General features: G+C 72.5%; 51 protein-coding genes and 1 riboswitch (2 of these 52 running past the window's edge). Of the genes, 17 read left to right on the forward strand and 34 right to left on the reverse strand.

Annotated features, from left to right (window positions below; translation table 11 throughout):
- Positions 1-1,083, forward strand: the 3' portion of a protein-coding gene (locus ACYVID_RS08760) for an HNH endonuclease signature motif containing protein (RefSeq protein ID WP_460736329.1). It extends 453 nt beyond the left edge of the window; 1,083 of the gene's 1,536 nt are visible here — the last part of the coding sequence; its start codon lies beyond the left edge, outside the window; its stop codon occupies positions 1,081-1,083.
- Positions 1,084-1,457: 374 nt separating this feature from the next.
- On the opposite strand, the gene ACYVID_RS08765 is transcribed toward ACYVID_RS08760, so the two are convergent.
- Positions 1,458-2,057, reverse strand: coding sequence for a nucleotidyltransferase domain-containing protein (locus ACYVID_RS08765; RefSeq protein ID WP_460736330.1), 600 nt, complete (start codon positions 2,055-2,057; stop codon positions 1,458-1,460).
- Position 2,058: 1 nt separating this feature from the next.
- Positions 2,059-2,682 (reverse strand): hypothetical protein, encoded by a 624-nt coding sequence (locus ACYVID_RS08770; protein ID WP_460736331.1) that lies wholly within the window; start codon positions 2,680-2,682, stop codon positions 2,059-2,061.
- A gap of 105 nt (positions 2,683-2,787) precedes the next feature.
- On the opposite strand from ACYVID_RS08770, the gene deoC reads away from it, so the two are divergent.
- From deoC to ACYVID_RS08795, 5 genes are read left to right on the forward strand one after another with little or no spacing between them, the layout of a single operon-like run.
- The gene (deoC, locus tag ACYVID_RS08775) at positions 2,788-3,777 is read left to right on the forward strand and encodes a deoxyribose-phosphate aldolase (protein ID WP_460736332.1); all 990 of its coding nucleotides are present in this window, start codon (positions 2,788-2,790) and stop codon (positions 3,775-3,777) included.
- Between the two features lie 16 nt (positions 3,778-3,793).
- Positions 3,794-5,230, forward strand: a complete 1,437-nt coding sequence (locus ACYVID_RS08780; RefSeq protein WP_460736333.1) for an aldehyde dehydrogenase family protein — start codon at positions 3,794-3,796, stop codon at positions 5,228-5,230.
- Positions 5,227-6,096: an aldehyde dehydrogenase family protein gene (locus ACYVID_RS08785; RefSeq protein WP_460736334.1), complete on the forward strand. Its 870-nt coding sequence runs from the start codon at positions 5,227-5,229 to the stop codon at positions 6,094-6,096. Before ACYVID_RS08780 ends, ACYVID_RS08785 begins: the two co-directional genes overlap by 4 nt.
- 5 nt (positions 6,097-6,101) lie before the next feature.
- Complete coding sequence (locus ACYVID_RS08790; RefSeq protein WP_460736335.1) at positions 6,102-6,710, forward strand: ATP-binding protein; 609 nt, start codon at positions 6,102-6,104, stop codon at positions 6,708-6,710.
- The gene (locus ACYVID_RS08795; protein WP_460736336.1) at positions 6,707-7,189 is read left to right on the forward strand and encodes a hypothetical protein; all 483 of its coding nucleotides are present in this window, start codon (positions 6,707-6,709) and stop codon (positions 7,187-7,189) included. Before ACYVID_RS08790 ends, ACYVID_RS08795 begins: the two co-directional genes overlap by 4 nt.
- Before the next feature lie 17 nt (positions 7,190-7,206).
- Here the strand turns inward: ACYVID_RS08795 and ACYVID_RS08800 are convergent, their stop codons facing one another.
- The gene (locus ACYVID_RS08800; RefSeq protein ID WP_460736337.1) at positions 7,207-7,416 is read right to left on the reverse strand and encodes a hypothetical protein; all 210 of its coding nucleotides are present in this window, start codon (positions 7,414-7,416) and stop codon (positions 7,207-7,209) included.
- A gap of 1 nt (position 7,417) precedes the next feature.
- The gene (locus tag ACYVID_RS08805) at positions 7,418-8,512 is read right to left on the reverse strand and encodes an adenosine deaminase (RefSeq protein WP_460736338.1); all 1,095 of its coding nucleotides are present in this window, start codon (positions 8,510-8,512) and stop codon (positions 7,418-7,420) included.
- Between the two features lie 53 nt (positions 8,513-8,565).
- On the opposite strand from ACYVID_RS08805, the gene ACYVID_RS08810 reads away from it, so the two are divergent.
- Positions 8,566-9,021, forward strand: coding sequence for a MaoC family dehydratase (locus ACYVID_RS08810; RefSeq protein WP_300646090.1), 456 nt, complete (start codon positions 8,566-8,568; stop codon positions 9,019-9,021).
- Positions 9,022-9,037: 16 nt separating this feature from the next.
- On the opposite strand, the gene ACYVID_RS08815 is transcribed toward ACYVID_RS08810, so the two are convergent.
- The 12 genes from ACYVID_RS08815 to ACYVID_RS08870 all read right to left on the reverse strand — a co-directional run bounded on the left by ACYVID_RS08815 (position 9,038) and on the right by ACYVID_RS08870 (position 24,611).
- Positions 9,038-10,324: a thymidine phosphorylase gene (locus ACYVID_RS08815; protein WP_460736339.1), complete on the reverse strand. Its 1,287-nt coding sequence runs from the start codon at positions 10,322-10,324 to the stop codon at positions 9,038-9,040.
- Complete coding sequence (locus tag ACYVID_RS08820; protein WP_460736340.1) at positions 10,321-11,514, reverse strand: cytochrome P450; 1,194 nt, start codon at positions 11,512-11,514, stop codon at positions 10,321-10,323. Before ACYVID_RS08820 ends, ACYVID_RS08815 begins: the two co-directional genes overlap by 4 nt.
- Positions 11,486-11,905: a cytidine deaminase gene (locus tag ACYVID_RS08825; protein ID WP_460736341.1), complete on the reverse strand. Its 420-nt coding sequence runs from the start codon at positions 11,903-11,905 to the stop codon at positions 11,486-11,488. The genes ACYVID_RS08820 and ACYVID_RS08825 overlap by 29 nt, the downstream gene beginning before the upstream one ends.
- On the reverse strand, positions 11,902-13,161 hold the full coding sequence (locus ACYVID_RS08830) for an ABC transporter permease (protein WP_460736342.1): 1,260 nt from the start codon (positions 13,159-13,161) through the stop codon (positions 11,902-11,904). Before ACYVID_RS08830 ends, ACYVID_RS08825 begins: the two co-directional genes overlap by 4 nt.
- Positions 13,158-14,279, reverse strand: coding sequence for an ABC transporter permease (locus tag ACYVID_RS08835; protein ID WP_460736343.1), 1,122 nt, complete (start codon positions 14,277-14,279; stop codon positions 13,158-13,160). The genes ACYVID_RS08830 and ACYVID_RS08835 overlap by 4 nt, the downstream gene beginning before the upstream one ends.
- Complete coding sequence (locus ACYVID_RS08840) at positions 14,276-15,802, reverse strand: ABC transporter ATP-binding protein (protein ID WP_460736344.1); 1,527 nt, start codon at positions 15,800-15,802, stop codon at positions 14,276-14,278. The genes ACYVID_RS08835 and ACYVID_RS08840 overlap by 4 nt, the downstream gene beginning before the upstream one ends.
- A 168-nt stretch (positions 15,803-15,970) precedes the next feature.
- Positions 15,971-17,020 carry a BMP family lipoprotein gene (locus tag ACYVID_RS08845; protein ID WP_460736345.1) on the reverse strand — a complete coding sequence of 350 codons (1,050 nt, stop codon included), beginning with the start codon at positions 17,018-17,020 and terminating at the stop codon, positions 15,971-15,973.
- A gap of 162 nt (positions 17,021-17,182) precedes the next feature.
- Complete coding sequence (locus ACYVID_RS08850) at positions 17,183-18,373, reverse strand: amidohydrolase (protein ID WP_460736346.1); 1,191 nt, start codon at positions 18,371-18,373, stop codon at positions 17,183-17,185.
- Positions 18,374-18,489: 116 nt separating this feature from the next.
- Positions 18,490-19,575 carry a ScyD/ScyE family protein gene (locus ACYVID_RS08855; RefSeq protein WP_460736347.1) on the reverse strand — a complete coding sequence of 362 codons (1,086 nt, stop codon included), beginning with the start codon at positions 19,573-19,575 and terminating at the stop codon, positions 18,490-18,492.
- Between the two features lie 136 nt (positions 19,576-19,711).
- Positions 19,712-20,734, reverse strand: coding sequence for a methylmalonyl Co-A mutase-associated GTPase MeaB (gene meaB / locus ACYVID_RS08860; protein ID WP_460736348.1), 1,023 nt, complete (start codon positions 20,732-20,734; stop codon positions 19,712-19,714).
- Positions 20,734-22,899 (reverse strand): methylmalonyl-CoA mutase, encoded by a 2,166-nt coding sequence (gene scpA, locus ACYVID_RS08865; protein WP_460736349.1) that lies wholly within the window; start codon positions 22,897-22,899, stop codon positions 20,734-20,736. The genes meaB and scpA overlap by 1 nt, the downstream gene beginning before the upstream one ends.
- Entirely contained in the window at positions 22,896-24,611 is a 1,716-nt protein-coding gene (locus ACYVID_RS08870; protein WP_460736350.1) for a methylmalonyl-CoA mutase family protein, read from the reverse strand. Before ACYVID_RS08870 ends, scpA begins: the two co-directional genes overlap by 4 nt.
- A gap of 187 nt (positions 24,612-24,798) precedes the next feature.
- On the opposite strand from ACYVID_RS08870, the gene ACYVID_RS08875 reads away from it, so the two are divergent.
- The 3 genes from ACYVID_RS08875 to ACYVID_RS08885 are packed head-to-tail and all read left to right on the forward strand — an operon-like array spanning position 24,799 to position 28,293.
- Positions 24,799-25,497: a succinate dehydrogenase cytochrome b subunit gene (locus ACYVID_RS08875; protein WP_460736351.1), complete on the forward strand. Its 699-nt coding sequence runs from the start codon at positions 24,799-24,801 to the stop codon at positions 25,495-25,497.
- Between the two features lie 31 nt (positions 25,498-25,528).
- Entirely contained in the window at positions 25,529-27,553 is a 2,025-nt protein-coding gene (locus ACYVID_RS08880) for a fumarate reductase/succinate dehydrogenase flavoprotein subunit (protein WP_460736352.1), read from the forward strand.
- On the forward strand, positions 27,550-28,293 hold the full coding sequence (locus tag ACYVID_RS08885) for a succinate dehydrogenase/fumarate reductase iron-sulfur subunit (RefSeq protein WP_300644995.1): 744 nt from the start codon (positions 27,550-27,552) through the stop codon (positions 28,291-28,293). Before ACYVID_RS08880 ends, ACYVID_RS08885 begins: the two co-directional genes overlap by 4 nt.
- Before the next feature lie 85 nt (positions 28,294-28,378).
- On the opposite strand, the gene ACYVID_RS08890 is transcribed toward ACYVID_RS08885, so the two are convergent.
- The 6 genes from ACYVID_RS08890 to ACYVID_RS08915 form a co-directional block, all read right to left on the reverse strand.
- A complete protein-coding gene (locus tag ACYVID_RS08890; protein ID WP_460736353.1) occupies positions 28,379-28,606 on the reverse strand; it encodes an SCO4848 family membrane protein in 228 nt (75 codons plus the stop codon).
- On the reverse strand, positions 28,603-29,685 hold the full coding sequence (locus ACYVID_RS08895; protein WP_460736354.1) for a YihY/virulence factor BrkB family protein: 1,083 nt from the start codon (positions 29,683-29,685) through the stop codon (positions 28,603-28,605). The genes ACYVID_RS08890 and ACYVID_RS08895 overlap by 4 nt, the downstream gene beginning before the upstream one ends.
- 1 nt (position 29,686) lies before the next feature.
- The gene (locus ACYVID_RS08900) at positions 29,687-30,205 is read right to left on the reverse strand and encodes a 2'-5' RNA ligase family protein (protein ID WP_460736355.1); all 519 of its coding nucleotides are present in this window, start codon (positions 30,203-30,205) and stop codon (positions 29,687-29,689) included.
- Between the two features lie 9 nt (positions 30,206-30,214).
- Positions 30,215-31,276: a tryptophan--tRNA ligase gene (gene trpS / locus ACYVID_RS08905; RefSeq protein WP_460736356.1), complete on the reverse strand. Its 1,062-nt coding sequence runs from the start codon at positions 31,274-31,276 to the stop codon at positions 30,215-30,217.
- Positions 31,277-31,281: 5 nt separating this feature from the next.
- Positions 31,282-32,508: an MFS transporter gene (locus ACYVID_RS08910; protein WP_460736357.1), complete on the reverse strand. Its 1,227-nt coding sequence runs from the start codon at positions 32,506-32,508 to the stop codon at positions 31,282-31,284.
- Between the two features lie 127 nt (positions 32,509-32,635).
- Positions 32,636-34,825 (reverse strand): NADP-dependent isocitrate dehydrogenase, encoded by a 2,190-nt coding sequence (locus ACYVID_RS08915; RefSeq protein WP_460736358.1) that lies wholly within the window; start codon positions 34,823-34,825, stop codon positions 32,636-32,638.
- Between the two features lie 171 nt (positions 34,826-34,996).
- Between ACYVID_RS08915 and ACYVID_RS08920 the strand changes: the two genes are divergently transcribed.
- Together ACYVID_RS08920 and ACYVID_RS08925 are read left to right on the forward strand one after the other, a co-directional pair.
- Positions 34,997-35,983 (forward strand): malate dehydrogenase, encoded by a 987-nt coding sequence (locus tag ACYVID_RS08920; RefSeq protein WP_460736359.1) that lies wholly within the window; start codon positions 34,997-34,999, stop codon positions 35,981-35,983.
- A 167-nt stretch (positions 35,984-36,150) separates the two neighbouring features.
- Positions 36,151-37,116 carry a hypothetical protein gene (locus ACYVID_RS08925; RefSeq protein ID WP_460736360.1) on the forward strand — a complete coding sequence of 322 codons (966 nt, stop codon included), beginning with the start codon at positions 36,151-36,153 and terminating at the stop codon, positions 37,114-37,116.
- 93 nt (positions 37,117-37,209) lie between these two features.
- Here the strand turns inward: ACYVID_RS08925 and ACYVID_RS08930 are convergent, their stop codons facing one another.
- From ACYVID_RS08930 to ACYVID_RS08950, 5 genes are all read right to left on the reverse strand, one after another.
- A complete protein-coding gene (locus ACYVID_RS08930) occupies positions 37,210-37,587 on the reverse strand; it encodes a DUF3017 domain-containing protein (RefSeq protein WP_460736361.1) in 378 nt (125 codons plus the stop codon).
- A gap of 10 nt (positions 37,588-37,597) precedes the next feature.
- Positions 37,598-38,443: a bifunctional methylenetetrahydrofolate dehydrogenase/methenyltetrahydrofolate cyclohydrolase gene (locus tag ACYVID_RS08935; RefSeq protein WP_460736362.1), complete on the reverse strand. Its 846-nt coding sequence runs from the start codon at positions 38,441-38,443 to the stop codon at positions 37,598-37,600.
- A gap of 127 nt (positions 38,444-38,570) precedes the next feature.
- Positions 38,571-40,151 (reverse strand): bifunctional phosphoribosylaminoimidazolecarboxamide formyltransferase/IMP cyclohydrolase, encoded by a 1,581-nt coding sequence (gene purH / locus ACYVID_RS08940; RefSeq protein ID WP_460736363.1) that lies wholly within the window; start codon positions 40,149-40,151, stop codon positions 38,571-38,573.
- A gap of 28 nt (positions 40,152-40,179) precedes the next feature.
- Positions 40,180-40,257, reverse strand: a riboswitch (ZMP/ZTP riboswitch).
- 25 nt (positions 40,258-40,282) lie between these two features.
- On the reverse strand, positions 40,283-40,900 hold the full coding sequence (purN, locus tag ACYVID_RS08945; protein ID WP_460736364.1) for a phosphoribosylglycinamide formyltransferase: 618 nt from the start codon (positions 40,898-40,900) through the stop codon (positions 40,283-40,285).
- 91 nt (positions 40,901-40,991) lie between these two features.
- Positions 40,992-42,224: a cell division protein PerM gene (locus ACYVID_RS08950; RefSeq protein WP_460736365.1), complete on the reverse strand. Its 1,233-nt coding sequence runs from the start codon at positions 42,222-42,224 to the stop codon at positions 40,992-40,994.
- A 50-nt stretch (positions 42,225-42,274) separates the two neighbouring features.
- On the opposite strand from ACYVID_RS08950, the gene ACYVID_RS08955 reads away from it, so the two are divergent.
- From ACYVID_RS08955 to ACYVID_RS08965, 3 genes are all read left to right on the forward strand, one after another.
- Entirely contained in the window at positions 42,275-44,134 is a 1,860-nt protein-coding gene (locus ACYVID_RS08955; protein ID WP_460736366.1) for a SigE family RNA polymerase sigma factor, read from the forward strand.
- A gap of 129 nt (positions 44,135-44,263) precedes the next feature.
- Complete coding sequence (locus ACYVID_RS08960; RefSeq protein ID WP_460736367.1) at positions 44,264-44,776, forward strand: RNA polymerase sigma factor; 513 nt, start codon at positions 44,264-44,266, stop codon at positions 44,774-44,776.
- A complete protein-coding gene (locus ACYVID_RS08965) occupies positions 44,769-45,551 on the forward strand; it encodes a hypothetical protein (RefSeq protein ID WP_460736368.1) in 783 nt (260 codons plus the stop codon). Before ACYVID_RS08960 ends, ACYVID_RS08965 begins: the two co-directional genes overlap by 8 nt.
- A gap of 76 nt (positions 45,552-45,627) precedes the next feature.
- On the opposite strand, the gene sucD is transcribed toward ACYVID_RS08965, so the two are convergent.
- Together sucD and sucC are read right to left on the reverse strand one after the other, a co-directional pair.
- Positions 45,628-46,509: a succinate--CoA ligase subunit alpha gene (gene sucD / locus ACYVID_RS08970; protein ID WP_460736369.1), complete on the reverse strand. Its 882-nt coding sequence runs from the start codon at positions 46,507-46,509 to the stop codon at positions 45,628-45,630.
- 17 nt (positions 46,510-46,526) lie between these two features.
- On the reverse strand, positions 46,527-47,693 hold the full coding sequence (gene sucC / locus ACYVID_RS08975; protein ID WP_460736370.1) for an ADP-forming succinate--CoA ligase subunit beta: 1,167 nt from the start codon (positions 47,691-47,693) through the stop codon (positions 46,527-46,529).
- Positions 47,694-48,068: 375 nt separating this feature from the next.
- On the opposite strand from sucC, the gene ACYVID_RS08980 reads away from it, so the two are divergent.
- Complete coding sequence (locus ACYVID_RS08980) at positions 48,069-49,262, forward strand: M23 family metallopeptidase (RefSeq protein WP_460736371.1); 1,194 nt, start codon at positions 48,069-48,071, stop codon at positions 49,260-49,262.
- 114 nt (positions 49,263-49,376) lie between these two features.
- Here the strand turns inward: ACYVID_RS08980 and pcrA are convergent, their stop codons facing one another.
- Positions 49,377-51,833, reverse strand: coding sequence for a DNA helicase PcrA (gene pcrA, locus ACYVID_RS08985; protein ID WP_460736372.1), 2,457 nt, complete (start codon positions 51,831-51,833; stop codon positions 49,377-49,379).
- Between the two features lie 61 nt (positions 51,834-51,894).
- A complete protein-coding gene (locus ACYVID_RS08990; RefSeq protein WP_460736373.1) occupies positions 51,895-52,257 on the reverse strand; it encodes a hypothetical protein in 363 nt (120 codons plus the stop codon).
- 49 nt (positions 52,258-52,306) lie between these two features.
- Between ACYVID_RS08990 and ACYVID_RS08995 the strand changes: the two genes are divergently transcribed.
- Positions 52,307-53,473: a zinc-binding dehydrogenase gene (locus ACYVID_RS08995; protein WP_460736374.1), complete on the forward strand. Its 1,167-nt coding sequence runs from the start codon at positions 52,307-52,309 to the stop codon at positions 53,471-53,473.
- Here ACYVID_RS08995 and ACYVID_RS09000 read toward each other — a convergent pair whose 3' ends face one another.
- The 3 genes from ACYVID_RS09000 to ACYVID_RS09010 form a co-directional block, all read right to left on the reverse strand.
- Positions 53,474-54,886 (reverse strand): APC family permease, encoded by a 1,413-nt coding sequence (locus ACYVID_RS09000; protein ID WP_460736375.1) that lies wholly within the window; start codon positions 54,884-54,886, stop codon positions 53,474-53,476.
- 92 nt (positions 54,887-54,978) lie between these two features.
- Positions 54,979-55,659: a LuxR C-terminal-related transcriptional regulator gene (locus ACYVID_RS09005; RefSeq protein WP_460736376.1), complete on the reverse strand. Its 681-nt coding sequence runs from the start codon at positions 55,657-55,659 to the stop codon at positions 54,979-54,981.
- Positions 55,656-56,621 carry the 3' portion of an ATP-binding protein gene (locus tag ACYVID_RS09010; protein ID WP_460736377.1) on the reverse strand. The gene runs 315 nt beyond the window's last position, so the window shows 966 of its 1,281 coding nt (coding positions 316-1,281); the start codon falls outside the window, past its right edge; the stop codon is at positions 55,656-55,658. Before ACYVID_RS09010 ends, ACYVID_RS09005 begins: the two co-directional genes overlap by 4 nt.

Consider the following 56,621-nt stretch of genomic DNA (forward strand, 5'->3'; position numbering starts at 1 on the left):
GCGTTCGTCGACGCCCAGGTCGCCCACGTCATCCACACCGCCGGCCCCATCACCGTGGCCCGGCTCGTCCTCGAAGCATCCGCCCGGTTCGACCCCGAATCCACCGAGATCACCGAGTGCGACACCCGCGCCAACCTCTACTTCGACCTCGACCTCGCATCCCCCGCTACCTCGGTCGGTGCGGCCTCCGCCGTCAGTGCCGACGGACTCCTCGACCGCGCCGACGCCGAGGACCTCGAAGCAGCCATTCGGCAGATCGCCCACCAGCTGCTCCTCGACGGCTCCACCGACGACCTGGCCGTGCGCCGCGCGAAGGCCCTCGGCTACATCGCCCGCGGCCAACACCCCTTCCCCGAAGCGGACGGTGAGGCGAACCGCGACGATCAGGCGACGCAGGACCAGCGAGCCGCCCAGGACGGCCGGGCGACGCAGGATGGACGGGCGACGCAGGATGGTCGAGCAGCGAGCGCCAGCGAGCGTCGTCGAGACCGCGCGACCGACACGCCCACCGGCCCCGGCAGCAACGCCCCCAACGCCCGCACCTCCGCTCGCCGGGTCGTGGTCCTCACCGTCCACCTCTCCGACGCCGCCCTGACCGGCGCACCCCAGATCGACCCCACCACCGGCCAGCTCGGCCTCAACCTCGCCCGCCTCGACAACCACCACCAGCTCCTGACCGCCGACACGGTCCGCGAGTGGTGCCGCACACCCGGCACCCAGGTCATCGTGAAGCCCGTCATCGACCTCCACGACACCGTCGCCGTCGACTCCTACGAGGTCCCCGACCGCATCGCCACCAGGGTCAAGCTCGCCCGGACGACCTGCACCTTCCCGCACTGCCGCCGACCTGCCGAGTCCGCCGACCTCGACCACACCGTCGAGTACTCCGACACCGGCCCACCCGGGCAGACATCGACCGACAACCTCGCGCCCCTCTGCAGGCACGACCACCGCGCCAAGACCCACCCCTCACCAGCAGGCAGACCCTGGGCCGTCCGCGGACTCTCGCCAGGACACTGGATCTGGACCAGCCCCCACGGCAACCAGTTCCTCGTCCACCCCGACGGCACCACCCCACTCTGAGCACCTACACCTGAGCGCGCTCGCAGCCCGACCACCACCCCGGTGGCCGGGCTACCAGCACGCCCCAGGCCGGACAGCGCTGGCCGCGGTGCGAGCGGAGCGAGCCACGAGACCGGGATGACGGAGCAGACGGACGCGACCGAGCCGAGCTGGAGGTCCTCCTCGGCAGCAGGTGCCGGACAGGACCTCCACATCCACACCCGCAGCCCGCCGCCCCCAGACCGCAGCCCTCGGCCCGCAGCCCTCGGCCCCGAAGCATGGTCGAGCAGGCGAGCGCCAACGAGCCGTCGTCGCGACCGCGCGACCGGACCGCGCACCGCCCAGGCGCTCAGTGGGCCGTGGTCACCGAGACCCGTACCGGTCATGGCCGGCACTCACGTGGATCGGACCCAGTCGTGACCGGGTGAGACGAGGTCGAGGGCATCACGCAGCCACGACCTGGCCTCGGGGGACAGCAGGGGCGCGGCGGCGGCGAGGTCGGCCTCGTCCTTCGGGCGCCGTCCCTTGCTCTTCTGCAGGAGCTGCACCTCCGGCGCGAGCACCTGCCGCGCGGGGTCCGAGGCCGGACCGGCCAGCGACGACACCGGACGGCGCAGCCGGGCGTCGCGGCGGTAGACCCAGTCCTCGCCATCCGTGTCGTCGATCATCAGCTGCAGCGCCCACGGCGACGAGGGCGTCGGCCGGCACCAGACGTCGTGGACCCCGACCGGGAGGGTCTCCCCCACGGGCCACGGGCGCAGCGTGCCGGGCGGGTCCGCCGCGTGGACGTCCCACGAGGCGAGGGCGGAGCGGAAGGCCGCCTGGTCCCGTCGCAGCACCAGCACGTCGGTGTCCTCGTGGACCCGCGTGACCCGACCCACGAAGGCGTCGATCGCCCACCCGCCGGCCAGCCACCACGGCGCCCCGACACCAGCGAGCAGGTCCGGCAGCGCAGCAGGGTCCAGCGGCGACCAGGGCAGCTGGTGCGGTTCCACCTCAGAACCAGATGCTGGCAACGAAGAGCAGGGTCGCGGCGGGGACCAGGGCGATCGGCACCCACGCCGGCTCGCGTCGTACGACGGCGGGCGCGGCCTCACCCGCAGCGGCTCGCTTCCCGGCTCGCCCCTCGGCGGCCCGCGCGGCGCGGACGGCCTCCTGGATCCGCTCCTCCACGAAGTCGGCGTAGTCGGCACCCTGGTCGGGCTGCCAGCCCTCGCCCGGCACGGCCGTCATCGTCAGGTCCCGGGTGGTCCGCGCGCGGCGCATGGCCCGGAAGCGGGTCCGGCCGACCGCGGGGTTGGCGTAGCGCTTGTCCGCGACCGTGGCCACCAGCACCTGCTGGACCACGAGCGACTGCACCGCGGCGAGCGGGAGATGCACGGACGAGAACATCCCGCGCAGCACCAGCCACGGCCCCTCGAGCCACACGCGCGGGCGCAGGGCCGCGGCCCAGGCCAGGACGATCGCCAGCACCCCGCCGGTGCCCACGGCCGGCGGGTAGCCCTCGGGCACCAGCACCGCGAGCACGACGGCGGCCACGCCCAGGACGACCGTCACGACCGCGGTGAGCCGACCGCTCGTGGGGGCGAACTCCACCCGCTCGTGCTGGTCGTGGTCCATCGGGCTCTCCTGTGCGTGAGGGGAGGGGCAGGGCGGGCGGGCCGGGCGGCTGGGGGCCCCGCCGAAGGTTGGGGCGCAGAGCGCCGGCAACCCTATGCTGACCCAATGCCCACGATCTCCATCCAGGGAGTCGGCTGGGACCTCTCGGACGCCACCCGGTCCGATGCTGCGCTGCGCCGCTTCCTCCACGGCCTGCCGGGCGTCGACCAGGTCGGGGCCGAGGCCCGCGCCGCCGCTCTCGGCACCCGCTCGATCAAGACCACCGCGAAGGCCCAGGCCATCGACCTGGCGATCCGGATGGTCGACCTGACGACCCTCGAGGGCCAGGACACCCCGGGCAAGGTGCGCGCGCTGGCCAGCAAGGCCATGCGCCCGGACCCGACCGACCCGACGTGCCCTGCCACCGCCGCGGTCTGCGTCTACCCCGACCTGGTCGGGGTGGCCAAGGAGACCCTGACCGACGGAGGACGGCGCGACTCGGACGTCCACATCGCTGCCGTCGCCACCGCCTTCCCCTCCGGCCGCGCCGCGCTCGACATCAAGCTCGCCGACACCGCCGACGCCGTCGAGGCCGGTGCCGACGAGATCGACATGGTCATCGACCGGGGCGCGTTCCTCTCCGGCCGCTACCTCCAGGTCCTCGAGGAGATCGTCGCGGTGCGCGAGGCGTGCACCCAGGGCGAGCGCTCGGCCCACCTCAAGGTGATCTTCGAGACCGGCGAGCTGCAGACCTACGACAACGTCCGCCGCGCGAGCTGGCTGGCGATGATGGCCGGCGCCCACTTCATCAAGACCTCCACCGGCAAGGTCCAGCCCGCCGCGACCCTGCCGGTCACGATGATCATGCTCGAGGCCGTGCGCGACTTCCGCGAGGCGACCGGGCAGATGGTCGGCGTGAAGCCGGCGGGTGGCATCCGCAGCACCAAGGACGCCATCAAGTACCTCGTCATGGTCAACGAGGTCGCTGGCCCCGACTGGCTGGACCCCGACTGGTTCCGCTTCGGCGCCTCCACGCTCCTCAACGACCTGCTGATGCAGCGCACCAAGATGCGCACCGGCCGCTACAGCGGCCCCGACTACGTGACGCTCGACTGAGCCCGGGAGAACAGGCATGAGCATCTTCGAGTACGCACCCGCGCCGGAGTCCCGCGCGGTCGTCGACATCAAGGAGTCCTACGGGCTCTTCGTTAACGGTGAGTTCACGCCCGGTGGCGGCGCCTCCTTCAAGACGGTCAATCCGGCCACGGAGGAGGTGCTGGCCGAGGTCGCCGAGGCCGACGCCGCCGACGTCGACCGCGCCGTCAAGGCCGCCCGCAAGGCCCACGACAAGGTGTGGGGCCGGATGCCGGGCCGCGAGCGCGCCAAGTACCTCTACCGGATCGCCCGGATCATCCAGGAGCGCAGCCGCGAGCTCGCCGTGCTGGAGTCGATCGACAACGGCAAGCCGATCAAGGAGTCCCGCGACGTCGACGTCCCGACCGTGGCCGCGCACTTCTTCTACTACGCCGGCTGGGCGGACAAGCTGGAGCACTCCGGCTACGGCACGACCCCGATCGGCGTCGCCGGCCAGGTCATCCCGTGGAACTTCCCGCTGCTGATGCTCGCGTGGAAGGTGGCGCCCGCCCTGGCCTGCGGCAACACCGTCGTGCTCAAGCCCGCGGAGACCACGCCGCTGACCGCGCTGCTCTTCGCCGAGATCTGCCAGCAGGCCGACCTCCCGCCGGGCGTGGTCAGCATCCTCACCGGCGCCGGCGAGACCGGCCGCGCGATCGTCGAGCACCCGGGTGTCGACAAGGTCGCCTTCACCGGCTCCACCGAGGTCGGCAAGGCGATCGCCCGGGCCGTGGCCGGCACCGACAAGCGGGTGACCCTCGAGCTGGGCGGCAAGGCCGCCAACATCGTCTTCGACGACGCCCCGATGGACCAGGCGGTCGAGGGGATCGTCAACGGCATCTTCTTCAACCAGGGCCACGTCTGCTGTGCGGGCTCGCGCCTGCTGGTCCAGGAGTCGGTGGCCGAGGAAGTGCTCGAGCGGCTCAAGCGCCGGATGGGCACCCTGCGCGTCGGCGACCCCCTGGACAAGAACACCGACGTCGGCGCCATCAACTCCGCCGGGCAGCTGGCCCGCATCCGCGAGCTGTCCGACATCGGCGAGGCCGAGGGCGCCGAGCGCTGGTCGCCCCCGTGCGACCTGCCCTCCGCCGGCTACTGGTTCGCCCCGACCCTGTTCACCGGGGTCTCCCAGGCCCACCGGATTGCCCGCGAGGAGATCTTCGGCCCGGTCCTGTCGGTGCTGACCTTCCGCACGCCGTCCGAGGCGGTCGAGAAGGCCAACAACACGCCGTACGGGCTCTCGGCCGGCATCTGGACCGAGAAGGGCTCGCGCATCCTCGAGGTCGCGGGCCGGCTGCGCGCCGGTGTGGTGTGGGCCAACACGTTCAACAAGTTCGACCCGACCAGCCCCTTCGGCGGCTACAAGGAGTCCGGCTACGGCCGCGAGGGCGGCCGGCACGGGCTGGCGGCATACCTGAAGGGTGGCCAGGCATGAGCAGGATCGACGTCCGCAAGACCTACAAGCTCTTCATCGGCGGCGCCTTCCCGCGCTCGGAGTCGGGCTACTCCTACGTCGTGAACGACCACCAGGGAGCCTTCGTGGCCAACGCCGCCCTCGCCTCGCGCAAGGACGCCCGCGACGCCGTCGTCGCCGCCCGCAAGGCCTTCCCGGGTTGGTCGAGGCGCACGGCCTACAACCGGGCGCAGGTGCTCTACCGGGTCGCCGAGGTCATGGAGGACCGCCGCCCGCAGTTCGTCCAGGCCGTCCAGCAGTCCGAGGGCCTGTCGGGCGGCAAGGCCGAGGGCGTCGTGGACGCCGCGGTCGACCGGCTGGTCTGGTACGCCGGCTGGGCCGACAAGCTGGCCCAGGTCGTCGGCAACGCCAACCCGGTCGCCGGTCCGTTCTTCAACCTCTCGACCCCCGAGCCGACCGGTGTCGTGGCCGTGCTGGCCCCGCAGCGCTCCTCGCTGCTGGGTCTGGTCTCGGTGCTGGCCCCGGTCGTGGTCAGCGGCAACACCGCCGTCCTGGTCAGCTCCTACGAGCGCCCGCTCCCGGCGGTGAACCTGGCCGAGGTCCTCGCGACCAGCGACGTGCCGGGCGGCGTGGTCAACATCCTCACCGGCAGCGCGGCCACCGTCGCACCGTGGCTGGCCTCGCACATGGACGTCAACGCCATCGACCTCACCGGTGTGGCCGGTGACACCGCGCTGGCCGCCGAGCTCGAGGTCGCGGCGGCCGACAACCTCAAGCGCGTCCGTCGCGCGCCTGCGGCCGAGCCCGACTGGACCCTCGACCCGGGTTTGGAGCCGATGACGGCGTTCCTCGAGGTCAAGACGGTCTGGCACCCCATGGGGGTCTGAGCACGGTGCGCGCGCGGGTCATCGTCCTGGCCGGCCCCTCGGGGTCCGGCAAGTCCCGCCTCGCCGCCCGGCTCGGGCTGCCGGTGCTGCGGCTCGACGACTTCTACAAGGACGGCGACGACCCGACGCTGCCGCGGATCGGGCACGGCGCCAACGCGGGGATGGTCGACTGGGACCACCCCGACTCCTGGCTGCCCGAGGACGCCCTCGCGACGATGGCGGCCCTGTGCCACCAGGGCCGCGCCGAGGTGCCGGTCTACGAGATCTCGGCCAACGGCCGCTGCGGCTCTCGGCTGCTGGACCTGGCGGGCAGCCCGCTCTACGTCGCCGAGGGGATCTTCGCCCCCGACGTCGTCGCCCCGGCCCGCGAGGCCGGCATCCTCGCGGCGGCGTACTGCGTGCGCCGCTCGGCCGCGACCACCTTCGTGCTCCGGTTGGTGCGCGACCTCAAGGAGCGCCGCAAGCCGCCGCTGGTCCTGCTCACCCGGGGCCTCGGTCTGGCCCAGGCCCAGCGCGGCGTGGTCGCCGACGCCGTGGCCAAGGGCTGCACCCCCGCCTCGCCCGACGAGGTCGTGGCAGCCGTCGAGGGCCTCGGCTCCGAAGCACTGAGGTGATCGCACCGGACGGACTGCCCTGGGGCCGGCTTCGCCAGCCGGACCAGCTCTCCTGCGGTGCCGCCTCGCTCGTGGTCGCCCGGATGCTCGCCGACGAGGTGTACGCCGAGCGCGTGCTGCCCCGGTTCGCCGACGAGGTCCTCGCGACCCACCGCGACGTCGTGGGCTGGTGGCCCCGGGCGCTCGGCACGCCCCCGTGGGCACTGCTGCGCCACCTGCCGGGCCACCACCGGCTCGTCACCCGCCCGTCGTTCGACCGGGTCCTCTCCGCAGCCGCGCGCGGCCCGGTCGCGGTCTACGTCGGCAACCGGCTGCTGCCCCGCCACGTCGTGCTCGTCGTGGCCGCCGCCCCGGAGGCGTGGGTGGTCTACGACCCGGCCCGGGGCGGGCTGGTCACCGTCGACCGCGAGCAGCACACCGAGGACCGGCTGCCCTTCGGGCGCTGGCACCGTGCTTGGTGGGCGCTCGTGCCGCAGTAGCGGCGGCGACTGCTGCCTCAGCCGCCGTACCCGGTGATGAACACGATCAGCGCCCACGCCACCGGCAGCGAGACGGCCAGTCCGAGCATGATCCGGGCCAGGCCCAGGGCCGTCGCCGCGGCGTCCTCCTCCCCACGACGACCCTCGCGGACGCCCCGCACGGCCAGCAGCGCCGAGAGCGCCAGCGCGACCCCGGCGGCGCCCAGCATGAGGAGGGCGAGGACCACGTCAACCTCCCAGCGCGGCGTACCCGGGCTTGATGACCCCGTCGATCAGCGCCAGCCGCTCGTCGAAGGGCAGGAAGGCCGACTTCATGGCGTTGACGGTGAACCACCGCAGGTCGTGCGCGCCGTAGCCGAAGGCCTGCACCAGCGACCACATCTCGTCGGTCATCGAGGTGCGGCTCATCAGCCGGTTGTCGGTGTTGACGGTGATCCGGAAGCGCAGCTGCTTCAGCAGCCCGATCGGGTGCTCGGCGATCGAGGTGGCCGCGCCGGTCTGCACGTTGGAGGCAGGGCACATCTCCAGCGGGATCCGCTTGTCGCGGACGTACGCCGCCAGCCGGCCCAGCTCGACGCTGCCGTCGTCGTGGACGGTGATGTCGTCCACGATCCGCACGCCGTGGCCCAGCCGGTCGGCCCCGCACCACTGGATCGCCTGCCAGATCGACGGCAGCCCGAAGCCCTCGCCGGCGTGGATGGTGAAGTGCGAGTTCTCGCGCTGGAGGTACTCGAAGGCGTCGAGGTGCCGGGTCGGGGGGTAGCCCGCCTCCGCGCCGGCGATGTCGAAGCCGACCACGCCGCGGTCGCGCCAGGCCACGACCAGCTCGGCGATCTCCATCGACCGCGCCTGGTGCCGCATCGCGGTGAGCAGCTGGCGCACGACGATGCGTCCGCCCGCCGCCTCCTCGCCCTGCGCGAAGCCCTCGGCCACGGCCGAGACGACCTCGTCGAGGGAGAGCCCCTGCTCGACGTGCTGCTCGGGGGCGTAGCGCACCTCGGCGTAGACCACGCCGTCGGCGGCGAGGTCCTCGACGCACTCGCGCGCCACCCGCACCAGCGCCTCGCGGGTCTGCATCACCGCCACCGTGTGGGAGAAGGTCTCCAGGTAGCGCTCCAGCGACCCGGAGTCGGCGGAGTCGGCGAACCACGCCGCCAGCGAGTCCGCGTCACCCGCAGGCAGCGCGTGGCCGCACTCGGCGGCCAGCTCGAGGATCGTGGCGGGCCGCAGGCCACCGTCGAGGTGGTCGTGGAGCAGCACCTTGGGCGCCGCCCGGACCTGGTCTCGGGACAGGGCGGTAGGTTGCTCCGGCGTGGCGCTCATGGCGTCATCCAACCACCCCAGCACACCCCCACCCCCACGGAGGAGAGCCCCCCATGCGCGTGTTCACCAGCCTCGACGAGGTCGCTGCCGCAGCCGGCGAGGACATCGGTGTCTCGGAGTGGGTCGAGATCACGCAGGAGCGGGTCGACACCTTCGCCGACGCCACCGACGACCACCAGTGGATCCACGTGGACGCTGAGAAGGCGGCCGCGGGTCCCTTCGGCGGCACGATCGCCCACGGCTACCTCACGCTCTCCCTCGTCCCGTGGCTGGGCAGCAAGGTCTTCGACCTGGCCACGCCGGGGGCGAAGCTCAACTACGGCATCAACAAGGTGCGCTTCCCGAACCCCGTCCGGGTCGGCAAGCGCATCCGTGCCCACGTCGGCATCGGCGAGGTCGTCGACATCCCTGCGGGCAAGCAGATGACGCTGCGCTACACGATCGAGATCGAGGACGAGGCCAAGCCGGCCTGCGTCGCCGAGACGGTCGTCCTGCTGCTCGACGCCTGAGGCGCCGCTGGGCGGGTCAGTCGATCCGCTCGAGCACGATCGGGGACGACTCGTACGCCGTGCCGGCCGGCTCCACGTCGTACCCGCCCTCGAGGCTGGCCAGCGCCCGCTCGAAGCGCGCGGGCTCGTCGGTGAGCAGGGTGAACAGGGGCTGCCCCTCGGTGACCTCGTCACCGGGGCGGGCGTGCCACACGACGCCGGCGCCGGCCTGCACGGGGTCCTCCTTGCGGGCGCGGCCCGCGCCGAGGCGCCAGGCGGCCATGCCGACGGCCATCGCGTCGAGCCGGGTCAGGACGCCGGTGGTCGGCGCAGCGACGACGTGGGACTCCTTGGCCTCGGGCAGCGCCGCGTCGGGGTCGCCGCCCTGCGCGCGGACCATCGCCTTCCAGGCGTCCATCGCCGAGCCGTCGGCCAACTTGTCGGCGGGGTCCACGCCGTCGACCCCGGCACCGGCGAGCATCTCGCGGGCCAGGGCGACGGTGAGCTCGACGACGTCGGCGGGGCCCCCACCGGCCAGCACCTCGACCGACTCGGCCACCTCGATGGCGTTGCCGGCCGTGAGGCCGAGCGGGGTGGACATGTCGGTGAGCAGGGCCGTGGTGCGCACGCCGGCGTCGGTGCCCAGCGCGACCATCGTGCGCGCGAGCTCGCGGGCACGGTCGAGGTCCTTCATGAAGGCGCCCGTGCCGACCTTGACGTCGAGCACCAGGGCTCCGGTGCCCTCGGCGATCTTCTTGCTCATGATCGATGAGGCGATGAGCGGGATCGCCTCGACGGTGCCGGTGACGTCGCGCAGCGCGTAGAGCTTCTTGTCCGCCGGGGCCAGTCCGTCGCCCGCAGCGCAGATGACCGCGCCGACCTCCTCGAGCTGGCGCATCATCTCCTCGTTGGACAGCGCCGCGCGCCAGCCGGGGATGGCCTCGAGCTTGTCGAGGGTGCCGCCGGTGTGGCCCAGGCCGCGGCCCGACAGCTGCGGCACCGCGACGCCGCAGGCGGCGACCAGCGGGGCCAGCGGCAGGGTGATCTTGTCGCCCACGCCCCCGGTGGAGTGCTTGTCCGCCGTGGGCCGTGAGAGCGCCGAGAAGTCCATCCGCTCGCCCGAGGCGATCATCGCAGCCGTCCAGCGGGCGATCTCGCGCTGCTCCATGCCGTTGAGCAGGATCGCCATCGCCAGCGAGGACATCTGCTCGTCGGCGACGTCGCCACGGGTGTAGGCGTCGACCACCCAGTCGATCTGGCTGTCGCTCAGGCTCCCACCGTCCCGCTTGGTGGTGATGACCTCGACCGCGTCGTGCGTGCTCATGACTCCCTCTCCCCCTGTGGCTCGTCCCTCACCGGCACCCGGTGGTGCCCCCGCAGCACGAACGTGCCGCGGCTCTCCGGCTCCCCCGCCAGCGCCAGCCCCGGGAAGCGCTCCCACAGCAGCGCCACCGACTCCGCCAGCTCCATCCGGGCCAGCGGCGCACCCAGGCAGAAGTGCACCCCGACCCCGAAGGCCAGGTGCGGGTTGGGGCTCCGGGCCACGTCGAAGTCGTCGGGCCGCTCGAAGACCACGGGGTCGCGGTTGGCGGCGCCCAGCAGCGCGCTGACCTTCTGGCCCGGCTCGACCAGCACCCCGCCGGGCAGCTCGACCGGCTCGGTGGCGGTGCGCTCGAAGAGCTGGAGGGCGGAGTCGAAGCGCAGCATCTCCTCCACGCACGCGGGCACGTCCGGCCCCGGGCGCAGCCCGCGGCGCAGCATCGCGACCAGGCCGTTGCCGAAGACGTTGACCGAGGCCTCGTGGCCGGCGTTGAGCAGCAGCACGACGGCGGCCACGACCTCGTCGTCGGAGAGCTCGGTCGCCGCCAGGTCGGTCACGAGGTCGTCGGCCGGCGTGCGGCGGCGTACGGCGACCAGGTCGCGCACCAGCGCCGCGAAGTCCTCCGACGCGCGCACGGCGGCGTCGACGACGTCCTCGGCCGGCCGCGGCTCGTACATCCGCACGATCGCCTGCGACCAGTCGCGCAGGTCGCCGGCGTGGCTGGCCGGGACGCCCAGCAGCTCGGCGATGACGAGGACGGGCAGCGGCTCGGCGTAGGCCGCGACGACGTCGAAGCCCTCGCCCGACGCAGCGCCGGAGACCTCCGCGAGCAGCCCGGAGGCGAGCTCGCGGACCCGCGGCCGCAGCCGCTCGACGTGCCCGCGGCTGAAGGCCGAGGCCACGGGACGCCGCAGCCGGGTGTGCTCCGGCGGCTCGTTCTCCATCATCTGGTTGCGGTGCAGCAGGTTGAACGGCTCCAGGCGCGCCGCCGGCTCGCGGTCGGTCCACAGCCGACCCAGGCGCCGGTCGCGCTGCACGGCCGAGACCGCGGCGTGGCTGAAGGTCAGGAACGACCCGGACTGCTCGTGCCAGGCCACCGCGTGCTCGGCGCGCTCGCGCGCGAAGAACGGGTAGGGGTCGGCGACGACGGCCGGGTCGGTCAGGTCAAGCGAGGTCGTCGGGGCCGAAGGCATCCGGCAGCACCTCGCTCATCCGCCGCAGGCCGGACACGGTCATGATCTCCATGTCCGCCCCGCCGTTCTCCCACAGCAGCTGACGGCAGCGCCCGCATGGCATCACCACGACCGGGTCGGTGCCGACCTTGCCGCCCACGCACACGAAGTGCGTGAGCCGCCCGCCACCCTCGATGTGCAGCCGGCTGACCAGCCCGCACTCGGCGCACAGCGCCACGCCGTACGCCGCGTTCTCGACGTTGCAGCCGGTGACCAGGCGCCCGTCGTCGACGATCGCGGCCGCACCGACGGCGAAGGAGGAGTACGGCGCGTAGGCGCGCCGCGAGGCCTCGACGGCGTGGGTGGTGAGGGCGTCCCAGTCGAAGGTCTCGTCGGGCGCGACCGGGGTCACCCGGCACTCCCCTTGCGGTAGACCTGGCCGTCGGCCGCGGGCATGCGTAGTCGTTGCGAGGCGAAGGCCAGGACCAGCAGCGTCACGACGTACGGCGTGATGTTGACGAAGTCGCCGGGCACGACGTCGATCGCGGCGTAGACCGCGATGAGCGCGGCAGCGGCCACGAGGATGCCGACGGCCAGCGGGACCTGCTTGCGATAGAGCTGGTAGCCGGCCAGGCCGATCGCGAGCACCGCGACCGCCAGCAGCAGCGCGTGCACCGAGGTGCCGCCCTGGCGCAGGCCGAGGGTCTGGGTGTAGCCGAACAGGCCGGAGCCGGCCAGCAGGCCGCCCGGGCGCCAGTTGCCGAAGATCATCGCCGCGAGGCCGATGTAGCCGCGGCCGCCGGTCTGGCCGTCGCGGTAGTTCGACGAGGCCACCATCGCCAGGAAGCCGCCGGCGAGGCCGGCCAGGGCGCCGGAGATGAGCACCGCGACGAACTTGTAGCGCAGCACCGCCACGCCCAGGGACTCCGCGGCCGAGGGGCTCTCACCGGTCGAGCGCAGGCGCAGGCCGAAGGAGGTCCGCCACAGCACCCAGTAGGTGACGAAGAGCAGCAGGAAGGCGATCACCACGAGCCAGGACAGGTTGGTGACCAGGGCACGGGCGACGGCGGCGACCTCGGAGACGAAGAACAGGTCCTTCTCCTCGACCTCGCCGAGGGCGTCGCTGAGCGGGCCGATCGTGATCGAGCCGACGCCGGGCAGCTTCGGGGACTGGGTCGCACCGCCGCCGGGCAGGCCCACGAAGGTCAGCGAGGCGAGGTACTGCACCGCGCCCACGGCGATGATGTTGATGGCGACGCCGGAGATGATGTGGTCGACGCCGAAGACGACGGTGGCGGTGGCGTGGATGAGGCCGCCGATCATGCCGAGCACGAGGGCGCCGGCGACACCGGCCCAGGCCCCGTGGTGGTAGGCGAAGTAGCCCGCACCGAAGGTGCCGAGGACCATCATCCCCTCGAGGCCGATGTTGACCACGCCCGCGCGCTCGGACCACAGGCCGCCGAGGCCGGCGAGCATGATCGGGACGAGCGCGATGAGGGTGGCGCGGACCGTGCCGGAGGAGGCGATGTCGTCGGCGCCGGTCACGACCCGCAGGGTGGAGATGGCGAGCATGACCAGCACGGCTGCGGCCAGCCACCACAGGCGGGGCAGCCGACGCTTGCGGGCGGTCCCGGGAGCGGGGGGCGTGGGGTGGGTCGCGACGCTCATGCGCGGGCCTCCTGGTCGTCCTGGGTGGCCGGGGCGGGACGGTCGGCCGCCAGCGCGCGGGCCACGGCGTGCTGCTCGAGGCGCACGCCGTAGCGGCGCACCACCTCGTAGGAGATGACCACCGTCAAGACGATGACGCCCTGGGTGATGGCCACGATGTCCGGCGAGACGCCCACCAGGATCTGCAGCGGGTTGGACTGCTCGTCGAGGTAGGCGAAGAGCAGCGCGCCGATGGCGATGCCGATCGGGTGGTTGCGGCCCAGCAGGGCGATCGCGATGCCCGCGAAGCCCAGGCCGGACTGGAAGGTCGAGCCGTAGCTGTAGGAGTCGCCGAACAGCAGCGGCAGGCCGACGAGGCCGGCGACCGCGCCGGAGATCAGCATCGCGACGACGGTCATCTTCGTCACCGAGATGCCGCTGGCCACCGCGGCGGTGGTCGAGCGGCCGGTGGCGCGCAGGTCGAAGCCGAAGCGGGTGCGGTTGAGCACGAACCAGTAGACGAAGCCCGCCAGGGCGGCCAGGAAGATGAAGCCATAGACCTCGGTCGGGCCGTCACCGATGCTGAAGCCCGGGATCCGCGAGCCCTCGGGGATCTCCTTGGTGCCGATGTCGTTGCTGCCCTCCTCGCGCACCGCGACCCGGCGCAGGAAGTAGGCCACGAGACCGGTGGCGATGAAGTTCAGCATGATCGTGGAGATGACCTCGCTGACGCCGCGGCGGGCGCGCAGGACGCCCGCGATGCCGGCCCACGCGGCCCCGGCCAGCATCGCGGCCAGGATCGCCAGGACGGTGTTGGCGGCACCCGGCAGCCACGCCTCACCTGCGACGACGGCGGCCACGAAGGCCGCGACGCGGTACTGGCCGTCGACGCCGATGTTGAACAGGTTCATCCGGAAGCCCACCGCCACGGCCAGGCCGGAGAGGTAGAGCACGGTGGCGTTGTTGAGGATGTTGGCGATGTTGCGCTCCTCGGGGACCCCGAGGATCGTCGACCAGACCTCCCCGACCGGGTCTCCGGCCACGACCAGCACGAGGCTGGTGATGAGGAAGGCGAGCAGCAGCGCGAGCACCGGGGCGGCCAGCCCCAGGCCCAGCTTCACCAGACGTGGACCCTTCACGCGGCACCTCCCGCACCGGTCATGGCCGAGCCGAGCTGCTCGGGCGTCACGTGCGAGGGGTCGAACGAGCCGACCATCCGCCCGCGCAGGATGACCTCGATCCGGTCGGACAGGCCGATCAGCTCGTCGAGGTCGGCGGAGATCAGGAGCACCGCGAGACCCTCGCGGCGGGCCTGCTTGATGTGGCCCCAGATCGCGGCCTGGGCGCCCACGTCGACACCCCGGGTGGGGTGGGCGGCGATCAGCAGGATCGGCTCGCCGCTCATCTCGCGGCCCACGATCAGCTTCTGCTGGTTGCCGCCGGACAGGGCACGGGCGAGCGTGTCGACACCGGGGGTGCGCACGTCGTAGTCGGCGACGATCCGCTCGGTGTCGGCCCGGGCGGCCTTGCGGTCGATCAGCCCGAGGCGGGCCCAGGGCTTGCGGGTCTGGTGGCCCAGGACGCGGTTCTCCCACAGGGGCGCGTCGAGCAGGAGCCCGTGGCGGTGCCGGTCCTCGGGGATGTAGCCGATGCCGGCCTCGCGGCGGCGCCGGGTGGAGAGCTGGTCCAGGTCGACGCCGGCCAGCCGGACGCTACCCGTGGCCCCCGGACGCATGCCCATGATCGCCTCGACGAGCTCGGCCTGGCCGTTGCCCTCGACGCCGGCGATGCCCAGGACCTCGCCCGCGTGGATGTCGAAGGAGATGGCGTCCAGCAGCGGCCGGCCCTGCCCGGGACCCTCGGGGCCGGGCAGCGAGAGGTCAGCGACGTGCAGGGTCACGCGCTCGGTGACGGTCGAGGACTCCGTGGAGGGGCTGGGCAGCTCCGAGCCCACCATGAGCTCCGCGAGCTGCCGCGAGGTGACGCCGTCCGGGTCGACGGTCGCGACCGTCGTACCGCGGCGGATGACGGTGATCTCGTCGGCGACCGAGAGCACCTCGTCGAGCTTGTGGGAGATGAAGATGACCGAGAGGCCCTCGGCCTTGAGCTCGCGCAGGTTGCCGAAGAGCTCGTCGACCTCCTGCGGGACGAGCACGGCGGTGGGCTCGTCGAGGATGACGACCTTGGCGCCGCGGTAGAGCACCTTGAGGATCTCCACGCGCTGCCGGGCCCCGACACCGAGGTCCTCGACGAGGCGGTCGGGCTCGATGCCCAGGCCGTAGGCGTCGGAGATGCGCGTGATCTCGGCACGGGCTGCCGCGCCGATGCCGTGCAGCTTCTCCGCGCCCAGGACGACGTTCTCCAGGACGGTGAAGTTGTCGGCCAGCTGGAAGTGCTGGAAGACCATGCCGACGCCGTGCCGGATCGCGTCCGCGGGCGAGGACAGGGAGACCTGCTCGCCGGCGATCTCGATGGTGCCCGAGTCGGGCGCCTGGACGCCGTACAGGATCTTCATCAGCGTCGACTTGCCGGCGCCGTTCTCACCGACGATCGCGTGGATCGTCCCGCGAGCGACGTCGATGTTGATGTCGTCGTTCGCGATGACGCCCGGGAACCGTTTGCCGATCCCCCGCAGGCGCACCGCAGGTGCGACGTCTGGCACGAGAGCCCCTTCCGGTCCCCGAGGACGAGTGAGTGGCGCGGACCCTCTCCGCGCCGACGAGCACGCTATCCGACGCTCCTGTCGGGGCGGGAAGCCGCAGGCCACGCCCGCTGCGTGCGGACGTGGCCTGCGGACCGTGCGTGGTGACGCTGCGTCACCGACGGGGGATCACGGAGCGGTGGGCACCGTGATCTCGCCGTCGATGATCTGCTGCTTGAACTCGTCGAGCTGGTCCACGATGTCGTCGACGAAGCCGCCGCTCGTGGAGTAGCCGACACCGTCGACCGCGAGGTCGTAGGTGGTGACGCCCGAGGGGACCTCGCCCGCCTCGACCTCGGAGAGGTACTCGTAGACGGCGACGTTCACGTTCTTGAGCATCGAGGTCAAGATGACGTCCTGCACCGACGGGTCGGCGGTGTTGTACTGGTCGGAGTCGACACCGATCGCGAAGTTGCCCGACTCGGAGGCGGCCTCGAAGACACCGCCACCGGAACCACCGGCGGCGTGGTAGACGATGTCGGCGCCGTTGTCGAACATGCCCTGGGCGGCGGTCTTGCCCTTGGCCGGGTCGGCGAAGCCGGAGAAGTCCGGGACCTGGGTCAGGTAGGTGACGTCGACCTCGATGTCGGGGTTGACGGCCTCGGCACCGGCGACGTAGCCGGCCTCGAACTTCTGGATGAGCGGGGTCTCGACACCGCCGACGAAGCCGATCTGGTCGGTCTCGGTCTTGAGCGCGGCGGCCGCACCGACCAGGAACGAGCCCTGCTCCTCGGCGAAGACCAGGCTGGCGACGTTGTCGGCCTCGACGCTGGAGTCGTCGATGATGGCGAAGTTGACGTCCGGGTACTCCTCGGAGACCTTCGCGATCGAGGCGGCGTAGGCGAAGCCCACGGCGATGATCGGGTTGTAGCCGGCGTCGGCGAAGGTGCGCAGGCGCTCCTCGCGGGCGGACTCGGCCTCACCGTCCTCGGCCTCGGACTCCTGGGCCTCCATGCCGAACTCCTCGACCGCCTGGTCGAGACCGGCGGCGGCGGAGTCGTTGAAGGACTGGTCGCCGCGGCCACCCACGTCGTAGGCCATGCCGACCTTGACGTCGCTGGTGGCGGCGGGAGCGTCCCCGTTGTCGGTGCCCTCGTCGGCGCCGTCGTCGGAACCGCACGCGGACAGGGTGAGGGCGGCGGCCATGGCCACCGCTGCAAATCGAGCCGTCTTCCTCACGGCAACCCTCCTGGTGAGATCGTCTGCACCCCGGGGCGCGGGGCACACGGCGTCACCCTAGGGCCGCGCGGGCAGGGCGGGTGGGGCGCGGGGCGAAATAGTCCCGGTTGTTATGCGTCGGTGACCTGGCCCGCGCGGGTCGAGCGCGGCCCCCGGGCCGGGTCAGGCGCGCAGCGCCCGCCAGGCGGCCTCGGCCATCAGCCGGGCGCCGATGGCGATCGCCCGCTCGTCGACGTGCAGGTTGCCCTGGTGCAGGTCGTACGTCGGCCCACCGGGCGTGCGGGTGCCGAGGCGCATCATCGCGCCGGGCACCTGGTCGAGGTACCACCCGAAGTCCTCCCCGCCGAGGCTCTGCGGGGCCACGACCTGGCCGTCGGGGCCCAGCACCTCGGTGACGGCCTCGGCCAGGATCCGGTTGGAGAGCGACTCGTTGACCACGGGCGGGACGCCGCGCTGGTAGTCCAGGTGCGCGGTCACGCCGTAGGGGCGCACGATCTCGTGCACGACCTCGCGCACGAGCTTCTCGCAGTCGGCCCAGGCGACCGCGTCGAGGATCCTGACCGTGCCCGAGAGGAAGCCCCGGTCGGGGATGACGTTGGGCGCCGAGCCCGCCTGGATGTGGCCCCACACCACCGAGACGCCCGAGCGCGGGTCGAGGCGGCGCGAGAGGATCGCGGGCAGCTCGGTGGTGACCTTGGCCAGGGCGAAGGTGAGGTCGCCGGTCAGGTGCGGACGCGAGGTGTGGCCGCCCGAGCCCTCCAGCCGGACCTCCAGCCGGTCGGCGGCGCTGGTGAGGGGTCCCAGCCGCAGGCCGACCTGCCCGACGTCCACGCCGGGGTCGCAGTGCAGCGCGAAGACCCGCTCGACGTCGTCGAGCAGGCCCAGGCCCATGAGGTGCACCGCCCCGCCGGGCATGACCTCCTCGGCCGGCTGGAAGAACAGCCGGACCCGACCGCCCAGCTCGCCGCACGCGTGCAGGCGGGCCAGCGCGTGGGCGGCCCCGACCAGGGCGGTGGTGTGCACGTCGTGGCCGCAGGCGTGCGCGACCCCGGGGACCGTGGAGCGCCACGGGTCCTCCGACAGCTCCTCCACGGGCAGGGCGTCGAGGTCCGCCCGCAGGCCGACGGTGCGCCCGTGGGTGCCGATCTCGGCCACCAGCCCGCTGCGCGGGAGCCGCTCGATCCGCCAGCCCGCGACCTGCAGCCGGCGAGCCACCTCCTCGGTGGTGCGCGACTCCTCCCACGACAGCTCGGGGTGGGCGTGCAGGTCCCGCCGCAGGGCGACCAGCTCTCGCTCGTGCGACGCGACGGCCTGGGCGATCATGTCGGAGGGGGGCATCGGGGCGGTGGTCATGTCCTGCCCAGGGTAGTGGGCACCGACCCGGCAGAGGGGTGGGCGGCAGCACGCGCATCCCGGTCAGGCGTGGGCCGGACCCTCGGGCCCGACCCACGCCCTCCCGGCGGCAGGACCTAGCCGGCGTCCGGGGTCAGCGCCAGGACCCGACCTCCCGGAGCGGTGGGGTCGCCCATCAGGTCGGTCTCGGTCACGTAGACCGTGCCGTCGTGCAGCTCGACGTCGCCGGGGAAGGGGACCTCGGCGAAGACCGTCGGCTCCTGCAGGAACTTCTGCTCCATCACCACCGAGGCGAAGAGCATGGAGACGTACGCCGTGCCGTCCGGGCCGATCGCGAGCCCGACCGGCGAGGTCAGCCCGCCGGCGTACCTGCTCACCTCGCCGGTGGTGAGGTCGATGCGGTAGACCCCGCCGTTGGCGCCCATACGCGGGTCCTCGGGGCCCCCCGGCAGCGAGGTGACGTAGAGGTTGCCGTCCGGGCCCATCTCGACGTCGGTGGGCACGCCCTCGGCCTTGTACGTCGAGCCCTTGGCGCATCCGGGCAGGCCCATGACCTTGGCGCGGCGCTTCGTGATGCCGATCTTCACCGGGGGAAGCGTGGCCACGGTGCTGACCTCGCCGTCGGTGACGGCGAGGACCGAGTTGCCGGCCGCGTCGGCGACGTAGGTGGTCTCCCCGACGACGAGCGTGGCGTAGGGGTGCGACTCCTCGATGCCGTCGTAGGCCAAGAGCGGCCTGAGCTCCTTGTCGACCTTGCGCTTGCAGGAGCGGTCGAGGCCCTTGACGCCGTAGCGCGTCCCCCCGTCGGGATTGACCTCCTGCTCGTACGCCCAGAGGTCGGCGACCTGGACCGGCTCGCCGTTCGGCTCGAGGGTCCACAGGCCGGCGGCCGGCTCGGGGCCCATGGCGGTGGTCACGAACGTCGTGACGCCGTCCACGACCGAGACCCCGCCGACCTCGGTGCCCTCGAGGGTCACCAGGTCCTTGCGGGAGCTGCCGGGGCCGAGCTGGGTGAGGACGCCGCCGAAGTTCTGCGCGACGACGACGGTGCCGTCGCCGTCGACCGCGAGGCTGAGCGGGGAGACGAGGCCGCCGGCGACCTCGTCGGGAGTGGCGGCGACGGCGGGCGTCGTCGTGGTGGTGACGACCGCGAGCGAGGCCAGGGCGGCCGCGGCGAGACCGGACCGGGATGAGTGCTTCACGAGGACTCCTGGGGGGCTGGGTAAAGAAGTAAAGGAGTCCTGATGCTCGTCCTGTGCCGCCCTTAGCACACGGGTCCAAAGTCCCGAACGCACGACCCGTCCGGGCTGCCCCGCCTGGTGCGGCCGGGCCATCGGGCTACGCGACCGGCCGGTCCTCGTCGTACGCCGCGAGGAGCCGGTCCGCGGCCACGGTGGCCGGGAGGTCGCCGGCCAGCACCTGCGTGCTGATCTCCTCGCGCACCGCGCGGACCCCCGGCGAGGTGCGCAGCCGCTGGTCGAGCTCGTCGCGGACCATCGCCCAGGTGAACTCCAGCTGCTGCTCGGCCCGCTTGTGGGTCAGCCCGTCGGCACCGAGGTGCTCGCGGTGGGCCAGCACTCGCGCCCAGACGTCGTCGACGTCGAGGTCGTGCAGGCCCGAGCAGGTGACGACCGGCGGGGCCCACTCCCCCTTGCCGCGCACCAGGCGCAGCGCGCCGGCGAGGTCCCGGGCGGCCGCGCGGGCCTCCTGCGCCCGGTCGCCGTCGGCCTTGTTGACGGCGATGACGTCGGCGATCTCGAGGATGCCCTTCTTGATGCCCTGCAGCTGGTCACCGGTGCGGGCGAGGGTGAGGAACAGGAAGGTGTCGACCATGCCGGCGACGGTCACCTCGGACTGACCGACCCCGACCGTCTCCACCAGGATGACGTCGTACGCCGCCGCCTCGAGCACCGCCATGGCCTGCACCGTCGCGCGGGCGACCCCGCCGAGGGTGCCGGCCGACGGGGAGGGGCGGATGAACGCCTCGGGAGCGACCGACAGCCGGCCCATCCGGGTCTTGTCGCCCAGCACCGAGCCGCCGGTGCGCACGCTGGACGGGTCGACCGCCAGCACCCCCACCTTGTGGCCCTCGGCGACCAGCCGGGTGCCGAGGGACTCGATGAAGGTCGACTTCCCGACGCCGGGAACGCCGGAGATCCCGACGCGCACGACGTCGCGGCCCCCGGAGTCCTCGGCGAGCGCCGTGAGCAGCTCCCGCGCCTGCGCGCGGTGCTGCGGGCGCGAGGACTCCACCAGGGTGATCGCCTGCGAGACCGCTGCGCGCCGCTGCGCGCGGACACCCTCGACCAGGCGGGACACCTTGTCGTCCGGCTGCCCGTCGGTCCCCGAGACCTCCGACATCAGTGGCCGAGCTGGGCGCGCAGCTTGGCCAGCAGCGACAGCGCCGACTGGGCGATGACCGTGCCGGGCAGGAACACCTCGGCAGCACCCATCTCCAGCAGCGTGGGCACGTCGTCGGGCGGGATCACGCCACCGATGACGACCATGATGTCGTCCCGGCCCTGCTCGGCCAGCGCTGCGCGCAGCGCCGGGAGCAGGGTGAGGTGGCCCGCGGCCAGCGAGCTGACACCGACGATGTGCACGTCGTTGTCCACCGCCTGCTGCGCGACCTCCTCCGGCGTGGAGAACAGCGGCCCCACGTCGACGTCGAAGCCCATGTCGGCGAAGGCCGAGACGATGACCTTCTGGCCGCGGTCGTGGCCGTCCTGGCCCATCTTGGCGACGAGGATGCGCGGACGGCGGCCCTCGGCCTCCTCGAACTCCGCGGTCTCGGCGAGCACCTGCTTGACGTGCTGGGCACCCTCGCCGTCGCCGGACTCGTCGCGGAACACGCCGCTGATCGTACGGATGACGGCCTGGTGGCGGCCGTAGACCTTCTCCAGCGCCTCGGAGATCTCACCGACGGTGGCCTTGTTGCGGGCCGCGTCGACGGCCAGCGCCAGCAGGTTGCCGTCCATCCCGCTGGCCCCGGACTCGGCCGAGTGCGTGAGGGCGTCCAGCGAGCGGCGTACGGCGTCGTCGTCGCGCTCCGCGCGCAGCCGCTCGAGCTTGGCGAGCTGGCGGCGGTAGACGTCGTCGTTGTCGACGCGCAGGACGTCGAGCTTGTCCTCGGCGGCGAGCCGGAAGGTGTTGACGCCGATGACCTTCTGCGCGCCGGAGTCGATGCGCGCCTGGGTGCGGGCGGCCGCCTCCTCGATGCGCATCTTCGGGATGCCCTGCTCGATCGCCTTGGCCATGCCGCCGGCGGCCTCGGCCTCCTGGATGTGCGCCCAGGCGCGCTCCGCGAGGTCGTGGGTGAGGCGCTCGACGTAGTAGGAGCCTGCCCAGGGGTCGATGGTGCCGGTGGTGCCGGACTCCTGCTGCAGCAGCAGCTGGGTGTTGCGAGCGATCCGGGCCGAGAAGTCCGTCGGCAGCGCGATCGCCTCGTCGAGGGCGTTGGTGTGCAGCGACTGGGTGTGGCCCTGGGTCGCGGCCATCGCCTCGATGCAGGTGCGGCCCACGTTGTTGAAGACGTCCTGCGCGGTGAGGCTCCAGCCGGAGGTCTGGCTGTGGGTCCGCAGCGACAGCGACTTGGGGTTCTTCGGGTCGAACTCGCGCACCAGGCGCGACCACAGCGCGCGGGCGGCGCGCATCTTGGCGACCTCCATGAAGAAGTTCATGCCGATGGCCCAGAAGAAGCTCAGCCGCGGCGCGAACGCATCGATGTCCAGGCCGGCCTCGAGGCCGGCGCGGATGTACTCGACGCCGTCGGCGAGGGTGTAGGCCAGCTCGAGGTCGTTGGTCGCCCCGGCCTCCTGCATGTGGTAGCCGGAGATCGAGATCGAGTTGAACCGCGGCATCCGCTCGGCCGTGAACGCGAAGATGTCGGAGATGATCCGCATCGACGGCGCCGGCGGGTAGATGTAGGTGTTGCGGACCATGAACTCCTTGAGGATGTCGTTCTGGATGGTCCCGGCGAGCTGCTCGGGCTTGACGCCCTGCTCCTCGGCCGCGGCGATGTAGAGCGCCATGACCGGCAGCACGGCGCCGTTCATGGTCATCGACACCGACATCTGGTCCAGCGGGATGCCCTCGAAGAGGGTGCGGGCGTCGTAGATCGAGTCGATCGCCACGCCCGCCATGCCGACGTCGCCGCGCACGCGCGGGTGGTCGGAGTCGTAGCCGCGGTGGGTCGCGAGGTCGAAGGCGACCGAGAGGCCCTTCTGGCCGGCCGCGAGGTTGCGGCGGTAGAAGGCGTTGGACTCCTCGGCGGTGGAGAACCCGGCGTACTGGCGCACCGTCCACGGCTGGGTGGTGTACATCGTCGGGTAGGGGCCGCGCAGGAACGGGCTGAGGCCCGGGTAGGTGTCCAGGGCGTCGAGACCGGCGAGGTCCTCCGGGCCGTAGGACGTCTTGATGGCGATGCCCTCCGGCGCGGTCCACAGGTCGTGGGCCGGCGTCCCGGTCGAGGGGGCCGCGCCCCCACCGACCAACGGCAGTCCGCTGAAGCTGCTCGGAACACTCATGCGAGGGCCTCCCTCGTGCGGGTCAGGAACGCGAGGGCGTCGACGCCCATCGCGCAGGAGTCGTCGACGCTCTGCGCCTCGCCCAGGGCGTCCGGCTTGCCGGCGACGACCACGCGGGTCGCCCCGGCCTCGCGCAGCGCGGCCGCGGCGGCCGCGCCCCACTCCGCGTACGTCGGGTCGGAACCGGCCAGGCAGACGACCGCCTGGCCGGAGTACGCCGCCACCAGCTCGTCGGGGCCGGCCGTGGGGCCCGCCACGTCGACGGCGATGCCGCCGGCGGCGAGCAGATTGGAGGCGAACGTCGCGCGGGCGGTGTGCTGGGCGACCGGGCCGAGGGTGGCCAGGAAGACCCGGGCGGCGGGCGGCTCGGCGCGCATCGCCTCGAAGGCCTGCCCGTACGGGCGCACGTCCTGCCACCCGTCGTACGGCTCGCGGACGGGGAGCTCCTCGGCGAGGTTCGGGAACTCGGTGAGCCCGGTGATCGGGCGCTTGCGGGTGGCGACCTCGCGGTCGCGCTGCTCGACGGTGGCGGCGACGAGCTCGTCGAGCACCCCGGAGTCGGGCCCCTCGGGGGTGTCGAGGCGGCCGAGGACCTCCCACCCGGCGCGGGCCAGGCGGTCGGTGAGCTCCTCGACGGCGTACGCGCCCCCGGCGGGGTCGGCGACGTGGGCGACGTGCGACTCGTCGATGAGCAGGTGGTGGGTGTTGCGTGCGATCCTGCGACCGAGCGCCTCGGGACGACCGAGCGGTGCGTCGAAGGGGAGCACCGTGACGCTGTCGGCGCCGCCGACGCCGGCCGCGAACGCGGCGACGGTCGTGCGGAGCATGTTGTTGTAGGGGTCGTAGGCGCTCATCATCGGGCGGCTGGTCACGGCGTGGACCCGCGCCTCGACACCTCGCACGTCCGAGAGCTCCAGCACCCGGGCCCAGAGCCGGCGCACGGCGCGGAGCTTGGCGATGGAGGAGAACTGGTCATCGGTGACGGCCAGCCGCAGCTCCACGAGGGCAGCGGCGTCGGCGGCCGGGATGCCGCCCTGCTCCAGCACGCGCAGCACGCGGGCTCCTGCGGCCAGGACCCAGCCGAGCTCGGTGGCGTCCGAGGCGCCCCGGTCGTGCACGCGCGTGCCGTCGACGACGACGCCGAGGACCGAGCGCTCGCGGGCGAGCCGGGCGAGCGCCGTCAGCGTCGCGGCGTCGGCGGTGGCCGGTGCCCCCAGGTTGGTGCCGGCGGCGAGGTCGGTGTCGCCCGCGTGCGCCAGGAAGGCCTCGGCCACCTCGCGCGCGGCGTCGCCGGCGTCGAGCACGACGGGAGCCAGGTCGAGGAGCACCCCCTCGAGCAGGACGGCGAGGTCGGTGTCGTCGCCGGCCTGCACCCACAGGGAGGTGACGCCGCCCTCGAGGTCGACCAGGGCCGCCTCGTTGAGCTGCTTGGCGGGTCCGGCCTCGACCAGGGAGCGCACGTCCCAGTCGCCGGCCCGGGCGGGCCGGCCGGCGGTCTCGAGGCCCTCGAGCGACGCCGGGGTGCCGAGCGGGGTGATCTCGATGCCGTCGAGCGTGCGGCGGGTGAGCTTCTCCCACACCAGGGAGTCGGGGTCGTCCTCGCGCAGCCGGCGCGACTTGCGCAGCACGGCGGCGGTGGCCTTCTCCCAGTCGGCCCGGGTCCAGGCGTCGTCGGCGTGCGCGAGCTCCAGCGCACCCTCGGGTCCAGTCATGGTGCGAACCATAGGGACGCGCCGTGACGGCGGCTACAGAGTGTGACGTGTTCGATCCTCGAGGTCCACGAAGGTCGGGCCAACAGGTAAAGGTACCCTCACCTGTGCCCGCGACGGCGCTCCGAGGGGGATTTGTCACACACCCGGGGATCCTGAGACTTCGCTGAGCGCGCTACCGTGACTCCTCGTGGCAACCCCGACTCTCGTCAGAGGAGCGCGCGCTTCGCGCTCGACGATCACGCTCAAGCTCGTCATGGCCGTCAGCGGCCTCGTCTTCATCGGCTTCGTGCTGTCGCACATGTACGGCAACCTCAAGGCGTTCAGCGGCGAGCTGGCGTTCAACGAGTACGCCGAGCACCTGCGCACGCTCGGTGAGCCGCTGCTGCCCTACAGCGGCCTGCTGTGGATCATCCGGGTCGGGCTGATCGTTTCGCTCGTCGTGCACGTCGGTGCCGCCGTCGTCCTGGCCCGCCGCGCGCACGCGGCCCGCCCGGTCAAGTACGCGAACCGGAGGTACAAGAACTCCTCCTTCTCCTCGCGCACCATGCGCTGGGGCGGGCTGACGATCCTGGTCTTCCTCATCTGGCACCTGCTGAACTTCACGATCGTCAAGATCAACCCGGCCGGCGGGGAGACCAACAACCCCTACCGCCTCATGGTCGACACCTTCGACCTGTGGTGGATGACGCTGATCTACCTCGCGGCCATGGCCGCGCTGGCGCTGCACCTGCACCACGGCACCTTCAGCGCCCTGCAGACCCTCGGCTTCACCAACACCGCGGCGGCCCGCACCCGGGCCCGCGCCGCCGGTTGGGTGCTCGCCGTCGTGGTCGCCGGCGGCTTCTCGCTGGTCCCGATCTTCACCCTCCTCGGCGTCATCAGCTGACGGCCCGACCGACCCGACACCTGGAGACCACATGGCATCGAACGTCGACGTCAGCGGCAACACCGTGCTGACCTCTCCCCCGGTCCAGCAGTCCGACGACGCGCACGGCTACTACACCCCCGGTGAGCCGATCCGCGACACGAAGGCGCCCGCCGGTCCGATCAAGGACCGCTGGACCACGCACAAGATGAACAACCGGCTGGTCAACCCCGCCAACCGCCGCAAGCTCGACATCATCATCGTCGGCACCGGCCTGGCCGGCGGCGCGGCCGCCGCCACGCTCGGCGAGGCCGGCTACAACGTGAAGTCCTTCTGCTACCAGGACTCCCCGCGCCGGGCCCACTCGATCGCCGCGCAGGGCGGCATCAACGCGGCCAAGAACTACAAGGAGGACGGCGACTCCGTCTACCGCCTCTTCTACGACACCGTGAAGGGCGGCGACTACCGCTCGCGCGAGTCGAACGTCTACCGCCTCGCCGAGGTCTCGACGAACATCATCGACCAGTGCGTGGCGCAGGGCGTCCCGTTCGCGCGTGAGTACGGCGGCCTGCTCGACAACCGCTCCTTCGGCGGCGTCCAGGTCTCGCGGACCTTCTACGCCCGTGGCCAGACCGGGCAGCAGCTGCTGATCGGCGCCTACCAGGCCATGGAGCGCCAGGTCGCGGCCGGCACGGTCACCCAGTACACCCGCCACGAGATGCTCGAGCTGATCGTCGCCGACGGCAAGGCCCGCGGGATCGTGGCGCGCGACCTGGTCACCGGCGAGATCGAGACGCACCTCGCGGACGTCGTCGTGCTGGCCTCGGGCGGCTACGGCAACGTCTTCTACCTGTCCACCAACGCGATGGGCTCCAACGTCACCGCCGCGTGGCGTGCGCACCGCAAGGGCGCCTACATGGCCAACCCCTGCTACACGCAGATCCACCCGACCTGCATCCCGGTCTCCGGCGACCACCAGTCGAAGCTGACCCTGATGTCGGAGTCGCTGCGCAACGACGGCCGCATCTGGGTGCCGAAGAACCGCGAGGACTGCGACAAGGACCCGCGCGACATCCCCGAGGAGGACCGCGACTACTACCTGGAGCGGATCTACCCCTCCTTCGGCAACCTGGTCCCCCGCGACATCGCCTCCCGCCAGGCCAAGAACGTCTGCGACGAGGGTCGCGGCGTCGGGCCGATGGTCGGCGACTTCCGCCGCGGCGTCTACCTCGACTTCGCCGACGCGATCAACCGCCTCGGCGAGGACGCGGTGCGCGAGAAGTACGGCAACCTCTTCGACATGTACGAGCGGATCACGGGTGAGAACCCCTACCAGGTCCCGATGCGGATCTACCCCGCCGTGCACTACGTCATGGGTGGCCTGTGGGTCGACTACGACCTCCAGTCCAACATCGAGGGCCTCTTCGTGACCGGCGAGGCGAACTTCTCCGACCACGGCGCCAACCGCCTCGGCGCCTCGGCGCTGATGCAGGGCCTGGCCGACGGCTACTTCGTGCTGCCGAACACCATCCGCGAGTACCTCGCCGACGGTCCGTTCGCCCCGATCGACGAGTCGCACCCCGACGTCGTCGCGGCCCGCACCTCCGTCGAGGACCGGATCCAGAAGTTCCTCTCCATCAACGGCACCCGCACGGTGGACAGCTACCACAAGGAGCTGGGCAACATCATGTGGGAGTACTGCGGCATGGAGCGCTCCGAGGACGGCCTGCGCAAGGCGATCGACATGATCCGCGAGCTCAAGGCCGACTTCTGGAGCAACGTCAAGGTGCTCGGCACCGCCGACTCGCTCAACCAGAGCCTGGAGAAGGCCGGCCGCGTGGCCGACTTCCTCGAGCTCGGTGAGCTCATGTGCATCGACGCCCTCAACCGCCGCGAGTCTTGCGGCGGCCACTTCCGCGCCGAGTCCCAGACCGAGGACGGCGAGGCGCTGCGCCACGACGACGAGTTCGCCTACGTCGCGGCCTGGGAGTTCGGCGGCGAGGGCGGCCAGCCCGTGCTGCACAAGGAAGACCTCGTCTACACCGCCATCGAGATGAAGCAGCGGAGCTACAAGTGAGACTGACCCTGAAGATCTGGCGCCAGCAGAACGCTTCCGCGCCGGGTGCGATGAAGACCTACGACCTCGACGGCGTCTCGACGGACATGAGCTTCCTGGAGATGCTCGACGTCCTCAACGAGCAGCTGCAGTCCCAGGGTGAGGAGCCGGTGGCCTTCGACCACGACTGTCGCGAGGGCATCTGCGGCTCGTGCTCGCTGATGATCAACGGCCAGGCGCACGGTCCGGAGGTCACCACGACCTGCCAGCTGCACATGCGCTCGTTCAAGGACGGCGACACCATCACCGTCGAGCCGTGGCGCGCCGCAGGCTTCCCGGTGGTCAAGGACCTGGTGGTGGACCGGTCGGCCTTCGACCGGATCATCCAGGCCGGTGGGTTCATCTCCGCGAACACCGGCTCGGCCCCCGAGGCCAACTCGGTGCCCGCACCCCGCGACAAGGCCATGCGCGCCTTCGACGTGGCGACCTGCATCGGCTGCGGCGCCTGCGTGGCCTCCTGCCCCAACGGCTCGGCCTCGCTGTTCATGGGCGCGAAGATCACCCACCTCGGCGAGCTCCCGCAGGGCCAGCCCGAGCGCTACTCGCGCGTGGTCGACATGGTCGCCCAGCACGACGCCGAGGGCTTCGGCGGCTGCACCAACATCGGTGAGTGCGCTGCCGCCTGCCCCAAGGGGATCCCGCTCGACGTGATCTCCCAGCTCAACCGCGACCTGCGCGACGCGCTGCGCCAGGGACGTTGAGCCAGGGTCGCTGACCCGCACCTGATCGACCGGCCGAGCCGGGTCCACCCTCCCGGGTGGGCCCGGCTCGCTGCGTCGGGGGGCGTCAGCCGCGCGACGTGCCGCGCAGGGTGCGCCAGGCGTAGCGGGCGAAGAAGGCGGTGAGGACCAGGTTGACCACGATCAGCACGGTGTGGGCGACCCAGTAGCCCGTGGCGCGGTCCTCGCCGGCGGCGTACGCGGCCCCGAGGTTGCGGGCGAACATCGTCCAGGAGAAGACGCCCCACACGGTCACGGCGGCGAAGAACCAGCCGTCTCGTCGCTCCAGCCTCACGTCTCGTCCTTCCTGCGGCGGCTCGCCGCGACCACGCCCAGCGCCGCTGCGGCCCCGGCGGCGAAGGGCTTGACCTTCGAGGTCCTGTCCCCGGCGTCGTCCTCGGCGGCTGCGTCGCCGACGGCCGTGAAGGCCACCGCGTCCTCGCCGCTGGGCAGCGCCGGGCCCTGCACCGGGGCGACCGGCTCGAGGGCCGCCTCACGGGCGCGCGCCTCCCGGGCCTCGGGCGAGGTCCACGACCAGCAGGCGGCGTAGAGGACCAGGCGCGAGAAGTAGCTGATCCACACGAGCATGACCAGGGCGATACCGAAGGCCTGGAAGGCGGGCTGGCCCTGGGTCTGGGCGATGATGAGGCCGGCCGCCCGCTTGAGGACCTCGAAGACCACGGCCCCGAGGACCGCGCCGGAGACCAGCGAGCCGCGAGGCACGTGCTCGCCGCCGAGCAGGCGGAACATCGTGAAGAACAGCACGGCGTTGGCGGCCAGGCCGAGCGCGACGGTGAGCAGCTGGACCAGCCACGAGAGCTCCTGGTCCAGCCCCGCCCAGCCGAGGAGGTCGGTCGAGAAGCCCGCGACCAGGCCGCTCACGGCCACGGCGACCAGCAGGGTCGACCCGATGCTGACGAGCGCCACCAGGTCACGGAGCTTGCCCGCGACGAACCCGGGCTGCTCGTCCTCGGGCACCTCGAAGACGGTCGTCAGGGCCTCGCGCAGCGCCGAGATCCAGCCCAGGCCGGAGTACAGCACGCCGGCGAGTCCCACCAGACCGGCGAGACCGCTGAAGTTCCGGAAGTCCCGCAGCTGGAGCTGGCCCTCCTCCGGACCGATCATCTCGGGGAAGAGCGAGGTGATCGCCGTGCGCAGGGCATCGTCCGCGCCGTCGAGGACGGAGGACAGGAGCCCGACCGTGAAGAACGCGAGGGCCAGGACGGGGAAGAAGGAGAGGAACGCGAAGTACGTGATCGCCCCCGCCTGCTGTCCGGCGTGGGATGCGCCGTAGTGCTGCTGCATCCGCACGACGTGGTCGACCCAGCCGTGTCGCTCGCGCAGGGCCCCGAGCCGGTCCCCCACCGAGGCCATGTCAGCCGGCTCCCTCGAGGGCGTAGTCGCGGTAGGGACGCCAGCCGGTGGCCGCCTCGTGGACGTAGAGGTGGAACTGCTCGACCTCGAAGGTGCACTCGAAGCCCGCCAGCTCGGTGAAGGCCCGGTCCAGGCAGCGGGCCTCGACGTCGTGCGCGACGGTCACGTGCGGGTGGTAGGGGTAGTCGAGGTCCACGTCGAGCGGGCCCTGACGGAGGGCGTCGGCCAGCTGCTCGCAGTCGGCGATGCCCTCGGCCAGCGAGACGAAGACGACCGGCGAGACGGGGCGGAAGGTGCCGGTGCCCCGCAGGTGGACCCGGAAGGGCAGGCGCCGGCCGGCCACGCTCGCCAGGTGCTGCTCGACGACCTCCAGCTCGCCCTCGGCCAGCTCGGTGGGCGGGACGAGCGTGATGTGCGTCGGGATGAGCGAGGCCGAGGCGTCGCCGACGGACTCCCGGTAGTCCTGGAGCTGCTTGCCCCAGGGCTCCGGGATCGCGACGGCGACTCCGATCGTGGGCACCCCGCGACCCTAGCCCTCGGTGCGGGCCACGAAGCCCACCCGCTGGTAGACGTCCCTCAGGGTCCCCTCGGCGACCGAGCGGGCCTGCTCGGCGCCCTGCTTGAGCACCTCGCTGAGGTAGCGCTGGTCGTCGAGCAGCTCCAGGGTGCGCTCGCGGAAGGGCGTCACGAAGCCGACCACCACCTCGGCGAGGTCGCCCTTGAGGTCGCCGTACCCCTTGCCGGAGTACTCCTCGGCGAGGTCGCCGACCGACCGGGCAGTGAGGGCCGAGAAGATCGTCAGCAGGTTGGAGACGCCGGGCTTGGCCTCGGGGTCGAAGCGGACCTCGGAGTCGGAGTCCGTCACCGCGGAGCGGATCTTCTTGGCGCTGCGCGAGGGCTCGTCGAGCATCTCGATGATGCCGGCCGGCGAGGACGCCGACTTCGACATCTTCGAGGTCGGGTCCTGCAGGTCCCCGATCTTCGCGGTCGCCTTGAGGATGTAGGGCTCGGGCAGCCGGAAGGTCTTCTTGTAGCGGTGGTTGAAGCGCTGGGCGAGGTCGCGGGTGAGCTCGAGGTGCTGGCGCTGGTCCTCGCCGACCGGGACGTAGTGCGGGCGGTAGAGCAGGATGTCGGCGGCCTGCAGGATCGGGTAGGTGAAGAGGCCGACGCTCGCGGCACCCTCTCCCTGCTTGGCCGACTTGTCCTTGAACTGCGTCATCCGTCGCGCCTCGCCGAAGCCGGTCAGGCACTGCAGCACCCACGCCAGCTGGGCGTGCTCGGGCACCTGGGACTGGACGAAGATCGCGCTGCGCGTGGGGTCGACGCCCATCGCGAGCAGCTGCGCGGCCGCGCGCAGGGTGCGCTCGCGCAGCACCTTCGGGTCCTGCTCGACCGTGATCGCGTGCTGGTCGGCGATGAAGAAGAACGGTTGGTGGTCGCGCTGGAGGTCCACCCACTGGCGCAGGGCGCCGAGGTAGTTGCCGAAGTGGAACGAGTCGGCCGTCGGCTGGATGCCCGAGAGGACACGCGGACGGGCGCCACCGGTGGGAGCGCTGGGCACCGCCACCTCGGGCTCGGTCGTCGCTGACATGCGCGTCATTCTCCCTGACGCGCGCTCCGGTCCGCTCGCCGGGCCAGCACCAGCACCAGTAGCCCCGCGAGGCTGAGCCCGACACCCACGACCAGCGGGGCGCGGAAGCCCCAACCGGCGGCGATGACGGCCCCGCCGAGGAAGGCGCCGAGGCTGTTGCCGATGTTGAGGCTGGCGTGGCTCAGTGCCGCGCCGAGGGTCTGGGCGTGCTCCGCGGCGTCGATCAGCCGCACCTGGAAGCCCAGGGCGAGCACGGAGCCGAGGACCGTGGTGAGGAACCCGGCCACGAGGGCTGCCCAGCCGTACGGCGCCAGCACCCAGTAGAGCGCGAGGGCCGCCGCGAGCCCGACCGAGCCGATCCGCAGGCTGCGCTCGATCGACCAGTCGACCAGGCGGCCGGCCACGAGGTTGCCGACGACCATGCCCAGGCCGATGACGAGCAGGAAGACCGCGACGGCAGACTCCCCCAGCCCGCCCACCTCGGTGGTGAGCGGCGCGATGTAGGAGACGAGCGCGAAGAGGCCGCCGAAGCCGATGCCCGAGGCGCCGACGGCGTACCAGAGCTGGGGGTGGCGCAGGGCGCTGAGCTCGCGCCGGCTCGAGGCGGAGGGGTCACCGGGCGTGCTGGGGACGAACGCCAGGATCAGCACGACGGTCAGGGCGCTGACCAGCCCGACGGCGACGAAGGCGGCGCGCCAGCCCAGCTGCTGGCCCAGGATCGTCGCGGCCGGCACGCCGAGCAGGTTGGCGACCGGGATGCCCATCATCACCAGGGCCAGGGCCCGGCCTCGGCGGTGCGCCGGGACCATGCTCGCGGCGGTGAGCGCGGCCAGGCCGAAGTAGGCGCCGTGCGGGAGGCCGTCGAGGAAGCGGACGAAGGCGAGCAGGCCGTAGTGGGAGACCGCGGCGGAGAGCAGGTTGAGCAGCCCGAAGGCGGTGATGAGGGTGACCAGCAGCGCGCGCCGCGGCAGCCGGGCACCGAGCGCGGCCAGCAGCGGGGCGCCCACCACGACCCCGAGCGCGTACGCCGAGATGAGGTGCCCGGCCTGCGGGATGCTCACGTCCACGCCGTCGGCGATCTGGGGCAGCAGCCCCATCGTCACGAACTCCGTCGTGCCGATCGCGAAGCCACCGGTCGCCAGCGCGGTGACCGCGGCGGCGAACCGCAGCCGGGACACCGGGTGCTGGGCGAGCGGGGCCGCCTGGGGGACGGGCTCGGCGAGGCTGGTCATCGGTCTCCTGGACGCTTCTCGTTGTTTACCGGTACATCATGCGGGTCCGGGGCCAGAACGACACGACCCGGGGAGATGTTCCCCGGGTCGTGTCGGTGCTGGTCCGGCCGGTGGTCCGGCCGCGGCGTCAGAAGGCGGCGAGCGCCTCGTTGAGCGTCGTCGACGGGCGCATCACGGCGTCCGCCTTCTCGTCGTCGGGACGGTAGTAGCCGCCCACGTCGGCGGGGTGGCCCTGGACGCCGTTGAGCTCGCCCACGATCGTGTCCTCGGCGGCGGCCAGCTTCTCGGCCAGCGGCGCGAAGACCTCGGCCAGCGCCGGGTCGGCGGTCTGCTTCGCCAGCTCCTGGGCCCAGTACATCGCCAGGTAGAAGTGCGAGCCGCGGTTGTCGATGCCGCCGATCTTGCGGGTCGGGGACTTGTCCTCCTCCAGGAACGTCGCGGTCGCGGCGTCGAGGGTGTCGGCCAGCACCTGGGCGCCGCGGTTGTCGGCGTACCCCGCGAGGTGCTCGAAGGAGGCGGCCAGGGCGAAGAACTCACCCAGGGAGTCCCAGCGCAGGTAGTTCTCCTCCAGCAGCTGCTGGACGTGCTTGGGGGCCGAGCCGCCGGCGCCGGTCTCGAAGAGGCCGCCACCGTTCATGAGCGGGACGATGGAGAGCATCTTGGCCGACGTGCCGACCTCGAGGATCGGGAAGAGGTCGGTGTTGTAGTCACGCAGCACGTTGCCGGTGACCGAGATGGTGTCCTCGCCCTTGCGGATGCGCTCCACGGAGAACGCGCACGCCTCGGCCGGGGCCATGATCTCGATGGTCAGGCCCTCGGTGTCGTGCTCCGGGAGGTAGGCCTTGACCTTCTCGATCAGGTTGGCGTCGTGGGCGCGGGTCTCGTCGAGCCAGAAGACGGCCGGGGTCGAGGAGGCGCGGGCGCGGGTCACGGCCAGCTTGACCCAGTCGCGGATCGGCTCGTCCTTGGTCTGACAGGCGCGCCAGATGTCGCCCTCCGAGACCTGGTGGGAGGTGAGCACCTCGCCCGCGGCGTTGCGGATCTCGACGGTGCCGGCGGTGGGGATCTCGAACGTCTTGTCGTGCGAGCCGTACTCCTCGGCCTTGCGGGCCATGAGGCCGACGTTGGGCACCGAGCCCATGGTCGCCGGGTCGTAGGCGCCGTTCTTCTTGCAGTCCTCGATGACCGCGGCGTAGACGCCGGCGTAGGAGGAGTCGGGGATGACGGCGAGGCAGTCGGCCTCCTTGCCGTCGGGACCCCACATGTGGCCGCCGATGCGGATCATCGCCGGCATCGAGGCGTCGATGATGACGTCGGAGGGGACGTGCAGGTTGGTGATGCCCTTGCGGTCGTCGACCATCGCCATGCGCGGACCGTCGGCCAGGCCCTGCTTGACCGCGGCCTCGATCGCCTCGCCCTCGGGGAGGTCCTTGACCGCGGAGAGCAGCCCGCCGAGGCCGTCGTTGGGGGAGACGCCCGCCGCGGCCAGCTGCTCGCCGTACTGCTCGAAGAGCGCGGGGAAGAACGCCTGGACGGCGTGGCCGAAGATGATCGGGTCGGAGACCTTCATCATCGTGGCCTTCATGTGCAGGGAGAACAGCACGTCGTCGGCCTTGGCGCGGGCGATCTGCTCGGTGAGGAAGCGGCGCAGCGCGGCGACGTCCATGAAGGTGGCGTCGACGACCTCTCCGGCCTCGACGGCCAGGCCGTCCTTGAGGACGGTCTCGGTGCCGTCGGCGGCCTTCAGGACGATGGTGAGGGTGTCGGCCTCCGGGATGACGACCGACTGCTCGTTGGCGCGGAAGTCGTCCTTGCCCATGGTGGCGACCGAGGTCTTGGAGTCGCTGCTCCACGCGCCCATGCGGTGGGGGTACTTCTTGGCGTAGCCCTTGACCGCAGCGGGCGCGCGGCGGTCGGAGTTGCCCTCGCGCAGCACCGGGTTGACCGCGGAGCCCTTCACCTTGTCGTAGCGGGCGCGGGCGTCGCGCTCCTCGTCGGTGGTGGGGTTCTCGGGGTAGTCCGGGAGCGCGTGCCCCTTCTCCTGCAGCTCCTTGATCGCGGCCTTGAGCTGCGGCACGGAGGCGGAGATGTTGGGCAGCTTGATGATGTTGGCCTCGGGCTTGGTCGCCAGCTCGCCGAGCTCGGCCAGGGCGTCGTCGGCGAGGTCGAAGGCGGCGAGGATGCGACCCGACAGCGAGATGTCGCGGGTCTCCACCTCGACGCCGGCCTTGGCGGCGTACGCCTGGATGATCGGCAGGAAGGAGTACGTCGCCAGCAGCGGCGCCTCGTCGGTGTGGGTGTAGATGATGGTGGCCATGGTTTCCGGCGGCTCCTGGCGATCGTCGTCTGAGTTCCTGGGTTTTCTTGACGTCAAGATACCTGACGCGGGACCGGCCCAGCCTGACAGGACCCACGCACCCGCTGCTAGCGTCGCCGGGGGTCCGCTCCTGTCCCGGGCCCGCCTCGACCCTCTCTCAAGGAGACCCGCGTGACCACCACCCCGCTGAAGGTGGCCGTGACCGGCGCCGCCGGTCAGATCGGCTACAGCCTGCTCTTCCGCCTCGCCAGCGGCGCGCTCACCGCCGACCGGCCCATCGAGCTGCGCCTGCTCGAGATCACCCCCGCGCTCAAGGCGCTCGAGGGCGTGGTCATGGAGCTCGACGACTGCGCCTTCCCCGGCCTCGCGGGCATCGAGATCGGTGACGACGCCGAGAAGATCTTCGACGGCGTCAACCTCGCCCTGCTCGTCGGCGCCCGCCCGCGCGGCCCGGGCATGGAGCGCGGCGACCTGCTCTCGGCCAACGGTGCGATCTTCACCGCCCAGGGCAAGGCCCTCAACGCGGTCGCCGCGGACGACGTGCGCATCGGTGTCACCGGCAACCCCGCCAACACCAACGCCCTCATCGCGATGAAGAACGCCCCGGACATCCCGGCCGAGCGCTTCTCCGCGCTGACCCGCCTCGACCACAACCGGGCGATCTCGCAGCTGGCCGCCAAGACCGGCGCCCCCGTCACCGACATCACCAAGATGACGATCTGGGGCAACCACTCCGCCACGCAGTACCCCGACCTGTTCCACGCCGAGGTCGGCGGCCGCAACGCCGCCGAGGTCGTGGGCGACCAGGACTGGCTGGAGAACACCTTCATCCCGACCGTCGCGAAGCGCGGCGCCGCGATCATCGACGCCCGGGGCTCCTCCTCGGCCGCCTCGGCCGCCTCGGCCACCATCGACGCCGCGCGCGACTGGCTCTACGGCTCGGCCGAGGGCGACTGGGTCTCGATGGCCGTGGTCTCGAAGGGCGAGTACGGCGTGCCCGAGGGCCTCATCTCCTCCTTCCCCGTCACCACGAAGGACGGCGACTGGAGCATCGTCGAGGGCCTGGAGATCGACGACTTCTCCCGCGCGAAGATCGACGCCTCCACCGCCGAGCTCGCCGACGAGCGCTCCGCGGTCACCGAGCTCGGCCTGATCTGAGGGACCGCCCCGGGGGACTGCCGAGCAGTCACGTCCTCGGGGCCGACCGGTCACTTCTTCGCGCTCGACCGGTCACCAACCATCCACAGCACGCCCCCGCTGCCTGTTCTCCACAGGCGGCGGGGGCGTCGCTCGTGCTGCGCCCGTTCGCGCACGAGCCTGTCGGCATGTTGCTCCCGGCGCGCCCTCTCCACGTCCCGACCACGACCTGTGACGCCCTCGCCGCAGGCTGGACGCCGGACCGGCTGCACCGGGCAGTCATCCGTGGCGACGTACGTCGGGTCCTGCGCGGTGTGTACGTCGACGCGTCCGTGCCGGACTCGCTGGCCCTGCGCAGCGCAGCAGCCGCACTCGTCCTCCCGGTGCGCATGGTGGTATGCGACCGCAGCGCGTCGTGGCTCCAGGGGGTGGACCACTGGGACCCCAGGGACCTCGACGTGCCCCCGCTCCTGGACGTGGTGGCCCGTTCGGGCACCCGCACGCGTCTCGGCGGTGTGCACGGCGCTTTGAGGGCGCTGAGCGACGACGACGTGGTCGAGCTCGCGGACGGACTCCTCGTCACCAGTCCGTTGCGTACCGCGGCGGACCTCGCCTGCCAGCGTGGCCGCCTGGCCGCGGCGGCGGTCCTGGACCAGTTCGCCCGCCAGCACGGAATCACGACCGCGGACCTGCGGCAGCTGCTCCCTCGCTTCGCCGGTCGACGCGGGGTGACCCAGCTGCGCGAGCTGGTCAACGACGTGGAGCCCGGGGCCGAGTCACCACCCGAGTCCTGGGTGCGGCGGCTGGTCCTCGACCACATGCTGCCCAGGCCCGTCGCGCAGCACGTGGTGGTCGTCGAGGGCAACACGTACCGGCTGGACCTGGCCTATCCGCACCTGCGCATCGCCGTGGAGTACGACGGGGAGCAATGGCACAGCGACCCGGCCGAGCGGGCGGCAGATGCCGAGCGGCGCGCGGCGTTGGCGCGCGCGGGGTGGGTCGTCATCGTCGTACGCAAGGAGGACCTGTCGGGCGACCGGCTCGACGCATGGATCCGGCGACTCCGCGCATCGGTCACCGAGCGCCGACGCGCTCCCGCGCCGACGTACGCGCGCGGGCTGGACGCCGGCGTCCACCTGCGTCGTCGCTGGTGACCTGCCGCCGCGGAGCCGGGCCCCTGTTGATCGACTGTTGCAGCCCGAGAAAGTGACTGCTCGGCCCCGAGAAAGTGACTGCTCGGCCGTCGTCTACAGACCCGGCTGGTTGGGGATCGTGCGGGCCAGGAAGAGCAGCGTCCCGCCGAGGGCCCCGAGCAGGAGCACGTCGACGATGCGGTGGCGCACCGCGAGCATCCCGGCGTCGCGGCGCGGCAGGACCAGGCGCAGCCCGGCAGCCGCGAGCAGGGCCCCGGAGATCCAGGTGACCCCGAGGCGCCAGTCGTCGCCGAGCCAGGCCCAGGCCACCCCCAGGGCGGCCGCGGCCAGCACCCAGAGGTAGAAGAAGCCGCCGATCGTCGAGGGGTAGCGACGCCCCTCCTCCTCGGCGATCTCCTCGGCGATCTCGGAGACCGTCGGGACCGGGTCCTCGAGCTCCTCGGACGGCTGCGCCGGCTCCTCCTGGCTCACCCGGGTCACGCTACCGGGCAGCGCGCTCGGCCATGTCGACGATGTTGCTCAGCAGCATCGCGCGCGTCATCGGGCCCACGCCGCCGGGGTTGGGAGAGACCCAGCCGGCCACGTCCCACACGTCCGGCGCGACGTCGCCGGCGATCTTGCCGTCGACCCGCGAGACCCCCACGTCGAGCACGGCCGCGCCGGGCTTGACCATGTCGGCGCTGATGATGCCGGGCACGCCGGCAGCCGCCACGACGACGTCGGCCTCGCGCACGTGCTTGGCGAGGTCGCGGGTGCCGGTGTGGCACAGGGTCGCGGTCGCGTTCTCGGTACGCCGGGTCAGCAGCAGCCCCATCGGACGACCGACCGTGAGTCCGCGACCGACCACGACCACCTCGGCCCCGGCCAGCTCGATGCCGTGACGGCGCAGCAGCTCGATGCACCCGACGGGCGTGCACGGCAGGGACCCGGGCACCCCGAGGGCCAGCCGGCCCAGGGAGACCGGGTGCAGTCCGTCGACGTCCTTGTCGGGGTCGACCCGCGACAGCAGGGCGTACTCGTCCAGGCCGGTCGGCTGCTGGATGAGGAAGCCGGTGCAGCCGGGGTCGGCGTTGAGCCGGTCGATCTCGGCCTCGACCTCGGCCTGGGTGGCGGTCGCGGGCAGGTCGACGCGGATCGACTCGATGCCGATCTCGGCGCAGTCCTTGTGCTTGGCACCGACGTACCAGTGGCTGCCCGGGTCGTCGCCGACCAGGACGGTGCCGAGGCCCGGGACGATGCCCTGCTCCTTGAGCGCGGCCACCCGGACCTTCAGCTCCTCCTTGATGGCCTTGAGCGTGGCGGTGCCGTCGAGCTTCTGTGCGGTCATGGGTTCTCCTGCGTGGTTGCTGTCTGCTCGCGTCTCACTGGTGTCTCGACACGCGCGTCGCGGCTTCGTCCCTCAGCCGCGGCGCTCGCTCGACCCTTCCACCTACGAGCCCGAGCAAGCTCGGTCTCTAGTGGAAGAAGTGCCGGGTGCCGGTGAAGTACATCGTCACGCCCGCGGCCTTGCAGGCCTCGATGGTGAGCTCGTCGCGCACCGAGCCGCCGGGCTGGACGATCGCGGTCACGCCGGCGTCGATCAGCACCTGCGGGCCGTCCTCGAACGGGAAGAACGCGTCCGAGGCCGCGACCGCTCCACGAGAGCGCTCCTCCCCCTCGGCGAGGGTGTTGGCGCGCTCGACGGCGAGCTTGCAGGAGTCGACCCGGTTGACCTGGCCCATGCCGATGCCGACCGAGGCGCCGTCCTTGGCGAGCAGGATCGCGTTGGACTTGGCCGAGCGGCAGGCGCGCCAGGCGAAGGCGAGGTCGGCGAGCACCTCGTCGGAGGCGGCCTCGCCGGTGGCGAGCGTCCAGCCCGACGGGTCGTCGCCCTCGGCCTGGAAGGAGTCGCGCTCCTGCATGAGCAGCCCGCCGGAGATCGGCCGGGTCTCGACGCCGCCGCGCTCGAGGTCCTCGCAGACCAGGATGCGGATGTTCTTCTTGCCCTGGAGGACCTCGACGGCGCCGTCCTCGTAGCCCGGGGCCACGATGACCTCGGTGAACACCTCGGCGACCTGCTCGGCCATCTCCTTGGTGACCGGGCGGTTCGCTGCGATCACACCGCCGAACGCGGAGACCGGGTCGCAGGCGTGGGCGCGGCGGTGCGCCTCGGCGACGTCGGCACCGACGGCCACGCCGCACGGGTTCGCGTGCTTGATGATCGCCACGGCCGGCTGGTCGAAGTCGTACGCCGCGCGCCGGGCCGCGTCGGTGTCGACGTAGTTGTTGTAGGACATCTCCTTGCCGTGCAGCTGCTGCGCACCGGCCAGGCCCGCGGGCCCGTGGCCGGAGCGGTAGAGCGCCGCGGACTGGTGCGGGTTCTCGCCGTACCGCAGGACCGCGGACCGCTCCCAGGTGGCACCGGCCCACGCGGGGTAGCCGGCACCGTCGCTGGTGTCGGTGAGGACGTTGCCCATCCACGAGGCCACCGCCACGTCGTACGACGCGGTGTGCACGAACGCCTCGGCCGCGAGCCGCTTGCGCTGCTCGAGGGTGAAGCCACCCTCGGCCACGGCGGCCAGCACGTCGGCGTACCGCTCGGGGGAGGTCACGATGGCGACCGAGGGGTGGTTCTTGGCGGCCGCGCGGACCATCGACGGCCCGCCGATGTCGATCTGCTCGACGCACTCGTCGGGCGAGGCGCCGGACGCGACCGTCTGGGTGAACGGGTAGAGGTTGGAGACGACCAGGTCGAAGGGCTCGACCTCGAGGTCGGCCAGCTGCTGCACGTGGGAGTCCAGGCGGCGGTCGGCCAGGATGCCGGCGTGCACGCGCGGGTGGAGCGTCTTGACCCGGCCGTCGAGGCACTCGGGGAAGCCGGTGAGGTCCTCGACCTTGGTGACCGGCAGCCCGAGGCCCTCGATCAGCCCCGCCGAGCCACCGGTCGACACGAGGGTGACGCCCGCGTCGTGCAGGCCGCGGACGAGGTCCTCGAGGCCGGACTTGTCGTAGACGGAGACCAGGGCTCGCCTGATCGGGACGCGGTTCTCGCTCATGACACTCCTGCAGGGCTCTGCGTCGGACGAGGGGCACCCAGGCGGACGATGCCCCGACTTGTCACTCCCCGGTGGTCACCCACCCGCGCCAGTCGTGTGGGCGCAGACTACCGGCGCCCAGCCAGGGGGGCCTAACGGCCGGAGGGCCCGATGAGACCGCGGCGACCCTCGACCCGGAAACCCTCGCGGGCCATCCGCCCGACGGTGTCGACGAGCATCGCGCGCTCGGCCACCTTGATCCGCTCGTGGAGGCTCTCGACGTCGTCGTCGTCCTGCACCGGCACGACGGACTGGGCCAGGATCACGCCGGTGTCCACGCCCTCGTCGACGACGAAGAGCGTGCAGCCGGTGACCTTCACGCCGTACTCCAGGGCGTCGCGGGGGCCGTGCATCCCGGGGAAGGACGGCGACAGCGCGGGGTGGGTGTTGACGGTGCGGCCGCCGAAGGCCGCGAGGAACCCCGGCCCGACCAGCTTCATGAAGCCGGCCAGCACGACCAGGTCCGGCTCGAAGGCCCCGACCTTGTCGGCCAGCGCCCGGTCCCAGTGGTCGCGGGACGAGAAGTCCCCGACCCGGGCGACGAAGGTCGGCACCCCGGCGCGCTCGGCCCGGGCCAGGCCCTCGATGTCGTCGCGGTCGGCGCCGACGGCGACCACCGAGGCGCCGTACGCCGGGTCGGCGCACGCGTCCAGGAGGGCCTGGAGGTTGGTGCCGGAGCCGGAGACGAGGACGACGAGCCGTGCGGTCACGCGCCGCAGACTAGGGCCAGCGCGAGGATGTGATTGCTCGAGGGTTCGAAAGTGACGCCTCGGCGGTTCAGAACTGACTGCTCGGCGGTGCTCAGCGGGCCCGGCGGCGCTGCCAGGCGGTCATGGCGAGCGCGCCGAGCAGCCCGCCGAGGGCGAAGGTGGTCAGCGACTGCACCAGGACGTCGCCGACCAGCGGGGAGACGTCGCGCATCCGGCCCGGGCCGACGGCTCCCCCGGCGAGTGCGGTGAGGACGGTGAAGGCGACGGCGGCCAGTGCGCCGCCCACGCAGCCGCGCAGGGCGGCCTCGTCCCAGCGGGAGGTCGGCGCGGCGCGCTGGGCCAGCGCGACGGCGACGGCGGCGACCAGGGGCGGCACGGCCACCAGGGCGCTCGTCCAGCCCGGCGGGTCGCCGGCGTCCGGCAGGGCGGCGAGGATGGGGAAGACCGGCAGCGGGCCGAGCACGACCACCGAGGGGCTGACCAGGGTGCCGGCCCCGACGGTGAAGCCAGGACCGGCGAGGTAGGCGCCCGAGAACGCCACGGTGTTGGGCAGCAGCACCAGCGCGACCAGCAGCACCAGGACGGCGTCGCCGGCGCCCGAGTGGAGCTGGGACATCACGTTGAGGGCGGTGCCGAGGTCGACGACGAAGGCACCGAGCAGCAGGAGCAGGGAGACCACGAGCCACAGCCGCAGCACCAGCCGCGCCGTGCGCAGGGTGTCCAGCAGCATCGGCGGCACGCCGGCGGCCCAGATCGCGGCGCGGCCCGAGCCGGTGGCGACGGCGGCACCGCCGACCAGGGCGCAGAGCACCAGCGACCAGCCGAGCACCGGCGCGGAGTCCGGCGCGCTCGCGCGCGTGGCGGCCAGGGAGTGCGTGACGACCCCGACGACGGCGTACCCCGCGAAGAGCAGGGTGACGGCCAGCGGCACGGTCCAGTCGCGCTCGCCGTCCTCGATCCCGTCGGCGTCGGGTCCGTGCCCGGAGACGAGGTCACCGACCCGCAGGCCCGCCCGCCAGGTGCTCCAGGCGGCGAGCAGCGTCAGCCCGAGGGGTACGACGGTGAGCCGGACGCCCTCGACGGCGACCCCGGACCCGTGCGCGACCAGCCAGGTCGTGGCGCCCACGCGCATCCCGTCGCTGGGCGAGCCGTGGGAGCCGGCGTCGGCCAGGAACCAGCCGACCACGCCGAGGGCCAGGCAGACCAGCAGCGGGCCGAGCGCCGCCAGGACGCCCCCGGCGAACGCGACGGGGGCCAGCGGCAGCCGCCCGCGGGAGGGCCGGGGGCGGGACGGTCCGGTGGGGCGGGTCAGGAGGGAGGTCATGACCCGCCCATCATCACCGCCCGTGGCCGCTCACGTAGGTTGGACTCGCCATGAGCAGGGAAGAGGAGTTCGACGCGTTCTACCGGGACGCGCGTGACCGCCTGCTCGTGCAGACCTTCGCGCTGACCGGCGACGTGCGCGTGGCCCGCAGCGCCGTCCGCGACGCCTTCGTCGAGGCCTGGCACCACTGGCGCAAGGTGTCGCGGCACGCCGACCCCGAGGACTGGGTCCGTCCGCACGCCTGGCAGCACGCGCACCGTCGCCACGTCGCCCGCCCCTGGCACCGCGAGAAGGGCCTGGACCCCGAGGTCGCGGCCACCCTCGAGGCGCTCGCCAAGATCACCCACACCCAGCGCCGCGTGCTGCTGCTGACCCACCTGGCGAGCGTGCGGCTGGAGGACATGGCCCACGAGGTCGGGCTGACCGTCGAGGACACCACCCGCGAGCTGCAGACCGCCACGTCGCAGCTGGCCGTGCACCGCGGCAGCCCCACCACCGCGGTCCCGCTGCTGCTGCGCAGCCTGCTCGAGACCCCGCCCGAGGTCCGCTGGCCCCGCGCCTCGATCATCCGCCGCTCCGGCGCCACCCGGCGGCGTACCCACACCACGATCGGGGCGGTGGCCGCGGTCGCAGCCGTGGCGCTCACGGGCGCCCTGGTCTCCGACCCCGCTGGCGTGCGGCCCACGCTGGACCGGGCCACGGTGGGCACCGTCTCGGCCCCCCGCCCCACGAGCACCCCCGCTCCCGAGGACGCACAGGTGCTGCCCACCAGCGCGATGGTCCCGGTGGACCGGGTCGCCGACCTGCTGCCGGGCCGCGGCTGGGAGGAGACGCGCACCCACGACAACACCTACGGCGACGGCCTGGTCATGCCGTGCCAGCAGGCGAGGTACGCCGATCCGAGGCTCGTCGACGCGCTGGTCCGCGAGGTCCGCACGCCCCGCGGGAGCGAGCCCCGGCGCAGCGTCGTGGCGACCACGGAGGTCTCCCGCAGCGAGGCGGCCGCCCGCCGGGCCATGGGCCGTCTCGCCGAGTGGTTCGCCCGGTGCGAGGACGGCGGGCGCACCCAGCTGCTCGGGACCAGCTCCGTCGAGGGCCTCGGCGAGGAGGCCGTCCAGCTGGTCCTGCGCGACTGGGACGACCCGGTGACCACCACCGTCGTGGGCATGGCCCGCTCGGGGCGCTTCGTCGTGACGACCGCCTCCTCGGTGCGGCGGGCCAGCGTGGAGGTCCCCCGGCTCCAGGCCCAGCTGCTCGCGACGGCCGTGGCCGGCGTGTGCGGGCTCGACGGCGGCGGTCGCTGCCCCGACGACTCCCGCGCCCCGCAGCTGCGACCGCGCGACCCGCTCCCCGCGGGCGACCCGGCCACGATGCTCGTGGAGACCGACCTGCCGCCCGTCTCGGGCGTGGACGCTCCCTGGGTCGGCACCCGTCCCGGCCGCATCCGGGGCGACAACGCCGCCGCCACCCGCTGCGACCGCACGTCGTTCTCCGGCCGGGTCGGCGGCTCGCCGGTCCGCGGCGCCACCACCCGCACCTTCCTCATCCCCGAGGCCGAGCTGCCGGTCGAGTTCGGCCTGACCGAGACCGTGGGCACGCTGCCGCCGCCGCAGGCGCGCACCTTCGTCTCCGACATCCGGCGCAAGATGAGCACCTGCTCCGACCGCGACCTCGGCACCGAGGTGCTCACCGCCGCCTCCCGCGCCGGCGCCGCCGAGGAGCTCGCGGTCTGGCACGTCACCGTCGAGGTCTCCGAGACCCGGTCGGTGAAGTACTACATGGCCGTCGCGCGCTCCGGCGGCCAGGTGCTCCAGCTGGGCTTCATCCCCGCGCCCGGCGTGGAGATGGACCGTGGGGCCTTCCTCGCCCTGGCCGAGCGCGGCCTGCAGCGGCTCCGCTCCGGCGCCTGAGCCGGCCGTCCGGGCGGACGCACCCCCTCGCCGGGAAAAGTCCGCGGCGGGGCGCAACCGACCCGTCTGCTCCGGCGTACACACTGCGAGGACGGCGACGACAGCCGTCCCGGAGACGAGAGCAGGACGATGGACGAGGTCGAGTTCGACGACTTCTACACAAGTTCCTACGCCCGCGTCGTCGGTCAGGTGCACGCCATGATCGGCAGTCGCGACGAGGCCGAGGAGTGCGTGCAGGAGGCGTTCGTGCGGGCGTGGGCCCACAGGCGGTCGCTGGACCGTGCGGGCCACCCCGAGGCATGGGTGCGCACCACGGCGTACCGGTTGGCGGTCAGCCGCTGGCGGCGCGTCGTGAAGGGTCGGCGACCGGCCGACCGCGCCCTGGGCGCCGCCACCACCACGGCGCCGCCCAGCGAGGCCCACGTGGCCCTGGTGGCCGCGCTCAAGCAGCTGCCCGAGGCGCAGCGGCGCGCACTGGTGCTGCACCACCTCGCCGACCTCCCGGTCCACGAGGTGGCCCGCGAGACCGGCGTGCCCGAGGGCACCGTCAAGGCGCGGCTCTCCCGCGGCCGCGCGGCGCTCGCCGCCCTGCTCACCGACCCCACGACCGACACCCTCCCGGGAGGAGCGACCAGTGTCTGACCACGACCCCTTCGAGACCTTCAAGGCCACCATGTCCACCGACCTGCACCCCCTCCCCGCCCACGAGGTACGCCGTCGCGGTGACCGCCTGCGGCGCCGCAACACCGCCCTGGCGGTCGCCGGCGGCACCGTCGCCGCGCTCGTCGCCGTCGGCGTCCCGGTCGCCCTGACCCAGACCGGCGGGAGCACCGACGGCGACTCCGGGCTGGTCGCCACCCAGGGCCCAAGCACGGACGCCGTCGCGTGGCGCACCGACATCCCGACAGGCTTCCCCCTGGTCCGGGGGCTGCCCGCGACGAACGTCTTCTCCGGCACGCCGGTCGAGGCGCGCGAGGGCTACGAGCCCCAGGCACCCGGGCCGTGCCGCGGGGAGGCCTGGGACGTCACCGGCTCCCTCGACGTGCTGCAGGCGGTCTTCCAGGACACCGAGGGCGGCATCGACCGGTCGCTCGCCGTCTTCGCCGACGACACCGAGGCCGCCGCGCGCATCGACGCGATGGCCGAGCAGGCCGCGACCTGCCGTGACACGGAGACCACCGTGGTGCCGCTGACCAGCGACCTGGGTGAGCAGTCACTGGTCTTCGCCAACGTCTGGGACGACGGCCAGACCTACCTGCACCAGGCGGTGCGGGTCGGCAACGCGGTGCTGTACACGACCTCGTTCTCCCTCGGCGGCGGCGACCCCGCCGTCCTCGAGGACGAGCGTGAGCGGTCCCAGGACCGCGACTCCGAGGTCATCGCCGAGATGTGCGTGTTCTCCGCCGACCCCTGCTGAGCGCCTGAGCGCCCCACCCCCTGGACGCGACGACGCCCCCGGCCACCGGCCGGGGGCGTCGTGCTGATCCGTGGGATCAGAGGTTCTTCATGATCTCCCGCATGAGCTCGGCGGTCTCGGACGGCGTCTTGCCGACCTTGACCCCGGCGGCCTCGAGGGCCTCCTTCTTCGCCTGCGCGGTGCCCGAGGAGCCGGAGACGATGGCGCCGGCGTGGCCCATGGTCTTGCCCTCCGGGGCGGTGAAGCCGGCGACGTACCCGACGACAGGCTTGGTCACGTGCTCCTTGATGTAGGCCGCGGCCCGCTCCTCGGCGTCGCCGCCGATCTCGCCGATCATCACGATCGCCTTGGTCTCGGGGTCGGCCTCGAACGCCTCGAGGGCGTCGATGTGCGTGGTGCCGATGATCGGGTCACCGCCGATGCCGATGGCGGTGGTGAAGCCGAAGTCCCGCAGCTCGTACATCATCTGGTAGGTCAGCGTGCCGGACTTCGAGACCAGGCCGATGGGGCCCTTGCCCGCGATGGTGTGCGGGGTGATGCCGGCCAGCGACTCCTCCGGGCTGATGATGCCCGGGCAGTTGGGGCCGATCATCCGGGTCTTCTTGCCCTGCAGGTAGGCGAACACCTCGGCGGTGTCCTGCACCGGGACGCCCTCGGTGATGACCACCAGGAGCGGCATCTCGGCGTCGATGGCCTCGATGCAGGCGTCCTTGGTGAACGCCGGCGGCACGAAGGCGACCGAGACGTTGGCACCGGTCTCCTTCATCGCCTCCTCGACGGTGCCGAAGACCGGGAGCTCCTTGCCGTTGAGCTCGACGGTGGTGCCGGCCTTGCGGGCGTTGACGCCGCCCACGATGTCGGCGTCGGCCTGGAGCATGAGGGTGGTGTGCTTGGAGCCCATCCCACCGGTGATGCCCTGGACGATGATCTTGGAGTCCTTGTTCAGGTAGATCGTCATGTCTGGTTCTCCTCGTCTCAGGCGTTCGCCAGCTCGGCGGCCTTGTCGGCCGCGCCGTCCATGGTGTCGACCACGGTCACGAGCGGGTGCGCCAGCTCGGCCAGGATCGCGCGGCCCTGCTCGACGTTGTTGCCGTCGAGGCGGACCACCAGGGGCTTGGTCGCGTTGTCGCCGAGGATCTCCAGGGCGCCCTTGATGCCGTTGGCGACCTCGTCGCAGGCGGTGATGCCGCCGAAGACGTTGACGAACACGCTCTTGACCTGCGCGTCGTTGAGGATGACGTCGAGACCGTTGGCCATGACGGTGGCGTTGGCGCCGCCACCGATGTCCAGGAAGTTGGCCGGCTTCACGCCGCCGTGCTTCTCACCGGCGTACGCGACGACGTCGAGGGTGCTCATCACGAGACCCGCGCCGTTGCCGATGATGCCGACCTCGCCGTCGAGCTTGACGTAGTTGAGGCCGAGGTCCTTGGCCTTCGCCTCGAGCGGGTCGGCCTCCTCGCGGATCTCGAACTGCTCGTGGTCGGGGTGGCGCACCTCGGAGGCGTTCTCGTCGAGGGAGACCTTGCCGTCGAGCGCCTCGAGCTTGTCGCCCTCGAGGCGGGCCAGCGGGTTGACCTCGACGAGGGTCGCGTCCTCCTCGGTGTAGACCTTCCAGAGCTTCTGGACCATCTCGATGGCCTGGTCGCGCAGCTCGGCGGGGAACTTCGCCTCGTCGACGATCGCGGCGGCCTTCTCCGGGGTCACGCCCTCGAGGGCGTCGATGCGGATCTGGCGCACGGCCTCGGGGTTGGTCTTGGCGACCTCCTCGATCTCCACACCACCCTCGACCGAGGCGATGCAGAGGTGGCCGCGGTTGGCGCGGTCGAGCAGGAACGAGAAATAGTACTCCTCGACCGGCGGGGTCGCCGGGGTGACGAGCACCCGGTTGACGGTGAGCCCCTTGATCTCCATCCCGAGGATGTTGCTCGCGTGCTCGAAGGCCTCGTCCGCGGTCTTGGCCAGCTTGACGCCGCCGGCCTTGCCGCGACCGCCCGCCTTGACCTGCGCCTTGACCACCGTGACGCCGCCGAGCTCCTCGGCGGCGGCCTTGGCGGCCTCGGGGGTCTCGACGACGACGCCGAGCGTCGTGGCCACACCGTGCTTGGCGAAGAGCTCCTTCGCCTGGTACTCCATCAGGTCCACTGGTCCACCAGTTCCTCTGTGTCGGATCTCGGTTTGAGCGCCGGCGTCCTGGGCGCGCGTCATCGAGGCGCGCGCGACGCCCCGGGCACACTAGTCCTGCGCGGGCGTCCACGACGAGGCCCCGGGTGGTGGACGTGACCGACGTCATGTGACCGGCGGGTCACTTCGGGTCCGCCCCGAACACCGACCACCTACGCTGGCCCGGTCCAGACCAGTGGCGGCGACCACGCCAGGCGGCATAACGGTTCGGCAACGACACCCGTTGGTCCACCCCGAGGGGCGGTTTAGACCTCGGACGACCGGTCCGTTACAGTCCCTACTCGCCCGTCCCACCCCCCGGGGTGAACGCCAGCAACTCATCGGAGAGCGCACTTCATGGGTCCCACCCGAGACGACAGCCAGGCCACCGGCCCCGGCACCTCGGACGCAGTGACCCCGCGCGACGCCTACGTCGGTCGCCGCCGCGCCGCGGTCAGCGCACCCGAGCCGCGCACCGCCGAGACAACGCCGTACGTCGGTCGCCGCCGCGCCGCGGCCACCACGCTCGAGCGCCCGGCTCGCGCCGCGCAGCAGGTCTCCCAGGAGGTCGCCGAGGTCGAGCGGCAGGTGGCGGCGTACGTCGATCGCCGCCGCGCCGCGGCGCCGGACTCCTCCCCCACGACCTCCCTTGCCGCTCAGTCCGCCGACGGGCCCGACACCGCGACGATCGCCCGGGTGCTGGCCGACCTCGAGCCGGCCGACGCCTCGACCTCCTTCGCCGGCGAGGACACCGTCGTGCTCCCGCTGTCGCTCACCCGCGAGGCCGTCGCCGGCCGCCGCCGGGCCGAGCGCCGGGCCACCCGCACCGCCCTCCTGCGCCGGGTGCCCTCGGTGCCCGTGCTGGTCGGTGTCGCTGCGATGGCCGTCTCCGTCGGCGGCGTCCTCACCACCACCTCCCCGGACCTCGCCTCCGCCGGTCAGGCCCGGATCGGCTCGGTCGGCGCGCTGAGCGGCTCCGACGGCATCGGCGCGGTCCGTCCGGGCGTCGTCAGCCGCGCCAGCGACCGTGACGCCCTCGGCGACGCCGCCGGCATGGAGCTCGAGGCCCAGGTGGAGGCCCAGGCCGAGCAGCGCAACGCCGCCCTGGACAAGCTGGCCAAGGCGGCCGAGCAGCGCGCCGGCGTGCTGGCCGACAACCAGTGGGTCCTGCCGCTGGTCGGCTACCGCCTGACCGCCACCTTCGGCGAGTACGGCCTCTGGTCGAGCTACCACACGGGCCTGGACTTCGCCGCCGACACCGGCACCTCCCTGCTGGCCGTAGCCCGCGGCGTGGTGACCTCCACCGGCTACGACGGCGCCTACGGCAACAAGACCGTCCTCACGCTCGAGGACGGCACCGAGATCTGGTACGCCCACCAGACCTCGATCCTCGTCTCGGTCGGCGACGTCGTCGCCCCCGGCGACGTCATCGGCACCGTCGGCTCCACCGGCAACGTGACCGGCCCGCACCTGCACCTCGAGGTGCGCCCCGGTGGCGGCGACCCGGTCGACCCGCGGGCGGCGCTGATCGCGAATGGTGTGACTCCCTGACGGTGGTCGTCCTCGGTGACCGCGTCACCGGGTCTCGACACGCGAGTCGCGACTTCGTTCCTCAGTCGCGCCGCTCGCTCGACCACCGTCGACGAGTCCGCTGACGCGTCCTCGTCAGAGCTTCTCGACAGGCGCGTAGCGCAGCAGCAGCCGCTTGACCCCGTCGCTGCCGAAGTCGATGGAGGCGACGGCCCGCTCGGCCTCCCCCTCGACCGAGACGACGGTGCCGAGCCCGAAGGAGTCGTGGGTGACCCGGTCACCCGGGGCCAGCGACGGCACGGCCCGGTCGGCCCGCTTGGACTTCGCGGCGGCGTCGGCCCGCGCCGCGGCGGCCGAGAAGTTGCGGCGACCCGACGCCGTGGGCGCCCCCGAGCCCCAGGACCCGGACGGCCCGGAGGAGCCGGACAGGTCCGGGCGCGACCAGCTGGTCTGCGCGGCCTCGGTGCGGCGCCAGTCGACGAGGTCGACCGGCATCTCGTCGAGGAAGCGGGAGGCCGGGTTGTGCGACGGCGCTCCCCAGGCCGAGCGCACGACGGCGCGGGAGAGGTAGAGCCGCTCGCGGGCCCGGGTGACACCGACGTACGCCAGGCGCCGCTCCTCCTCCAGCTCGGTCTGGTCGCCGAGGGCACGGGAGTGCGGGAAGACGCCGTCCTCGAGACCGGTCAGGAAGACCGTGGGGAACTCCAGTCCCTTGGCGGTGTGCAGGGTCATCAGCGTGACGACCCCGACGTCCTCGCCCTCCGGGTCGTCGGGGATCTGGTCGGTGTCGGCGACCAGCGCCACCCGCTCCAGGAAGTCGGTCAGCCCGGGCTGCACCAGCCCGGCGTCGACGTCGGCGGGGTCCGCCGAGGGCCCGGCCTGCGGGTCCTCGGCGAACTCGCGCGCCACGGCCACCAGCTCGGCGAGGTTCTCCAGACGGGTGGCGTCCTGCGGGTCGTCGGACTCCTCCAGCGCCGCGAGGTAGCCCGAGCGCTCGAGGGTGGTCTCGAGCACCACGTCGGCGCGCTCCCCGGCCTCCACCATCGACTGCAGCTCCTGCACCAGGTCGACGAAGCCCTGGATGCACGTGAGCGAGCGGGTCGCCAGGCCGGGCGCGTTGCGCGCCTCCTGCAGGGCGGCCCAGAACGAGATCCGCTCGCGCTCGGCGTACGCCGTCACGCAGGCGACCGCTCGGTCGCCGATGCCGCGCTTGGGGGTGTTGAGGATGCGGCGCAGCGAGACCTGGTCCTCGGGGTTGGCGAGCATCCGCAGGTAGGCCAGCGCGTCGCGCACCTCGCGCCGCTCGTAGAACCGCACGCCGCCCACGACCTTGTAGGGCTGCCCGGTGCGGATGAACACCTCCTCGAAGACCCGCGACTGGGCGTTGGTGCGGTAGAACACCGCCACGTCGCCGGGCCGTGCGCCGCCGTCGACCAGGGTGTCGATCTCCCCCGAGACGAAGCGCGCCTCGTCGCGCTCGTCGTCGGCGACGTACCCCACGATCCGGGCACCGTCGCCGGCGTCGGACCACAACCGCTTGGGCTTGCGGCCCTTGTTGTGGCCGATGACCGCGTTGGCCGCGGTGAGGATGGTCTGGGTCGAGCGGTAGTTCTGCTCCAGCAGGATCGTCTGCGCGTCGGGGAAGTCCTGCTCGAAGTCGAGGATGTTGCGGATGTTGGCGCCGCGGAAGGCGTAGATCGACTGGTCGGCATCACCGACGACCATGAGCTCGGCCGGCGGCACCCGCTCCGCGGCGGGCCCGCCGTCCGCGACCGGCTCCTCCAGCGGGTCGGCGCAGAGGCTGTGGATCAGGGCGTACTGCGCGTGGTTGGTGTCCTGGTACTCGTCGACCAGCACGTGCCGGAAGCGGCGGCGGTAGGTCTCCTTGATCTCCGGGAACGCCTCGAAGAGGTGCACCGTCGTCATGATCAGGTCGTCGAAGTCCAGCGCGTTGGCCTCGCGCAGGCGTCGCTGGTAGAGCGAGTACGCCGCGGCGTAGGTCTCCTCGAGCTTGTTCCTGGCGTCCGCGGTGGCCTGCTCGTGGTCGCGCAGCTCGTTCTTCTGGTTGCTCACCCAGTGCAGCAGCGCGCCCGGCTGGAACTTCTTGGTGTCGAGGTCGAGGTCCTGGGCCACGAGCGTCATCAGCCGCTTCTGGTCCTGGGCGTCGTAGATGGAGAAGTTGGACTTCCAGGTGCCGCCCTCGCGCTCCAGGGCCGTGATCTCCTTGCGCAGGATCCGCACGCAGGCGGAGTGGAACGTCGAGACCCACATGATCCGCGCGCGCCGCCCCACGAGCTCCTCGACCCGCTCCTTCATCTCGGCCGCGGCCTTGTTGGTGAAGGTGATCGCCAGGATCGAGCCCGGGTGCGCCCCGCGCTCGGAGATGGTCCACGCGATGCGCCGGGTCAGGACGCGGGTCTTGCCGGAGCCGGCTCCGGCGACCACCAGCAGCGGGGCACCCTCGTGCACCACCGCCGCGCGCTGGGGGTCGTTCAGCCCCTCGAGCAGCACCTCCCGGGAGGGTCCTCCGCGGGCCGCTCGAACGGGCAGGTCGAGGTCGGGGAGGTCCAGGGTCGCGGGGGCGTCATCCATGCTGTCGCCAGCCTACGTCCGCCCGTCGACAGCGCCTGCCGCGGGCCGGACCACCCGGGCGTCAGACCCAGGCGTGCGCCGGGGACCAGAACACCGCGAGCGCGACGTTGAGGACCGACAGCGCGAGGATGCCGGCCCACAGACCCTGCGGGATGCTGGGCTTGCGCAGGTTGGCCATGACCAGCACCAGCACCACCAGCGCGACGACCAGCTTGACCGCGACCTTGGTGTTGTTCGGCTCCTGGTCCCCTGCCGACAGGATGCCGACCAGCGCGAGACCGGTGAGGAAGGCGGTGCCGGCACCGTCGCGCATGGCGGCGTTGACACGCTTCTCCCCGGTGCCGGCCTGGGCCAGCAGGCCACCGATGAGCGCGGCGAAGCCGAGCACGTGCAGGAAGAGCAGGATCAGGCGCAGGGTCTCCACGCGCTGATCGTAGCCAGCGCGACCGCGCCGGGTGCGGCAGCATGGCCGCGTGCGCGCCGTGACCTGCCAGGCAGGGGACCTGTCCGTCGTCGACCTCCCGGAGCCGGAGCCCGGCCCGGGGCAGGTGGTGCTGAGGGTGCGGCGCACCGGCATCTGCGGCTCGGACCTGCACGCGCGGCACCACGCCGACGAGCTGGCCGCGGTGATGTCGGAGCTGGACTACCACCACAGCATCAGCTCGGGGACCGCCACGGTGCTGGGCCACGAGCTGTGCGGCGAGGTGCTGGCCCACGGCCGCGGCACCGCCCGGGCCTTCCCCGAGGGCACCCGCGTCGCGGTCTTCCCGCTGCTGCGCACCTCCTCGGGCGTGCACCCCCTGGGCCTCTCCCCCGAGGCACCGGGAGGGTACGCCGAGCAGGTGCTCGTCGAGGCCTCGATGCTGCACCGGGTGCCGGACGGACTCGACGACGACCTGGCCGCCCTCACCGAGCCGATGGCGGTGGCCCACCACGCGGTCCGCCGCTCCGGGGCCGGTCGCCGCGACACCGCGATCGTGCTGGGCTGCGGTCCGGTCGGGCTGGCGGTCGTGCTGCTCCTCAAGGCGCGCGGCGTGCGCACCGTCGTGGCCAGCGACCTCTCCGCCGCCCGGCGCGAGCTGGCGCGGGCGTGCGGGGCCGATGTCGTGGTCGACCCCCGCGAGGAGTCGCCGTGGACCGCGGCCCCGGGCCGGGGCTGGCGCAGCACCGCGCCGGAGCTGCTCGACTTCGCGGTCTCGACCATGGAGCGGCTGCGCCGGGTCCCCGGCTGGCACCACGTCAACCGTGCGGCCGAGCTCGTCGGGGCCGCCGACCAGCCCGCTCCCGTGGTCTTCGAGTGCGTCGGCGTACCCGGGATGCTGGACCAGGTCATGGCGCAGGCGCCGCTGGCCAGCCGCGTCGTGGTCGTCGGGGTCTGCATGAGCGAGGACCGGGTGAGGCCCTCGCTCGCGGTCAACAAGGAGCTCGACCTGCGCTTCGTCCTGGGCTACACCCCGCTGGAGTTCCGCGACACACTGCACCTGCTGGCGTCGGGTCGCGTGGATCCCTCTCCGCTGCTCACCGGCACCGTCGGGCTCGAGGGCGTCGAGGCAGCCTTCGAGGCGCTGGGCTCCCCCGAGGAGCACGCCAAGATCCTCATCGACCCGACGCTCCCGGGCGCGGGGATCACCCCGCGCTGATCAGGCGTCGGTGAGCGGGCGGTCGCGGGTGCCGGTCAGCTGCTCGATGACGAAGAGCACCAGGCCCACGGCGACCAGGCCTGCGCACCACAGCAGCGAGGTCGGGTCGTCGTAGATCGTCCACACGAGGATCGCGGCGTTGCCGACCAGGCCGGCCACCAGCAGCGCCGTGTTGGCGCGGAAGGTGCGGTGGTCCTCGTCCTGGCCGCGCAGCCGCAGCGCGGAGACGATGACCAGGGCGTAGATGAAGAGCAGGAAGAGCACCGTCACGGTCGCCAGCCGGCCGACCAGGTCGAGCCCGGCGCCCGACTCGGTCACGAGCGTGCCGATGACCAGCAGGGCGACGACGACGACGGCGCTGAAGACCAGTCCGACCCAGGGGCTGCGGCGCGAGGAGTGCAGGCGGCCGAAGGCGTCGGGGACGATGTCCTCGCGGGCCATGCCGTAGAGGATGCGCGGCTGGGTGACCACCGCGACCAGGGTCGTGTTGAAGATGGCCACCATTGCGATGACCGAGAAGACCGTGCCGAGCAGACCCGTGTCGACGGGCAGGATGCCGGACTTCACGACCTCGAGCAGGGCCGCGTCGGAGTTCGCGAGGTCGCCGGTGGACACGGTGAGCGCCGCGGCGATGGAGACGAGGACGTAGACGACCCCGGCCACCGCCATGCCGCCGATGAGCGAGCGGGGGAACGACCGGTGCGGGTCGAGGGTCTCCTCGGCCACGTTGGCGGTGTTCTCGAAGCCGGTCATCGCGAAGAACGACAGCGCCACGCCGGCCAGGATCGCCAGCGCGGGGTTCCCCTCGGCGCTGAACTCCACCAGGCGCCCGAAGTCGGCGTCGCCGGAAGCCACGTGCCACACGCCGATGACCATGATGATCAGCAGACCGGTCACCTCGACGAAGGTCATGAGCATGTTGACCACGACCGACTCGGTGATGCCGATGAAGTTGATGACCGTGAGCACCAGCACGAAGCCGATGGTCACCAGCAGGGCCGGCGGTGCGGACCAGATCTCGGCGAAGTACTGCGCGAAGCCGGTGGCCAGCGACCCCGCCGCGGCGAAGCTGGCGGAGAGGAAGGAGACCGTCACCAGGAAGGTCAGGGCGCGGCTGCCGAAGGCCTTGTTGACGTAGAGCGCCGCACCGGCGGCCCGGGGGTACTTCGTGACGAGCTCGGCGTACGCCGACCCCGTGATCGCCGCGATCGTCACGCCCACCGCGAAGGCGATCCAGAACGCCCCTCCGACGGCCGCAGCGACCAGGCCGATGAGCACGTAGATGCCCGAGCCCAGCACGTCGCCGAGCGTGTAGAAGAACAGCTGCCTGCCGGTGATGGACCGGGTCAGCTCGTGGTCCGGGTCGTCGGACTGCGTGGTGACCGGGCCCTCGGCCATGGCGTCGGTGCTCATGGGGGGCCACCTACCCGGCGTACGTCGGTGCTCAACCACCCACGGGGGTGGGCCCCGTCATGTGCGAGTGTCGGGCAACGGGCGGCCCGGACTCAGAGCAGGCGGCGGTCCGAGGCCCAGCGGGTGAGCTCGTGGCGCGAGGAGAGCTGCAGCTTGCGCAGCACCGAGGACATGTGGGTCTCGACGGTCTTGATGGAGATGAACAGCTCCTTGGCGACCTCCTTGTAGGCGTAGCCGCGGGCGATCAGGCGCATCACCTCCCGCTCGCGCTCGGTGAGGCGGTCGAGGTCCTCGTCGACCGCCGCGACCTCGATGGAACCGGCGAAGGCATCGAGGACGAAGCCGGCCAGCCGCGGGCTGAAGACCGCGTCCCCGTCGGCCACCCGCCGGATCGCCGAGACCAGCTCGGGGCCGGTGATCGTCTTGGTGACGTAGCCCCTCGCCCCGCCGCGGATCGCGCCGATGACGTCCTCGGCGGCGTCGCTGACGCTGAGCGCGAGGTAGCGCGGTGACCCGGGCGTCGCGGCACCGGCCGAGGCGGACGTCCTGCGCATGACCTCGACCCCGCCGCCGCCGGGCAGGTGCACGTCGAGCAGGACCACGTCAGGGGCGTGCTGGGCGATCGCGGCGACCGCGCTGTCGACGTCGGCGGCCTCGGCCAGCACCTCGACCTCCGCAGCCCCCACCGCGACCAGCTCGGCGCGCACCCCCGCACGGAACATGGCGTGGTCGTCGACGACCACGACGCGGACGGGCCTGGGGTGCTCGGTCACGGGCTCTCCTCGGGTGGCGTCTGCTCGGGTGTGCGGGGCAGGTGCAGGCGCACCTCGGTGCCCTCGCCCGGGGCGGTGCGGATCTCGGCGCGACCGCCGTGGCGGAGCATCCGGTCGATGATGCTGCCACGGACCCCGAGCCGGTCCGCGGGCACCGCGCCCAGGTCGAACCCGGTGCCGCGGTCGCGGACGAAGACCTCGACCGCGGCGGGCCCGACCTCGGCGTACACGTCCACGCGGCCGGTGCCAGCGTGCTTGGCGGCGTTGGTGAGGGCCTCGCGGGTGGCGGCGACGAGCGGTCGCAGCGGCTCCTCGAGGGGGCAGTCCCCCACCGCGACGACGTCGATGCCGACCCCGTGGGCGTCCTCGACCTCGGCGGCGGCCGCCCGCAGCGCACCGGCGAGGCTGGTGGCGCCGGCGGCCTCGCCCTCGAAGAGCCACGAGCGCAGGTCCCGCTCCTGGGCGCGGGCGAGCCGCGCGACCGTGGGGGCGTCGTCGGCGGCCTTCTGGATCAGGGCGAGGGTCTGCAGCACGGAGTCGTGCAGGTGGGCGGCGACGTCGGCCCGTTCCTGGGAGCGGATGCGGGCCTCGCGCTCCGCGCTCAGCTCGCCGGCCAGGCGGTAGACCCACGGACCCACCACGACGGCCAGGGCGGCGATGCCCAGCAGCGCCGCCACCAGGACGCCCTGTGCCTGGCCGTCCCCGCCGGAGTCGAAGCCGACGATGAAGACCGCGGAGACGAGCAGCGCGGCCCCCGCGGCGACCCGGAGGTACGCCGCCCAGCCGCCCGGACCCATCAGCACCCGCAGCGGGTCGACCCGGCCGGTGGAGTCCAGCCAGCGCTCGCGCTGGGCCTCGTCCGCCTGCCGCCACAGCAGGGCCACCCCCGCCAGGCCGATGGCCACGGGCCAGAAGACCGCGCCGCGACCGAGGGTCGCCTCGAGCAGCAGCACCGCCCCCAG

The organism is Nocardioides ginkgobilobae (assembly GCF_054781275.1).

Excerpts from the sequence above, each read along its gene's own strand:
- ACYVID_RS08770 (WP_460736331.1), bottom strand. The coding sequence starts at position 2,682 with ATGGACCACGACCAGCACGAGCGGGTGGAGTTCGCCCCCACGAGCGGT.
- deoC (WP_460736332.1), top strand. The coding sequence starts at position 2,788 with ATGCCCACGATCTCCATCCAGGGAGTCGGCTGGGACCTCTCGGACGCC.
- ACYVID_RS08780 (WP_460736333.1), top strand. The coding sequence starts at position 3,794 with ATGAGCATCTTCGAGTACGCACCCGCGCCGGAGTCCCGCGCGGTCGTC.
- ACYVID_RS08785 (WP_460736334.1), top strand. The coding sequence starts at position 5,227 with ATGAGCAGGATCGACGTCCGCAAGACCTACAAGCTCTTCATCGGCGGC.
- ACYVID_RS08805 (WP_460736338.1), bottom strand. The coding sequence starts at position 8,512 with ATGAGCGCCACGCCGGAGCAACCTACCGCCCTGTCCCGAGACCAGGTC.
- ACYVID_RS08810 (WP_300646090.1), top strand. The coding sequence starts at position 8,566 with ATGCGCGTGTTCACCAGCCTCGACGAGGTCGCTGCCGCAGCCGGCGAG.
- ACYVID_RS08815 (WP_460736339.1), bottom strand. The coding sequence starts at position 10,324 with ATGAGCACGCACGACGCGGTCGAGGTCATCACCACCAAGCGGGACGGT.
- ACYVID_RS08820 (WP_460736340.1), bottom strand. The coding sequence starts at position 11,514 with ATGCCTTCGGCCCCGACGACCTCGCTTGACCTGACCGACCCGGCCGTC.
- ACYVID_RS08830 (WP_460736342.1), bottom strand. The coding sequence starts at position 13,161 with ATGAGCGTCGCGACCCACCCCACGCCCCCCGCTCCCGGGACCGCCCGC.
- ACYVID_RS08850 (WP_460736346.1), bottom strand. The coding sequence starts at position 18,373 with ATGACCACCGCCCCGATGCCCCCCTCCGACATGATCGCCCAGGCCGTC.
- meaB (WP_460736348.1), bottom strand. The coding sequence starts at position 20,734 with ATGTCGGAGGTCTCGGGGACCGACGGGCAGCCGGACGACAAGGTGTCC.
- scpA (WP_460736349.1), bottom strand. The coding sequence starts at position 22,899 with ATGAGTGTTCCGAGCAGCTTCAGCGGACTGCCGTTGGTCGGTGGGGGC.
- ACYVID_RS08870 (WP_460736350.1), bottom strand. The coding sequence starts at position 24,611 with ATGACTGGACCCGAGGGTGCGCTGGAGCTCGCGCACGCCGACGACGCC.
- ACYVID_RS08880 (WP_460736352.1), top strand. The coding sequence starts at position 25,529 with ATGGCATCGAACGTCGACGTCAGCGGCAACACCGTGCTGACCTCTCCC.
- ACYVID_RS08895 (WP_460736354.1), bottom strand. The coding sequence starts at position 29,685 with ATGGCCTCGGTGGGGGACCGGCTCGGGGCCCTGCGCGAGCGACACGGC.
- trpS (WP_460736356.1), bottom strand. The coding sequence starts at position 31,276 with ATGTCAGCGACGACCGAGCCCGAGGTGGCGGTGCCCAGCGCTCCCACC.
- ACYVID_RS08910 (WP_460736357.1), bottom strand. The coding sequence starts at position 32,508 with ATGACCAGCCTCGCCGAGCCCGTCCCCCAGGCGGCCCCGCTCGCCCAG.
- ACYVID_RS08915 (WP_460736358.1), bottom strand. The coding sequence starts at position 34,825 with ATGGCCACCATCATCTACACCCACACCGACGAGGCGCCGCTGCTGGCG.
- ACYVID_RS08925 (WP_460736360.1), top strand. The coding sequence starts at position 36,151 with ATGTTGCTCCCGGCGCGCCCTCTCCACGTCCCGACCACGACCTGTGAC.
- ACYVID_RS08935 (WP_460736362.1), bottom strand. The coding sequence starts at position 38,443 with ATGACCGCACAGAAGCTCGACGGCACCGCCACGCTCAAGGCCATCAAG.
- purH (WP_460736363.1), bottom strand. The coding sequence starts at position 40,151 with ATGAGCGAGAACCGCGTCCCGATCAGGCGAGCCCTGGTCTCCGTCTAC.
- ACYVID_RS08950 (WP_460736365.1), bottom strand. The coding sequence starts at position 42,224 with ATGACCTCCCTCCTGACCCGCCCCACCGGACCGTCCCGCCCCCGGCCC.
- ACYVID_RS08955 (WP_460736366.1), top strand. The coding sequence starts at position 42,275 with ATGAGCAGGGAAGAGGAGTTCGACGCGTTCTACCGGGACGCGCGTGAC.
- ACYVID_RS08960 (WP_460736367.1), top strand. The coding sequence starts at position 44,264 with ATGGACGAGGTCGAGTTCGACGACTTCTACACAAGTTCCTACGCCCGC.
- sucD (WP_460736369.1), bottom strand. The coding sequence starts at position 46,509 with ATGACGATCTACCTGAACAAGGACTCCAAGATCATCGTCCAGGGCATC.
- ACYVID_RS08980 (WP_460736371.1), top strand. The coding sequence starts at position 48,069 with ATGGGTCCCACCCGAGACGACAGCCAGGCCACCGGCCCCGGCACCTCG.
- pcrA (WP_460736372.1), bottom strand. The coding sequence starts at position 51,833 with ATGGATGACGCCCCCGCGACCCTGGACCTCCCCGACCTCGACCTGCCC.
- ACYVID_RS09000 (WP_460736375.1), bottom strand. The coding sequence starts at position 54,886 with ATGAGCACCGACGCCATGGCCGAGGGCCCGGTCACCACGCAGTCCGAC.